Annotated in this window: 47 protein-coding genes, 1 other RNA gene and 2 pseudogenes (1 of these 50 running past the window's edge); 32 read left to right on the plus strand and 18 right to left on the minus strand. The window is 62.7% G+C overall.

Annotation, left to right across the window (positions count from 1 at the left end):
• The 6 genes and pseudogenes from DNJ95_RS19455 to DNJ95_RS08495 form a co-directional block, all read right to left on the minus strand.
• A pseudogene (locus DNJ95_RS19455) lies at nt 1–138 on the minus strand (IS3 family transposase); the annotation flags it as partial.
• A gap of 62 nt (nt 139–200) precedes the next feature.
• A pseudogene (locus DNJ95_RS08475) lies at nt 201–1,127 on the minus strand (phage integrase central domain-containing protein); the annotation flags it as partial.
• A 184-nt stretch (nt 1,128–1,311) separates the two neighbouring features.
• Nucleotides 1,312–1,690, minus strand: a transfer-messenger RNA (tmRNA) gene (gene ssrA, locus DNJ95_RS08480).
• Nucleotides 1,691–1,775: 85 nt separating this feature from the next.
• Complete coding sequence (dld, locus tag DNJ95_RS08485; RefSeq protein ID WP_131184288.1) at nt 1,776–3,506, minus strand: D-lactate dehydrogenase; 1,731 nt, start codon at nt 3,504–3,506, stop codon at nt 1,776–1,778.
• A 3-nt stretch (nt 3,507–3,509) separates the two neighbouring features.
• Nucleotides 3,510–4,649 carry an FMN-dependent L-lactate dehydrogenase LldD gene (gene lldD / locus DNJ95_RS08490; protein WP_131184289.1) on the minus strand — a complete coding sequence of 380 codons (1,140 nt, stop codon included), beginning with the start codon at nt 4,647–4,649 and terminating at the stop codon, nt 3,510–3,512.
• A gap of 99 nt (nt 4,650–4,748) precedes the next feature.
• Entirely contained in the window at nt 4,749–6,437 is a 1,689-nt protein-coding gene (locus DNJ95_RS08495; protein ID WP_131184290.1) for a lactate permease LctP family transporter, read from the minus strand.
• Nucleotides 6,438–6,769: 332 nt separating this feature from the next.
• Here DNJ95_RS08495 and DNJ95_RS08500 point away from each other — a divergent pair, with 332 nt between their 5' ends.
• Nucleotides 6,770–7,555 carry an FCD domain-containing protein gene (locus tag DNJ95_RS08500; RefSeq protein ID WP_131184291.1) on the plus strand — a complete coding sequence of 262 codons (786 nt, stop codon included), beginning with the start codon at nt 6,770–6,772 and terminating at the stop codon, nt 7,553–7,555.
• 70 nt (nt 7,556–7,625) lie between these two features.
• Here the strand turns inward: DNJ95_RS08500 and smpB are convergent, their stop codons facing one another.
• Nucleotides 7,626–8,108: an SsrA-binding protein SmpB gene (gene smpB, locus DNJ95_RS08505; protein WP_131184292.1), complete on the minus strand. Its 483-nt coding sequence runs from the start codon at nt 8,106–8,108 to the stop codon at nt 7,626–7,628.
• 139 nt (nt 8,109–8,247) lie between these two features.
• On the opposite strand from smpB, the gene DNJ95_RS08510 reads away from it, so the two are divergent.
• Both DNJ95_RS08510 and DNJ95_RS08515 read left to right on the plus strand, forming a co-directional pair.
• Entirely contained in the window at nt 8,248–8,682 is a 435-nt protein-coding gene (locus DNJ95_RS08510; RefSeq protein ID WP_131184293.1) for a type II toxin-antitoxin system RatA family toxin, read from the plus strand.
• Nucleotides 8,675–8,986, plus strand: coding sequence for an RnfH family protein (locus tag DNJ95_RS08515; RefSeq protein WP_131184294.1), 312 nt, complete (start codon nt 8,675–8,677; stop codon nt 8,984–8,986). The genes DNJ95_RS08510 and DNJ95_RS08515 overlap by 8 nt, the downstream gene beginning before the upstream one ends.
• Nucleotide 8,987: 1 nt before the next feature.
• Here DNJ95_RS08515 and DNJ95_RS08520 read toward each other — a convergent pair whose 3' ends face one another.
• The gene (locus DNJ95_RS08520; protein ID WP_131184295.1) at nt 8,988–9,506 is read right to left on the minus strand and encodes an outer membrane protein assembly factor BamE; all 519 of its coding nucleotides are present in this window, start codon (nt 9,504–9,506) and stop codon (nt 8,988–8,990) included.
• A 94-nt stretch (nt 9,507–9,600) separates the two neighbouring features.
• Between DNJ95_RS08520 and fur the strand changes: the two genes are divergently transcribed.
• A complete protein-coding gene (gene fur, locus DNJ95_RS08525; RefSeq protein WP_131184296.1) occupies nt 9,601–10,005 on the plus strand; it encodes a ferric iron uptake transcriptional regulator in 405 nt (134 codons plus the stop codon).
• 273 nt (nt 10,006–10,278) lie between these two features.
• Complete coding sequence (locus DNJ95_RS08530; RefSeq protein WP_131184297.1) at nt 10,279–11,127, plus strand: universal stress protein; 849 nt, start codon at nt 10,279–10,281, stop codon at nt 11,125–11,127.
• 132 nt (nt 11,128–11,259) lie between these two features.
• Here the strand turns inward: DNJ95_RS08530 and DNJ95_RS08535 are convergent, their stop codons facing one another.
• The 3 genes from DNJ95_RS08535 to aceE form a co-directional block, all read right to left on the minus strand.
• Nucleotides 11,260–13,893 carry a putative bifunctional diguanylate cyclase/phosphodiesterase gene (locus DNJ95_RS08535; RefSeq protein ID WP_131184298.1) on the minus strand — a complete coding sequence of 878 codons (2,634 nt, stop codon included), beginning with the start codon at nt 13,891–13,893 and terminating at the stop codon, nt 11,260–11,262.
• Between the two features lie 236 nt (nt 13,894–14,129).
• Nucleotides 14,130–15,758, minus strand: coding sequence for a dihydrolipoyllysine-residue acetyltransferase (gene aceF, locus DNJ95_RS08540; protein WP_131184299.1), 1,629 nt, complete (start codon nt 15,756–15,758; stop codon nt 14,130–14,132).
• A gap of 11 nt (nt 15,759–15,769) precedes the next feature.
• Nucleotides 15,770–18,427 (minus strand): pyruvate dehydrogenase (acetyl-transferring), homodimeric type, encoded by a 2,658-nt coding sequence (aceE, locus tag DNJ95_RS08545; RefSeq protein WP_131184300.1) that lies wholly within the window; start codon nt 18,425–18,427, stop codon nt 15,770–15,772.
• A gap of 248 nt (nt 18,428–18,675) precedes the next feature.
• On the opposite strand from aceE, the gene glnE reads away from it, so the two are divergent.
• From glnE to DNJ95_RS08660, 23 genes are all read left to right on the plus strand, one after another.
• A complete protein-coding gene (gene glnE, locus DNJ95_RS08550; protein WP_131184301.1) occupies nt 18,676–21,597 on the plus strand; it encodes a bifunctional [glutamate--ammonia ligase]-adenylyl-L-tyrosine phosphorylase/[glutamate--ammonia-ligase] adenylyltransferase in 2,922 nt (973 codons plus the stop codon).
• A gap of 77 nt (nt 21,598–21,674) precedes the next feature.
• Nucleotides 21,675–22,598: a branched-chain amino acid transaminase gene (locus tag DNJ95_RS08555; protein WP_131184302.1), complete on the plus strand. Its 924-nt coding sequence runs from the start codon at nt 21,675–21,677 to the stop codon at nt 22,596–22,598.
• Between the two features lie 76 nt (nt 22,599–22,674).
• The gene (waaF, locus tag DNJ95_RS08560; protein WP_131184303.1) at nt 22,675–23,706 is read left to right on the plus strand and encodes a lipopolysaccharide heptosyltransferase II; all 1,032 of its coding nucleotides are present in this window, start codon (nt 22,675–22,677) and stop codon (nt 23,704–23,706) included.
• 2 nt (nt 23,707–23,708) lie between these two features.
• Nucleotides 23,709–24,710, plus strand: a complete 1,002-nt coding sequence (gene waaC, locus DNJ95_RS08565; protein ID WP_131184304.1) for a lipopolysaccharide heptosyltransferase I — start codon at nt 23,709–23,711, stop codon at nt 24,708–24,710.
• Between the two features lie 217 nt (nt 24,711–24,927).
• Nucleotides 24,928–26,049 (plus strand): glycosyltransferase family 4 protein, encoded by a 1,122-nt coding sequence (locus DNJ95_RS08570; protein WP_131184305.1) that lies wholly within the window; start codon nt 24,928–24,930, stop codon nt 26,047–26,049.
• Between the two features lie 310 nt (nt 26,050–26,359).
• On the plus strand, nt 26,360–27,175 hold the full coding sequence (gene rfaP, locus DNJ95_RS08575; RefSeq protein ID WP_131184306.1) for a lipopolysaccharide core heptose(I) kinase RfaP: 816 nt from the start codon (nt 26,360–26,362) through the stop codon (nt 27,173–27,175).
• Nucleotides 27,172–27,906, plus strand: coding sequence for a lipopolysaccharide kinase InaA family protein (locus DNJ95_RS08580; RefSeq protein WP_131184307.1), 735 nt, complete (start codon nt 27,172–27,174; stop codon nt 27,904–27,906). Before rfaP ends, DNJ95_RS08580 begins: the two co-directional genes overlap by 4 nt.
• Nucleotides 27,903–28,661 (plus strand): lipopolysaccharide kinase InaA family protein, encoded by a 759-nt coding sequence (locus tag DNJ95_RS08585; protein ID WP_131184308.1) that lies wholly within the window; start codon nt 27,903–27,905, stop codon nt 28,659–28,661. Before DNJ95_RS08580 ends, DNJ95_RS08585 begins: the two co-directional genes overlap by 4 nt.
• 13 nt (nt 28,662–28,674) lie before the next feature.
• The gene (locus tag DNJ95_RS08590; protein WP_131184309.1) at nt 28,675–30,126 is read left to right on the plus strand and encodes a lipopolysaccharide kinase InaA family protein; all 1,452 of its coding nucleotides are present in this window, start codon (nt 28,675–28,677) and stop codon (nt 30,124–30,126) included.
• A gap of 78 nt (nt 30,127–30,204) precedes the next feature.
• Entirely contained in the window at nt 30,205–31,959 is a 1,755-nt protein-coding gene (locus DNJ95_RS08595) for a carbamoyltransferase family protein (RefSeq protein WP_131184310.1), read from the plus strand.
• Complete coding sequence (locus tag DNJ95_RS08600; protein WP_131184311.1) at nt 31,946–33,064, plus strand: glycosyltransferase; 1,119 nt, start codon at nt 31,946–31,948, stop codon at nt 33,062–33,064. Before DNJ95_RS08595 ends, DNJ95_RS08600 begins: the two co-directional genes overlap by 14 nt.
• Nucleotides 33,061–34,017 (plus strand): glycosyltransferase family protein, encoded by a 957-nt coding sequence (locus DNJ95_RS08605; RefSeq protein ID WP_131184312.1) that lies wholly within the window; start codon nt 33,061–33,063, stop codon nt 34,015–34,017. Before DNJ95_RS08600 ends, DNJ95_RS08605 begins: the two co-directional genes overlap by 4 nt.
• The gene (locus DNJ95_RS08610; RefSeq protein ID WP_131184313.1) at nt 34,014–34,880 is read left to right on the plus strand and encodes a DUF6625 family protein; all 867 of its coding nucleotides are present in this window, start codon (nt 34,014–34,016) and stop codon (nt 34,878–34,880) included. The genes DNJ95_RS08605 and DNJ95_RS08610 overlap by 4 nt, the downstream gene beginning before the upstream one ends.
• Before the next feature lie 18 nt (nt 34,881–34,898).
• Nucleotides 34,899–35,795, plus strand: coding sequence for a glycosyltransferase family 2 protein (locus tag DNJ95_RS08615; RefSeq protein WP_242671953.1), 897 nt, complete (start codon nt 34,899–34,901; stop codon nt 35,793–35,795).
• Entirely contained in the window at nt 35,792–36,664 is an 873-nt protein-coding gene (locus DNJ95_RS08620; RefSeq protein ID WP_131184315.1) for a glycosyltransferase, read from the plus strand. Before DNJ95_RS08615 ends, DNJ95_RS08620 begins: the two co-directional genes overlap by 4 nt.
• A 143-nt stretch (nt 36,665–36,807) precedes the next feature.
• Complete coding sequence (locus DNJ95_RS08625; RefSeq protein ID WP_242671954.1) at nt 36,808–37,206, plus strand: sugar 3,4-ketoisomerase; 399 nt, start codon at nt 36,808–36,810, stop codon at nt 37,204–37,206.
• Entirely contained in the window at nt 37,203–37,634 is a 432-nt protein-coding gene (locus tag DNJ95_RS19670) for an acyltransferase (protein ID WP_131184316.1), read from the plus strand. The genes DNJ95_RS08625 and DNJ95_RS19670 overlap by 4 nt, the downstream gene beginning before the upstream one ends.
• A 28-nt stretch (nt 37,635–37,662) precedes the next feature.
• On the plus strand, nt 37,663–38,751 hold the full coding sequence (locus DNJ95_RS08635) for a DegT/DnrJ/EryC1/StrS family aminotransferase (RefSeq protein WP_131184317.1): 1,089 nt from the start codon (nt 37,663–37,665) through the stop codon (nt 38,749–38,751).
• Nucleotides 38,738–39,808, plus strand: a complete 1,071-nt coding sequence (locus DNJ95_RS08640) for a glycosyltransferase family 2 protein (protein WP_131184318.1) — start codon at nt 38,738–38,740, stop codon at nt 39,806–39,808. Before DNJ95_RS08635 ends, DNJ95_RS08640 begins: the two co-directional genes overlap by 14 nt.
• A gap of 55 nt (nt 39,809–39,863) precedes the next feature.
• Nucleotides 39,864–41,939: an acyltransferase family protein gene (locus tag DNJ95_RS08645; protein WP_165491616.1), complete on the plus strand. Its 2,076-nt coding sequence runs from the start codon at nt 39,864–39,866 to the stop codon at nt 41,937–41,939.
• Between the two features lie 101 nt (nt 41,940–42,040).
• Nucleotides 42,041–43,873, plus strand: coding sequence for a lipid A export permease/ATP-binding protein MsbA (msbA, locus tag DNJ95_RS08650; protein WP_131184320.1), 1,833 nt, complete (start codon nt 42,041–42,043; stop codon nt 43,871–43,873).
• 59 nt (nt 43,874–43,932) lie between these two features.
• Nucleotides 43,933–44,844 (plus strand): glycosyltransferase family 2 protein, encoded by a 912-nt coding sequence (locus tag DNJ95_RS08655; RefSeq protein WP_131184321.1) that lies wholly within the window; start codon nt 43,933–43,935, stop codon nt 44,842–44,844.
• A complete protein-coding gene (locus tag DNJ95_RS08660) occupies nt 44,820–45,971 on the plus strand; it encodes a glycosyltransferase (RefSeq protein WP_131184322.1) in 1,152 nt (383 codons plus the stop codon). Before DNJ95_RS08655 ends, DNJ95_RS08660 begins: the two co-directional genes overlap by 25 nt.
• Before the next feature lie 130 nt (nt 45,972–46,101).
• Here DNJ95_RS08660 and DNJ95_RS08665 read toward each other — a convergent pair whose 3' ends face one another.
• From DNJ95_RS08665 to DNJ95_RS08685, 5 genes are all read right to left on the minus strand, one after another.
• Nucleotides 46,102–47,082 carry a glycosyltransferase family 2 protein gene (locus DNJ95_RS08665; protein ID WP_131184323.1) on the minus strand — a complete coding sequence of 327 codons (981 nt, stop codon included), beginning with the start codon at nt 47,080–47,082 and terminating at the stop codon, nt 46,102–46,104.
• Nucleotides 47,079–47,750 (minus strand): BUD32 family EKC/KEOPS complex subunit, encoded by a 672-nt coding sequence (locus tag DNJ95_RS08670; protein ID WP_131184324.1) that lies wholly within the window; start codon nt 47,748–47,750, stop codon nt 47,079–47,081. Before DNJ95_RS08670 ends, DNJ95_RS08665 begins: the two co-directional genes overlap by 4 nt.
• An 82-nt stretch (nt 47,751–47,832) precedes the next feature.
• On the minus strand, nt 47,833–48,489 hold the full coding sequence (locus tag DNJ95_RS08675) for a class I SAM-dependent methyltransferase (RefSeq protein WP_131184325.1): 657 nt from the start codon (nt 48,487–48,489) through the stop codon (nt 47,833–47,835).
• Nucleotides 48,486–48,917: a YbaY family lipoprotein gene (locus DNJ95_RS08680; protein WP_131184326.1), complete on the minus strand. Its 432-nt coding sequence runs from the start codon at nt 48,915–48,917 to the stop codon at nt 48,486–48,488. The genes DNJ95_RS08675 and DNJ95_RS08680 overlap by 4 nt, the downstream gene beginning before the upstream one ends.
• Nucleotides 48,918–49,034: 117 nt before the next feature.
• Complete coding sequence (locus DNJ95_RS08685) at nt 49,035–51,017, minus strand: BCCT family transporter (RefSeq protein WP_131184327.1); 1,983 nt, start codon at nt 51,015–51,017, stop codon at nt 49,035–49,037.
• 195 nt (nt 51,018–51,212) lie between these two features.
• Here DNJ95_RS08685 and DNJ95_RS08690 point away from each other — a divergent pair, with 195 nt between their 5' ends.
• Complete coding sequence (locus DNJ95_RS08690; RefSeq protein WP_131184328.1) at nt 51,213–51,998, plus strand: PhzF family phenazine biosynthesis protein; 786 nt, start codon at nt 51,213–51,215, stop codon at nt 51,996–51,998.
• A gap of 101 nt (nt 51,999–52,099) precedes the next feature.
• On the opposite strand, the gene DNJ95_RS08695 is transcribed toward DNJ95_RS08690, so the two are convergent.
• Together DNJ95_RS08695 and DNJ95_RS08700 are read right to left on the minus strand one after the other, a co-directional pair.
• Nucleotides 52,100–53,602, minus strand: coding sequence for a YifB family Mg chelatase-like AAA ATPase (locus DNJ95_RS08695; RefSeq protein ID WP_131184329.1), 1,503 nt, complete (start codon nt 53,600–53,602; stop codon nt 52,100–52,102).
• Between the two features lie 284 nt (nt 53,603–53,886).
• On the minus strand, nt 53,887–54,150 hold the full coding sequence (locus tag DNJ95_RS08700; RefSeq protein ID WP_131184330.1) for an accessory factor UbiK family protein: 264 nt from the start codon (nt 54,148–54,150) through the stop codon (nt 53,887–53,889).
• A gap of 434 nt (nt 54,151–54,584) precedes the next feature.
• On the opposite strand from DNJ95_RS08700, the gene glnK reads away from it, so the two are divergent.
• From glnK to DNJ95_RS08715, 3 genes are all read left to right on the plus strand, one after another.
• The gene (gene glnK, locus DNJ95_RS08705; RefSeq protein WP_003096476.1) at nt 54,585–54,923 is read left to right on the plus strand and encodes a P-II family nitrogen regulator; all 339 of its coding nucleotides are present in this window, start codon (nt 54,585–54,587) and stop codon (nt 54,921–54,923) included.
• Nucleotides 54,924–54,960: 37 nt separating this feature from the next.
• Entirely contained in the window at nt 54,961–56,277 is a 1,317-nt protein-coding gene (locus tag DNJ95_RS08710) for an ammonium transporter (RefSeq protein WP_131184331.1), read from the plus strand.
• A 91-nt stretch (nt 56,278–56,368) separates the two neighbouring features.
• Nucleotides 56,369–57,542, plus strand: the 5' portion of a protein-coding gene (locus DNJ95_RS08715; protein WP_131184332.1) for an ammonium transporter. 80 nt of this gene lie beyond the right edge of the window; 1,174 of the gene's 1,254 nt are visible here — the first part of the coding sequence; the start codon lies at nt 56,369–56,371; its stop codon lies beyond the right edge, outside the window.

The following is a 57,542-nucleotide window of genomic DNA, read 5'->3' on the forward strand; positions in this document are numbered from 1 at the left end:
GGTCTGAGCGGTGCAACCAATCTTGCTGGACACCGCCTCGATGGCTGCCCACTGGGAGTCGTGCGACTCCCGGACTTCGTAGACCATTCGCACGGCACGCTCGCGGACTTCAGGGGAAAACTTCGGTAGCTTTGGCATAGTGGCTCCAGTTTCTCAAAAGGTGCAAAAGGTGGAGCCTCCGCGATACCCGGGGCGGTTCAGTCTGCGGGGAACACGTACTCTCGATGCCCGCTATAGGGTTTGATCGCCTCCAAAAGCGCTAATGCTTGATCAGTGAGCGGCACGATGTGCGTGCGGCGTTTCTTCATGCGTTCAGTTGGGATCGTCCATATTCGCTTTTCGACGTCGATGTCGACCCAGCGTACGGTGGCTGCTTCTGCTGGGCGGGTCATGGTGTTGAGCTGCCATTCGATAAGGCAGCGCGTGGTCCTTTTTATGCTGGCATTGGCAATTGCCACCATGAGCTCTTTCAGCTCATCGGGAGCAAGCGCTGCCATGTTCTTCTTTTTCGGTTTCTTGAAGACGGATCGAATACCGCTGAGCGGATTTGCGTGAATCAGTCCCGAGTTGACCCCGTAGGTCATGATCTCGTTAAGTCGCTGCGACAGCCGCTTAACGGTTTCAAGGCTACCTTTGGTTTCAAGTGGCCGAAGCAGGTTTATGACTTGTGGTGCGCTGATGGCTGAGATCGGCGTGGTGCCCAAGTCCGGGAAAACGTGCAGCGTTAGCGAACGCCAGATGTCCTCAGCATAAGCAGGCGTGACCGAGTCTTTTTTGAGCTCATACCAAGCCGTCGCGACGTTCTGAAAAGTATGTTCGGTTTCAGCCTTCTTGGCCTGTTTCAGAGTATCTCGTTGCTCTTTTGGATCGATGCCAGTAGCAAGCAGCTCCCTTGCCTCAATGGTCATTTTTCGCGCCTGAGCAAGAGACAGTTCAGGATATGCGCCAAGCCCCATGTTGATGCGCTTCTTGGTTACAGGATGGTAATAGTTGAAATTCCACAGCTTAGAGCCATTGATTCTTACTCGCATCTGAAGGCCGTCGCCATCAACCAGGACGTAGTCCTTCTCCATAGGCTTGGCAGCTTTGATCTTGAGTTCAGAAAGGCGAGTAGCTTGAGCGCACATTGGTATTCCATGGAGGGTTTTGGTATTCCAAAAATTAGCACCTGTAGGCTTGGAATACTATTTGGAATACCGAAAGACATAGATCGTGCTGGACGCTCACGGACACTGATGGCACTGAAAGCCCCGTTTTTCCTGGGTTTCAGGCACAAAAAAAGACGTCCGCGGACGTCTTTAGATGTTGTAATGGTGGAGCCGGGGGGATTTGAACCCCCGTCCGCCAGCTCTCCGCTATCGGTTCTACATGCGTAGCCAGTTCTATTGAGTTAACTCCGCGCCGCCCGAATGGCAGGGTGCTTGGAGCGAGCTGTATGAGTTTTAGCCGTTACGTCTACAGCGAACTTGGCGGCGATCCTGTTCTATCTGACGATCACTTCGGGTTTACAGGCATCCCCTGGTGATCGCTGGCGCCGAAGCGACCAGATGAAGGTTAGGCGGCTAGCGCGTACCCTTCGTAGTTGTCGTCGTTGGCAACTATAAGTTTGCAACAGTGGATTTACGAGTTCTGTTACCAACTCGGCATGCCCCTCAAGTTTTGTTACCGGCGTCGAATCCTAATCGGCCCCATAACTGTCATTGACAGGTGGGGCTAGTCTACGCCAAAGGCCGGGCAGCGTCGACCACTCTGTCCGGCCCCCTGCGCATGGCGTCTCAGTGGTCGGCGCCGTGGTGTTCCTGGCCGCAGCACTCGCCCCAGCCGCGTTTCTTCGAGGTGTGGCCGATGCCGGGGTTGAAGGTGTTGGTCGGGTCCAGGTCGCGGTAGAAGCCGGCCAGTGCCGGCTTGGCGATATACAGGTGGCCGACGTTGTGCTCCGCCGGGTACTCGGCGCGGCGCTGGTCCAGCAGTGCCCACATGCGGTGTTCCATGTCCAGCGGGTCGACGCCCTTGCGCACGATGTAGTCTTGATGGAAGACATGGCAGAAGAAGTGGCCGTAGTAGAGCTTGTGGATGATTTGTTCTTCCATCGCTTGTGGCAGTGTTTCCACCCAGTCGCGGTCGTTTCGGCGCAGGGCGATGTCCAGCGCTACGATGTCTTCCACGCTGTCGCGGTGGGCTTCGCGGTAGCGGATCGCCGCGCCAGCGATGGCGAAGCGGTGCAGGAATGCCTTGCGGCCTTCCTCGGCGTCGCATTCGAAGAAGGCACCGCTGGTGCTGCCGTTGAAGTATTCGCCGAGGAAGGCGCGGGTGGCTTCCAGGGTGTCGTTGGACACACGTACCAGCAGGTGGTGTTCGTAGCGGTCACGGTAGTCGCGCATGCGCTGCGGCAGGTGGCTGGGCAACAGGTTCATGGCGGCCTGGATCACCCGGTCGGTCACGCCGTGCAGGCCAAAGCGCTCGAAGAAGCCGTCGATGCGGCTTTTCAGGGCGAAGGCCGCCGGTACCTTGGCGGTGCCGAAGCAGTCGATCACCAGGAAGGTGTCCTTGCCGTACTTTTCGCCGATGTCGAAGGCGGTGCGATGGATGTACTCGCCGGCGATGGGCAGGCGCGGCAGGGCGGTCAACAGGTGCCGGCGTATTTCGGTCAGGTCGTGGGGATCGTTGCTGCCGATGTAGAGCACCGAGCTGGGTTCCTTGGGAAAGGTATCCAGGCGCACGGCGAACAGGCACAGCTTGCCGGCCGAGCCGGAAGCCTCGAACAGCCGCGAAGGGTCGGCGTTGAAGCGTGCAGGGGTGTCGGCATCGACTTCCCGGACATGCTCGGCGTAACTTGCATCCGAGGCCTTGCCGTGACTGTCGTTGCTGACCTGCTGCGGGCTGTAGTCGCCCTTCTGCAGGCGGGTGAGGATTTCTTCGGGGCTGTTGCCCAGGTCGATGCCCAGGTGGTTGACCAGTTCCAGCGAGCCGTCTTCTTTCACCTGTGCATACAGCGCCAGCTCCGTATAGGCAGGGCCGCGCCGTACCAGCGCGCCACCGGAGTTGTTGCAGATGCCGCCGAGCACCGAAGCGCCGATGCAGGAGGAGCCGATCACCGAATGCGGCTCTCGCCCCAGCGGTGCCAGGGCCTGCTCCAGGCGGTCGAGGGTGGCGCCGGGCAGGCAGACCACCTGCTCGCCGTCGTTGATCAATTGCACCCCGGCGATGCGCAGGGTGCTGATCAGCACGATCTCGCGGTCGTACTCGTTGCCGTCGGGGGTGGAGCCGCCGGTCAGTCCGGTGTTGGCGGCCTGCATGATGACGATGCGATCAGCCGCGACCGCTGCCTGCAGGACTTGCCATTGCTCCAGCAGCGTGCCGGGGCGTATCACGGCGAGTACGCAGCCCTCGCCGGTGCGATGGCCCTTGCGGAAGCGTCGGGTGGCTTGCTCGTCGGTGAGCACATGGGATGGCCCGACCAGGTCGCGCAGGGTTGCCAGCAAGGTGTCGCGACTTGTCTCGCTCATGGCTCAGAGCTCCCTGACCAGCGAGTCGGCGCTGATCTCACCGATGGACTTGGCGCCGGTCAGTACCATGGCCACGCGCATTTCTTTCTCGATCAGTTCCAGCAGATTGGTCACTCCTGCGCCACCGGCGGCGGCCAGTGCGTAGACGAAGGCGCGGCCGAGCATCACGCTGTCGGCGCCCAGGGCGATCATGCGTACCACGTCCAGGCCGTTGCGGATGCCGGAGTCGGCGAGGATCTTCAGTTCGCCCTTGACCGCATCGGCGATCGCTGGCAGGGCGCGGGCGCTGGACAGCACACCGTCGAGCTGGCGGCCGCCGTGGTTGGAGACGACGATGCCGTCGGCGCCGAACTTGACCGCGTCCTTGGCGTCCTGCGGGTCGAGGATGCCCTTGATCACCATCGGGCCGTCCCAGAACTCGCGGATCCACTCCAGGTCCTTCCAGGAAATCGACGGGTCGAAGTTGGCACCCAGCCAGCCGATGTAGTCGGCCAGGCCAGTCGGGTTGCCACGGTAGGTGGAGATGTTGCCCAGGTCGTGGGGCTTGCCCAGCAGGCCCACGTCCCAGGCCCAGGCCGGGTGGGTGACGGCCTGCAGGATACGCCGCAATGGTGCGTTGGGGCCGCTCATGCCCGAGTGGGCGTCACGGTAGCGGGCACCGGGAGTGGGCATGTCCACGGTGAACACCAGGGTGGTGACGCCAGCGGCCTTGGCGCGCTCCAGGGCGTTCTTCATGAAGCCGCGATCTTTCAATACGTACAGCTGGAACCACATCGGTCGGTTGATGGCCGGGGCGACTTCCTCGATCGGGCAGACCGAGACGGTGGACAGGGTGAAGGGGATGCCCTTGTCCGCCGCGGCCCTGGCGGCCTGCACCTCGCCACGGCGTGCGTACATGCCGGTCAGGCCGACCGGGGCCAGGGCCACCGGCATCGCCAGTTTCTCGCCGAACAGCTCGGTTTCCAGGCTCAGTTCGGACATATTCCTCAGTACGCGCTGGCGTAACGCGATGCTGGCCAGGTCCTCGACGTTGCGCTTGAGGGTGTACTCGGCGTAGGCGCCGCCGTCGATATAGTGGAAAAGGAAGGGCGGGAGCCTGCGCTGGGCTGCGGCGCGATAATCGGTGGAGGCGGAGATGATCATGTGGATTCCTGCCGTTTCGAGGAAAAAGCACCAGTGGGTGAATATAGAGAAACCACCTGGCGGTGGCTTCTCTTCCATAGATTAGACGCGGGGTGTCGCTCAGTGCACCAGCATGCCGGTCAGCCAGTAGGCCTGGGCCAGGGTGATCAGGCCGACGAAGGTGGCGAAGATCAGGCTGTGCTTGAGAGTGAAGCGGAACAGGTCCGATTCCTTGCCGACCATGCCGGTGGCGGCGCAGGCGACGGCGATGGACTGCGGCGAGATCATCTTGCCGGTGACGCCACCGCTGGTATTCGCGGCGACCAGCAGGGTGTCGTTGACGCCGATCTGGTGTGCGGTGGTCGCTTGCAGCGAACTGAACAGGGCATTGGAGGAGGTATCCGAGCCGGTCAGGAATACGCCGAGCCAGCCGAGGAACGGCGAGAAGAACGGGAAGGCCACGCCGGTACCGGCCAGTACCAGCGCCAGGGTGGTGGACATGCCCGAGTAGTTGGTGACGAAAGCGAAGGCCAGCACCATGCCGATGGACAGGATCGGCCAGCGCAGTTCATAGAGCGTTTCCTTCAATGTGGTCAGACCAGTTTTTACATCGACCCGCAGGATCAGCATCGACAGCAGTGCCGAGAAGAAGATCGCGGTGCCGGTGGCGGAGATCGGGTCGAGCTTGAATACCGCTGCGATCGGTGTCGGGCTGGCGACGATCGGCGCGACTTTCACCACCATCTGATCCAGGTAGGGGATGGCGATCAGGAATACCCAGCTTTCCAGGGCGCCGCCGGTTGCGAACAGCGCCTTGAACGGCTTGAGGGTCCAGACGGTGACCAGGGCGGTGAGGATCAGGAAGGGTGACCAGGCCTTGAGTATCTGCCCGAAGCTGTAGGGCGACGGCGGCAGGTTGGAGCGACCGAAGCCTCCCGTGCCAGCGACTGCGGCACCTCCGGATACACCTGCGATCCGTGTATCCCCGGCGCGCCTGGGTTGCCAGACTTTCAGGAACAGCGTCAGGCACACCAGGCTGACCAGTGCCGAGGTGATGTCCGGTAGTTCCGGGCCGATGTAGTTGGAGGTGTAGTACTGGGTGATGGCGAAGCTGACGCCAGCGACCAGTGCCGCAGGCCAGGTTTCGCGGATACCTTTCCAGCCATCCATCATGGCGACCAGCCAGAAGGGCACGATGACCGAGAGGATCGGCAACTGGCGACCGGTCATGGCACCGATGTCGAAGGCGTCGATCCCGGTGACCTGCCCGGCGACGATGATCGGGATGCCCAATGCGCCGAAAGCCACCGGCGCGGTGTTGGCGATCAGGCACAGGCCGGCGGCGTAGAGCGGGTTGAAGCCGAGGCCGACCAGCAGCGCGGCGGTGATCGCCACGGGCGCGCCGAAGCCGGCGGCGCCTTCGAGGAAGGCGCCGAAGGAGAAGCCGATCAGCAGTACCTGCAGGCGCTGGTCATCGGTGATGGACAGTACCGAGCTGCGAATGACTTCGAACTGCCCGCTCTTGACCGTCAGTTTATAGAGGAAGACCGCGGCGACGATGATCCAGGCGATCGGCCACAAGCCGTAGGCGAAGCCATAGCCGGCGGCGGCCAGGGCCATCTCCGTTGGCATGCCGAAGGCGGCGATGGCGATGACGATCGACAGGGCCAGGGTGATGGTGCCGGCGACGTGCCCCTTGAGGCGGAAGACGGCCAGGGCCAGGAAGAAGAAGACAATCGGGACTACGGCTGCCAGAGCGGACAGGCCAAGGCCGCCAAGCGGCGTGTAAAGCTGTTGCCATGTTTGCATGTCGAAAGCTCACTTAAGCATGTTGTTTTCGTTGTATTGGGGAGGGTAGCGATTGCATCCCGATTGCTTCCGCAATATTGGTATTACCAATTTACCTTGGTGCTGGCCCAGCATAAGATTCGGCTTGGGAATCAGTCAATTTGACTCACTACAACTTTCGTCTTAGGGCGTACTCGTTTCTTGTGGAAGCGGGGATGATTGGCGGGATGCCTTGCGCTGGTTGCGGGGCTGGCGCTGGCGGGATCTGCAAAGAGGGCTCGTGGAAGGCTGGCAAACGTGGAAGAAGATAATTTTCCGGTGCGGCCGGATGAACTGTGAACTGAGAGGAAAGGATGGCATTTGATCCGGTGCGACAGCGGCGCCTGTCGGACGATATCGTGCTGCGTCTGGAGTCGATGATTCTGGAAGGGACACTGGCTGTCGGGGAGCGTCTGCCGGCGGAGAGGGTCCTGGCCGAGCGCTTTGGTGTCTCCCGGCCATCCCTGCGCGAGGCGATCCAGAAGCTGGTCGCGCGGGGCCTGATCGTCAGCCGCCAGGGGGGGGGCAACTATGTCTGCGAGGGCCTCGGGGCAACCTTCAGCGACCCGCTGGTACAACTGCTGGAGAACAACGAGGCGGCGCAGCGGGATCTTCTGGAGTTGCGTCATACACTGGAAGGGGCATGCGCATTCTATGCGGCCCAGCGGGCGACCGCCCCTGACCACCAGCGGCTACTGGCGGCTTTCGAGGTGCTGCAGCACTGCTATGTGCGGCATGATGCCGTGAGCCGGGCCGAAGAGGGGGCAGCGGATGCGCGCTTTCACCTGGCCATTGCCGAGGCCAGCCACAATGTCGTGCTGATGCATACCATCCGCGGGCTGTTCGATCTGCTCAAGCGTAATGTGGTGACCAATATCGGAGGGATGTATGCCCTGCGAGACGAAACTCGCGACATGCTGATGAAGCAGCACCGCGAACTGTTGGATGCGATCCTGGAGCGGCGCGCCGATGATGCACGAGAGGTCGCCACCCGGCATATCGACTACGTCCAGGAAGTGCTGGCCGAAGGTCATCAGGAGCACCAGCGGATGGCGCGGGCACAGCGAAGACTTGGCGGGGAGGGCAGCTACAAACTGTAGCGGCTACGGGCTAAGGCGCTTGACAGGGCTTTCACTGGGCTTTGCACACTTATGAAGCTTGAAGCCCCTGTCAGTCGTCCTTGCCCTTGGAGCGGATGGCGCGCTGGATCTCGCGATCGGAGTCGCGCTCCTTCTCGGTGTGGCGTTTGTCGAATTCCTTCTTGCCTTTGCCCAGCGCGATCTCGCACTTGATCATGTGCTTTTTCCAGTACAGCGACAGGGCGACGCAGGTATAGCCCTTCTGCTGTACCGCCCCGAACAGCTTGCCCAGCTCGCGCTTGTTCAGCAGCAATTTGCGGCTGCGGGTCGGGTCGGCGATCACGTGGGTGCTGGCGGTGGTCAGCGGCGTGATATGGCTGCCGAGCAGCCAGGCTTCGCCGTCCTTGAGCAGCACATAGCTGTCGACCAGTTGTGCCTTGCCTGCGCGCAGGCTCTTCACTTCCCAGCCGGCCAGGACGAGGCCCGCCTCGAATTTCTGTTCGATGAAGTAGTCGTGTAGCGCTTTCTTGTTGAGCGCGATGGTCCCGGGGGACTGTTTCTTTTGCTTGGCCATAGCCGCCGATTATATGGCAGTCCGAGCCTTGCTGGCGATATGCAAGATGGTGCGGTGGTGCTCAACTTGAGGGGCGGGCGCTTATGTCTGACAATGTGCCATCAGGCTGCGGCTGAAATCCCTATTGCAGAAGGTTTGAATGACGACGCATATCCAACGCTCGGCGTTGCTGCCCTACTCGGCGCAGGCCTTGTTCGACATGGTCAATGATGTGGCCAGCTATCCCCAGTTCCTCCCCTGGTGCTCGGAGACCGAGGTGCTGTTCGCCGACGACACGCGAATGCAGGCCAGCATGACGGTGGCAAAAGCCGGTTTGAGCCAGAAGTTCATGACCCGTAACGAGTTGGAACCGGGCCGGCGTATCGAGATGCGTCTCGAGGAAGGGCCTTTCAGTCATCTGAACGGGGTGTGGGAGTTCAAGGCGCTGGGGGAAAAGGCCTGCAAGATCAGCCTCGACCTGACGTTCGAGTATGCCGGGCCGCTGGTGCGCGCGACCCTTGGCCCGCTTTTCAACCAGGCGGCGAATACCCTGGTCGATGCATTCTGCGAGCGTGCGAAAGCCCTGTATGGATGAACCCGGGATCGATGTCGAAGTCGTCTATGCCCTGGCTGACAGGCAGCGGCTCGTCAATATTCGCGTGCCTGTGGGTGCGAGCATGCGTGATGCCGTCATGCTCTGTGGGCTGGATGCCGATTTCCCGGAGCTTGACCTGCGCCATGCGCCATTGGGCATCTTCGGCAAGCGTGTCGCTGAGCCTGAGCGGCGCTCGCTCGACGAGGGGGACAGGGTGGAGATCTATCGCCCCCTGCTGGCCGACCCGAAGGAGGTGCGCAAGTTGAGGGCGGCCAGGGCGAAAGAACGCGCTGGCCACTCCTGAGTCAGGGGATATCGAGTGGTTCGGGCGTGGCCACCGGAGCCGCCCTGGCCGCATCGACTTCCCGCTGGATGTCGTCTTCCAGCGAACCTGGCGTCGGGCGAGTCTCGGTCGCCGGGGGCGCCGTGCTTTCGACTGGTGCCGCGCCGGCAGGCTGGTCGTCTCCCAGAATCGACTGGTCGCGGCTGACGCCAGGCATGAAATCACCCGCCAGGCCGATCAACTGATCGTTGTCGCTGAATTCCAGGCTGACGCGTTCCTGCTGCCGCTGGCTGCCGCCCACCTGGATGCTGTAGAGGTAATCCCAGCGATTGGGGTGGAAGGTATCGGTTATCATGGGGTTGCCCATGATAAACCTTACTTGCCTACGGGTCATTCCAGGGCGTAACTGGTCTATCATGTCCTGAGTGACGACATTGCCTTGCTGGATGTCGACCTTGTAAACCCCGGGAAATGAACAGCCGGCGAGTGCGAGTAGCCCTACGAAGGTGAGGCTGGTCAGCATGAGCTTGGTATTTTGCATCGGTGGGTGACTTCCACTATCTTGGCTGGGCAAACAACCGGATCATACCCGCATTGGAGGATGCTGCGAAACAGCAGCAGTGAGAAAGCCAACCATGGTAGAGAATAGCGAACTGCGTAAAGCTGGTTTAAAGGTGACCCTGCCTCGGGTCAAGATCTTGCAAATGCTCGACACTGCCGAGCAGCGCCACATGAGTGCCGAGGATGTCTACAAGGCTCTCATGGAGGCTGGTGAGGATGTCGGCCTGGCGACCGTCTATCGTGTGCTGACACAGTTCGAGGCCGCCGGCCTGGTCGTGCGGCACAATTTCGATGGCGGACATGCGGTATTCGAACTGGCCGACGGCGGGCATCACGATCATATGGTCTGTGTCGAGACGGGCGATGTCATCGAGTTTTTCGACCCGGAAATCGAGAAGCTGCAGAAGGATATCGTCAAGCGTCATGGCTATGAGCTGGTCGATCACAACCTTGTGTTGTACGTCCGCAAGAAGTTTTGACCGACCACTTCGAGAAAAAAGGCGAGCTGCGGCTCGCCTTTTTTCTGTGCGATGAAAGGCTAGTCGATCCCGGGGCGCCGTTGTCGATGAATCCGGCTCCGCTCCATATGTATTCCTGCGCTTGCCTCTCGTGGCGATGTAGAGGCTCCGCCCGCAGGCCGCCAGGGCTGGCGGTCGCCTTCCGGGGTGTCGGCATGTAACGTCAAAAATCTCACCTGGACGTTTTTGTCAGGTATGGTTCCTGAACTGGTTTGGTTCATGGGAGGAGAATGGATGTCCTATGTAACGGCTTGTCTCGATACTTCACCGTTTCTTCCAGCGGTCTGCGATTACGTGGCCTGGTCATGCAGCAAGCTGGCTGCGCCATTGATGCTGTTGCATGTGGTCGATAGTCCACGTTACCCGGGTTCCGTTTCCCTGAGCGGCACCGCCGGTCTTGGGGGGCGTGAGCATTTTCTGGACGAGTTGGTGCGACTGGATGCACAGAGGAGTCGTGTTGCCCGCGAACAGGGGCAGATCCTTCTCGAGTCGGCGGCGACCTGGCTGCGAAAGGCCGGCGCACCGGAGGCTCAACTGCGCCTGTGCGAGGGCAGCTTGCCCCATGTGGTCAAGGAGCAGGCTGCGGGTACCCGCCTGCTGGTGATCGGACGCCAGGGCGAGGACTCATCGGAAGAGGACTATGTGGGCAGCCAGCTGGAGAGCGTTATCCGGGTCTGTGACAGGCCGATTCTGGTCGTGCCCGAGAATTTCTCCGAGCCGGAGTCGGTATTACTGGCTTACGATGGCAGCGATACCGCGCGCAAGGCGCTGGAGTGGTTGCTGGAGGGCGCCTTGTGCCAGGGCATGCGACTGCATGTCCTGTTGGTGGGTAACGATAGCGAAGTTACACGACTGCATCTCGATTGGGCCCGGGAGCGTATCGCCCAGGCCGGTTTGCAGGCGAATGTCTCGGCTCGCGACGGACTGGCCGAGCATGTGCTGCAGGCGTATATCGACGAGCACGATATCGACCTGCTGGTGATGGGGGCCTATGGCCATTCGCGGATACGCCGCTTTCTGGTCGGCAGTACCACGACCAATATGCTGCACCGTACCAGCCTGCCACTGCTGTTGGTGCGCTGATGAGGCAGTGGTAAGCGGCAAGCCATAAAGGGGGCTTGACAGGGTTTTCCGGTCGCCTCTCAGACTGATTAAGCTTGCAGCTTGCAGCTTGCAGCTTGCAGCTTGCAGCTTGCAGCTTGCAGCTTGCAGCCATCAGAGCCAGTGCGGATAGCGCTCCAGTGATCCCAGCAGTTCGCCGCTGGGAATGGGTTTGTCGAACAGGTAGCCCTGGCCGATGTCGCAGTTGTGGTGGCGCAGGAAGTTGAGTTGGGCGATAGTTTCTACGCCCTCGGCGACGACTTTGAGCTTGAGGTTGCGCGCCATGGCGATCACGGCCGAGGTGATCTCCATATCGTTCTGGTTGTCGGGGATGTCCTTGATGAAGCTGCGATCGATCTTGATCACGTCGATGGGGAATTTCTTCAGGTAGCTCAGGGATGAGTAGCCGGTGCCGAAGTCGTCCATGGCCAGGGTCACACCGAGCGCCTTGAGCCCCTGGAGCTGCTTGCGGGTTTCTTCGGTGGCTTCCAGCAGCAGGCTTTCGGTCAGTTCCAGCTCCAGCAGTTCGGCAGGCAGCCCTTCTTCCAGAAGGATGTTCTTCATGGCGTCGACCAGCTCCGGGTCGGAGAACTGCTTGGGCGACAGGTTGATGGCGATCTGCGGGGTGCCGCGCCCCAGGGCCGCCAGTTTTACACCCATGCGACAGGCTTCGCGCGCCACCCACTTGCCGATGGGGATGATCAGGCCGGTTTCTTCGGCGACTGTGATGAACTGGTCCGGGCGGATCATGCCCTTTTCCGGGTGCCGCCAGCGCAGCAGTGCTTCCAGGCCCTGCAACTTGCCGGTGCGCAGGCACAGCTTGGGCTGATAGAAGACCTCCAGTTCGTCCTGTACCAGTGCCCGGCGCAGGTTGTTCTCGACGAACAGCTTGTAGTTGGTTTCGGCATGCAGGGCATCGGTGAATACCTGCACCTGATTCTTGCCGTTGGCCTTGGCCTTGTGCAGCGCCTGACCGGCGTGTTTCATCAGCGTTGCCGGGTCCTTGCCGTGCTGCGGGCTGCAGGCCAGCCCCAGCGAAGCACTGATGCTGATCAGTTGCTTGTCGACGAACAGCGGCTTGTCGATGATGCCGAGTACCTGGTCGGCCATGACCTGCCCATCGGTCGGGCTCATGCCATCGAACAGCAGGGCGAATTCATTGCTGGCGAAGCGCGAGAGCAGGGCTTCGCGGCTGATGCCGTTGCGCAGGCGCTGTGCCAGGCTGATCAGCAGCTTGTCGCCGGTGTGGTGGCCCAGGCTGTCGTTGATGCGCTTGAAGTTGTCGATGTCCACTAGCAGCAGGCATTGCTGGGTATCCGGGTCCTGCGTGAAGCGCTTGCCGATTTCGCGAATGAAACAGGGGCGATTGCCCAGGCCGGTCAGGTTGTCCGTATAGGCCAGGCGCTCGATATGTTCCTGGGCCAGCTTGGCCTGGGTGATGTCTTCGTAGATGCCGATGTAGTGGGTCAGCTCGCCGTCTTCGTCGAAGATCTTGGAGATCGAGAGCTGGCCCCAGTACGGATCGAGATTCTTGCGGCGGCTGCGGAACTCGCCTTGCCAACTGTTGCTGTCGGCCATTACCGAGGAGGTGTCGAACAGCAAGGTGCTGAGGTTTTCCATGGCCGTCAGTTCGGTCAGGTGGTGGCCCTGCACTTCTTCGCTGGAGAACTCGGTGATGGTGGTGAAGCTGGGGTTGACGTATTCCACCACGCCATTGCGGTCCACCAGGATGAAGGCGCTGGCGCTCTGTTCGATGGCGCGCTGGAACAGGTGCAGGGTGTGGGTGAGGCTCAGGCGTTGCTGATTGGCGATGACCTGGGCGTACTGGTCCGCCAGTTCGCCGGCGAACGCGATCTCGTCCGGGTGCCAGTTGCGTGGTTCGCCCTTGTGTTCGAGGCAGAGTACACCGACGACATCGCCACCGATGCGGATGCTGGCATCGAGTATCGAGCGCACACCGAAGGGCTGGAAAAAGGTATCGAACAGCTCCCGTGTGCGCGGGTCTTCCTGAACGTCCCGCGCGTCTATTGCGCGATCGCTGTGCAGGGCCTGCAGGTAGGCGGGGAAACCACTTATATCGAATTCCGGCGGGTACTGGCTGCTTTGCGGGTCGGTGATGTAGCTGGCGATCGGGACCAGCTTGGTACCGTCCAGTTGCCAGATCGCGGCGCGGCTGAGGCCATAGGCCTCGCAGGCGGCCTGGGTTATCAACTGGGCCGCTTCCTGGTGCGGGTTGGTGGCTTTGTAGCGTTGCCTGGCCAGTTTGACGATCAGGTTCTGCTGGGCGCGGGAGCGCAGCAGGTGTTCGGACTGATTGGCATCTTGCGCTTCCAGTCTCTCTGTCTGGCAGGTTTCCCGGGGCTCCACCAGCAGGTAGCCGCTGAGCAGTTCCTTGCCGAAGCGTTGCAGCGTCTCGCCGGTCTCGATCAGTTGCAACTGGCCTAGTGGTGTATTCAGGCGATAGCGCACCGAGTAGTGGCCGACCTGGCCCAGTTGCTGCTGGATACTGTCATGCAGCGCTTGCTGGCGCAGCGGTTCCATCAGCCTGGCGTAGGGGGTGTCGATCAGGGCGCAGAGCTCGTTGGCGGCGATGCCCAACTGCTGCTCGCAATTGGGGTCGAGGTACAACAGGGGCCAGCCTGTCTCGTTCAGCCGCTCGAAGTGCAGCATGCCGAGCCGCGATGGCTCGGGTGATGGAGCTACAACCTCGGTCGCCAGTCGGCTGGCGGCATCGGGATGTCTTTTCATCGAATGGCTGCTTCACAGTGGACTGGTTGGAATATTTGCAGAGTGCTTCGCAGGGTTTCTGCAAATGTCCGCGATTTTCTAGGCAAGGTTGCACCAAGCTCTATCGTGCTGACAAGGGAGCTTTCCAACTTATTGTTAATGAAAAACTTTTTCTTGTATGAGCGAATGCTCCGGCCAGGGATTCCGGAGGTTCTGAAAGGTATCACCCCGCCGGGTGGCGGGGTGAGTATGCGGGCTTAGAGCAGCAGTGTGCGGATATCCGCCAGCAATTCGGAGAGTCGCCGTGTGAAGCGTGCCGCCGCCGCGCCGTTGATCACACGGTGATCGTAGGACAGGGACAGGGGCAACATCAACCTCGGCTGGAAGGATTGACCGTCCCATACCGGCTGCAGGGTGGCCTTGGACACGCCGAGGATCGCCACTTCCGGGGCGTTGACTATCGGCGTGAAGCCGGTGCCGCCAATATGCCCGAGGCTGGAGATGGTGAAGCAGGCGCCCTGCATGGCATCCGGCGAGAGTTTCTTGTTACGCGCTTTGTCCGCCAGTGCGGCCGCTTCGCCCGCCAGTTGCAGCAGGCTCTTCTGGTCGACATCACGGATGACCGGTACCAGCAGGCCGTCCGGGGTGTCCACGGCGAAGCCGATGTGCACGTATTTCTTGCGGATCAGCGCCTGCCCGCTGGGTGCCAGCGAACTGTTGAAGTCCGGCAGTTCCCTGAGCAGATGGGCACAGGCCTTGAGCAGCAGTGGCAGTACGGTCAGCTTGACGCCGGCCTTCTCGGCGATCGCCTTCTGGGCGACGCGGAAGGCTTCCAGTTCGGTGATGTCGGCCGATTCGAACTGGGTCACGTGGGGTACGTTGAGCCAGCTGCGATGCAGGTTGGCGGCGCCGACCTGCATCAGACGGGTCATCGCCACCTCTTCCACTTCGCCGAACTTGCTGAAGTCGATTGCCGGGATCGGCGGAATACCCGCGCCGCCCGTGGTTGCCGCAGTGCCTGCCTTGCCCTGTTGCAGCACGCTCTTGACGTAGTTCTGCACGTCCTCCTTGAGCACGCGGCCTTTCGGGCCGGTGCCGCTGACGGCGGACAGTTCCACGCCGAACTCGCGTGCCAGCAGGCGCACCGCCGGGCCGGCATGCACCTTGGTGCCGTCGCGGCTGGGGGCGCCGACCGGCTTGGCGCTTGCCTCGGCCTTCTCCGGCTGCGGCGCTGCCGGGGCGGTTGCGGCGGGCTTGGCGTCGTTGTTCGGTGCGGGCTTGGCCGGTGCCGCGCCCTTGACCTTGAGGGTCAGGATCAGGTCGCCGGTACCGACTTCGTCATCCAGCTTGATGCTCAGGCTTTCCACTTCGCCGGCGGCCGGCGAGGGGATTTCCATGCTGGCCTTGTCCGATTCCAGGGTGATCAGCGATTGCTCGGCCGCGACCTGGTCGCCGGCCTTGACGAACACCTCGATGACCCGGGCCTTGCCTGCCGAGCCGATATCCGGCACGCGGATTTCCTGGCTACTGGCTTCGCCCTGGTCGGCGCCTTGCGAGGCTTCGTCCTGGCTGGCCTCGGTCTGCGCGGACTCCGGCTTGGCTTCTGCTTGCGCCGCCGGCTCTTGCGCCGGGGCTTCGCTGGTGCTTGGCGCGTCTTCGGCTTCCAACTCCAGCAAGTCGTCGCCCTCTTTCAGGCGATCGCCCAGCTTGACCTTCAGGCTCTTGACCACCCCGGCCTTGGGCGCCGGGATTTCCATGCTGGCCTTGTCCGACTCCAGGGTCAGCAGGCTCTGCTCGGCTTCGATACGGTCGCCGACCTTGACGAACAGTTCGATGACCTCGCCTTCGCCGCTGCCGATGTCGGGTACGCGAATCAATTCACTCATGGCTTCGCTCCTCAGCAGTCCAGCGGGTTGGGTTTGGCGGTGTCGATGCCGAACTTGGCGATGGCATCGGCGACCACCTGGGCTTCCAGCTCGCCTTCGGCGACCAGGGCTTCCAGGGCGGCGATGACCACCCAGTTGCGATCCACTTCGAAGTGGTGGCGCAACTGCTTGCGGCTGTCGCTGCGGCCGAAGCCGTCGGTACCGAGTACCTTGTAGGCCTTGCCGTCGGGAATCCACTGACGGATCTGGTCGGCGAACAGTTTCATGTAGTCGCTGGAGGCGACCACCGGACCCTTGCGGCCGGCCAGGCTCTGCTCGACATAGGTACGGCGCGGCGCTTCGGTCGGGTGCAGGCGGTTGTGGCGCTCGATATCCAGGCCTTCGCGGCGCAGCTCGTTGAAGCTGGTGACGCTCCAGACATCGGCGCCGATGCCGTATTCCTCGCGCAGGATCTTCGCCGCCTCGCGCACTTCGCGCAGGATGGTGCCGGAACCGAGCAGTTGTACATGGCGGCCCTTGTCGGCTGTGTCCTCTTCCAGCAGGTACATGCCCTTGATGATGCCTTCCTTGACGCCTTCGCCCTGGGGCAGCGCCGGTTGCTGGTAGGCTTCGTTCATCACGGTGATGTAGTAGAAGACGCTCTGCTGTTCTTCCGTCATCTGGCGGATGCCTTCACGGATGATCACCGCCAGCTCGTAGCCGTAGGTCGGGTCGTAGGTGCGGCAGTTGGGGATGGTCGAGGCGAGGATGTGGCTGTGGCCGTCCTCGTGCTGCAGGCCTTCGCCGTTCAGCGTGGTACGACCGGCGGTACCGCCGATCAGGAAGCCGTGCGCACGGATGTCGCCAGCCGCCCAGGCCAGGTCGCCGATGCGCTGGAAGCCGAACATCGAGTAGAACACGTAGAACGGCAGCATCGGCTGGTTGTGGTTGCTGTAGGCGGTGCCCGCGGCGATCCAGCTCGACATGGCGCCGGCTTCGTTGATGCCCTCTTCGAGGATCTGGCCCTTCTTGTCCTCGCGGTAGAACATCACCTGGTCCTTGTCCACCGGCTCGTAGAGCTGGCCGACCGAGGAGTAGATGCCCAGTTGGCGGAACATGCCTTCCATGCCGAAGGTGCGCGCCTCGTCGGGGATGATCGGTACGATGCGCGAGCCGAGGTCCTTGTCCTTGACCAGTTGCGCGAGGATGCGCACGAAGGCCATGGTGGTGGATATTTCACGCTCGCCCGAGCCGTCGAGGATGGCCTTGAGGGTTTCCAGCGGCGGGGTCGGGATGCTGAAGCTCTTCTGCCGGCGTTGCGGCACGAAGCCACCCAGCGCCTCGCGTTTCTTCAGCAGGTACTTGGCTTCCGGGCTGTCCGGCTCGGGCTTGTAGAACGGCAGGTTTTCCAGGTCTTCGTCGCGGACCGGGATGCTGAAGTTGTCGCGGAATTTCTTCAGGCTCTCGACATCGACTTTCTTGGTGTTGTGGGCGGTGTTGGCCGCTTCGCCGGCACCGGTGCCGTAGCCCTTGATGGTCTTGGCCAGGATGACGGTGGGCTGGCCCTTGTGGTGGACCGCCTGGTGGTAGGCCGCATAGACCTTGTAGGGGTCGTGGCCGCCACGGTTGAGCTTCCAGACTTCCGCGTCGGACAGGTCTTCGACCATCTTCAGCAGTTCCGGGCGGGCGCCGAAGAAATGCTTGCGCACGAAGGCGCCGTCCTTCGCCTTGTAGTTCTGGTAGTCGCCGTCGACCACTTCGTCCATGCGCGCTTGCAGCAGGCCGGCTTCGTCCTTGGCGAACAGCGGGTCCCACAGGCGGCCCCAGATGACCTTGTTGACGTTCCAGTTGGCGCCACGGAACACGCCTTCCAGTTCCTGGATGATCTTGCCGTTGCCGCGCACCGGGCCGTCGAGGCGCTGCAGGTTGCAGTTGATGACGAAGATCAGGTTGTCCAGCTTCTCGCGGCCGGCCAGGGAGATGGCGCCGAGGGATTCCGGCTCGTCGCATTCGCCGTCGCCGAGGAAGCACCAGACCTTCTGCTTGCCGGCGGGAATGAAGCCACGGTCTTCCAGGTACTTCATGAAGCGCGCCTGGTAGATCGCCTGGATCGGGCCGAGGCCCATGGAGACAGTCGGGAATTGCCAGAAGTCCGGCATCAGCCAGGGGTGCGGGTAGGACGACAGGCCGTTGCCGTCGACTTCGCGGCGGAAGTTGTTCAGTTGTTCTTCGCTGATGCGCCCTTCGAGGAAGGCGCGGGCGTAGACGCCGGGGGAGGCATGGCCCTGGAAGTAGATCAGGTCGCCGCCGTGTTCTTCGGTCGGGGCCTGGAAGAAATAGTTGAAGCCGATGTCGTAGAGCGTCGCGCTGGAGGCGAATGTGGAAATATGCCCACCCAGGTCAGGGTCCGCCATGTTGGTGCGCATTACCATGGCCAGCGCGTTCCAGCGGACCAGGGAGCGGATGCGGCGCTCCATGAACAGGTCGCCGGGCATGCGCGCTTCATGGGTGACGGGGATGGTGTTGCGGTACGGCGTGGTGATCGCATAAGGCAGTTGTGTGCCACTGCGGGTAGCCAACTCACCCAGGCGGGTCATCAGATAGTTGGCTCTGTCCTGCCCTTCGTTCTCCAGTACGGATTCGAGGGCGTCCAGCCATTCCTGGGTTTCGATTGGATCGAGATCTTGCATGGCTTGCTCCATGGCGGAAAGGCTTCCAGAATCGGTCGCCTGCTGCACGATCGGCTTTGTGAGCCGATGCGGTATATGTTCTTGGATTATGGGCCGGGGGTAAGAACCGGGCTGTGTAGTTTTACTACAAAAGCCGGAAATGATCAGCCCCCCGCCACTAACTTTAGTAGTGAAGCCCCCGCGCCGACTCCCGTGCGCGGCCCTTGGTCAAGGGGGTCACTGCCCGGATTATCGCGACAAGGATACCTATGAGTCTGCCAGCGCTGGTCAGTTTGCCTGTTTCACTCGAACCTTTTGTCCAGCGTGCGGCGGATGCGTTCCTTGCCGCGGGCGGCGACTGGACGAACTGGCCCGATGCGCGCCGCGATGCCTTTGCGCGCGTCTGTGCGGCCAGCGATTTCGTCGCCGAACAGGTCGGACGGGACGCACAGTTGCTGTCGCGGCTGGCGGACGAGGGTTTGCTGGAGCGCACCCTGGCGGCGGGCGAACTGCGGGCGCAACTGGCCGAGCGCCTGGCGGACTGTACGGACGAGAACGACCTTGCGGTGCTGCTGCGACGTTACCGCAACCGCCAGCAGGTGCGCATCATCTGGCGCGACCTGACCCGCCAGGCGGACCTCGCGGAGACGTGCCGCGACCTGTCCGATATGGCCGATGCCTGTATCGACCTGGCCTACCAATGGTTGTATCAGCGCCAGTGCCAGCAGTATGGCACGCCGATCGGCTACCGCTCCGGCAGGCCGCAGCACCTGGTGATCCTCGGCATGGGCAAGCTGGGCGCCCATGAACTCAACTTGTCCTCGGACATCGACCTGATCTTCGGCTACCCGGAGAGTGGCGAGACCGAGGGCGCCAAGCGCTCGCTGGACAACCAGGAGTTCTTCGTGCGCCTGGGGCAGAAGCTGATCAAGGCGCTGGATGCGATCACCGTCGACGGTTTCGTGTTCCGCGTCGATATGCGGCTGCGCCCTTATGGTTCATCCGGCCCGCTGGTGTACAGCTTCAATGCGCTGGAGCTTTATTACCAGGACCAGGGGCGCGACTGGGAACGCTACGCGATGATCAAGGCGCGGGTGGTCGGCGGCGACCAACTGGCCGGCAAGGAGCTGCTGGAACTGCTGCGACCTTTCGTCTACCGGCGCTACCTGGACTTTTCCGCCATCGAAGCGCTGCGCAGCATGAAGCAACTGATCCAGCAGGAGGTGCGGCGCAAGGGCATGGCGGCCAATATCAAGCTGGGCGCCGGTGGCATCCGCGAGGTGGAGTTCATCGCCCAGGCCTTCCAGTTGATCCATGGCGGGCGCGACCTCAGCCTGCAGCAGCGGCCGTTGCTCAAGGTGCTGGCGACACTGGAGGGGCAGGGCTACATGCCGGCCCCGGCGGTTGCCGAGTTGCGTGACGGCTATGAGTTCCTGCGTTACGTCGAGCATGGCCTGCAGGCCATCGCCGATCGCCAGACGCAGATGCTGCCGGACAACGAAGCCGACTGCGTGCGCCTGGCCTTCATGCTCGGCTTCGAGGACTGGACGGCCTTCCATGAGCGCCTGCTGTACTGGCGTGGGCGGGTCGACTGGCACTTCCGCCAGGTGATCGCCGACCCGGACGAGGACGAGAATGGCGACGACGAACTGCTCGGCGCGGGGGAGTGGTCGCCGCTGTGGGAGGAGTCCGGGGACGAGGAGTCCGCCAGCCGGCAGTTGCAGCAGGCCGGCTTCGCCGACGGCCTGGCGGCCTGGCGGCGGCTGGCCGACCTGCGCAAGGCCAGCCAGGTGCGCAGCATGCAGCGTATCGGCCGCGAGCGGCTGGATGCCTTTATCCCACGCCTGCTGGCGCAGGTGGTCGAGCAGCAAGACCCCGACCTGGTGCTGGAGCGCGTGCTGCCGCTGGTAGAGGCGGTGGCGCGGCGTTCCGCCTACCTGCTGCTGCTGACGGAAAATCCCCGTGCCCTGCAGCGCCTGCTGGAACTGTGCGCCGCCAGCCCGTGGATCGCCGAGCAGATCGCCCGCTACCCACTGCTGCTCGACGAGTTGTTGAATGCCGGCCGTCTGTATACGCCGCCGCAGGCGCCGGAACTGGCCGCCGAACTGCGCGAGCGGCTGGCGCGCATTCCCGAGGACGACCTGGAGCAACAGATGGAGGCGCTGCGTCACTTCAAACTGGCGCACCGGCTGCGCGGCGCCGCTTCCGAGATCGTCGGCAGCCTGCCGCTGATGAAAGTCAGCGACTACCTGACCTGGCTGGCCGAGGCGATCCTCGAGCAGGTGCTGGCGTTGGCCTGGCATCACACCGTGGCGCGTCACGGGCGGCCGAAGCGGGTCGATGGCTCGTTGTGCGATCCGGCCTTCATCATCGTCGGTTATGGCAAGGTCGGTGGCATCGAACTGGGGCACGGCTCCGACCTCGACCTGGTATTCCTCCACGATGGCGACCCGAATGCCGAGACCGACGGGCTCAAGCCCATCGACGGCGCGCAGTTCTTTACCCGGCTGGGGCAGCGCATCATCCATATGCTGACCACCCAGACCACTTCCGGGCAGCTCTACGAAGTGGACATGCGCCTGCGCCCGTCCGGTGCCTCGGGGCTGCTGGTCTGCTCGCTGGCGGCCTTCGAGCGCTACCAGGGTACCGAGGCCTGGACCTGGGAGCACCAGGCGCTGGTGCGGGCGCGGGTGCTGGTCGGTTGCCCGCGGGTGGCGGCGGCCTTCGAGCGCGTTCGCGGCCAGGTGCTCGGGCGCGAGCGCGACCTGGCGGTGCTGCGCCAGGAGGTCAGCGAGATGCGCGCGAAGATGCGCGACAACCTCGGCACCCGCAGCAGCCATGCCGGCACGGGCGAGAATGCCTTCGATCCATCCGTGCCATTCAACCTCAAGCAGGATGCCGGAGGTATCGTGGATATCGAATTTATGGTGCAATACGCGGCCTTGGCGTGGTCGCACCAGCATCCCGAGCTGCTGCGCTACACCGATAACATCCGCATTCTCGATGGGTTGGAGCAGGCCGGGCTGATGACTGGCGATGAGGTGCGTCTGCTGCAGGATGCCTACAAGGCCTACCGTGCGGCGGCGCACCGGCAATCACTGCAGAAACTGCCCGGCGTGGTGAGTGGGGAACAATTCCATGACGAACGCCAGGCGGTGATGCGCCTGTGGCGTCACCTGGGGCTCGACTGATGAGCGGTCGCGGCCCGCGTCTGGACCCAACCTGACAACTATCGAATTCCTGACGAATTCCTGAGGAGCTGGCAACAATGTCGATGGCCGATCGTGATGGCGTGATCTGGTATGACGGCGAACTGGTGCAGTGGCGCGATGCGACTACCCATGTGCTGACCCACACCCTGCACTATGGCATGGGCGTGTTCGAAGGCGTGCGCGCCTACCAGACGCCGGCCGGTACCGCCGTGTTCCGTCTGCAGGCGCATACCGACCGCCTGTTCGACTCCGCCCATATCATGGGTATGAAGATCCCCTACAGCAAGGAAGAGATCAACGAGGCGACCCGCGCCGCGGTGCGCGAGAACGGCCTGGACAGCGCCTATATCCGCCCGATGGCGTTCTACGGCTCCGAAGGCATGGGTATCCGCGCCGACAGCCTGAAGGTGCACGTGATCGTCGCCGCCTGGCACTGGGGCGCCTACATGGGCGACGAAGCGCTGCAGAATGGTATCAAGGTGCGCACCAGCTCCTTCACCCGCCACCACGTCAATATCGCCATGACCCGCGCCAAGGCCAACGGCAACTACATCAACTCGATGCTGGCGTTGCAGGAAGCGGTGTCCGGCGGTGCCGACGAAGCCATGCTGCTGGACCCGGAAGGCTACGTCGCCGAGGGTTCTGGCGAGAACATCTTCCTGGTCAAGAATGGCGTGGTCTACACCCCGGAAGTGACCTCCTGCCTGAACGGCATCACCCGTGCCACCGTGCTGGCCCTGGCGAAAGAGCTGGGCATCGAGGTGGTCGAGAAGCGCATCACCCGCGACGAGGTGTACATCGCCGACGAAGCCTTCTTCACCGGCACCGCCGCCGAGGTCACGCCGATCCGTGAAGTCGATGGCCGTCAGATCGGCATCGGCCACCGCGGCCCGGTCACCGAGAAACTGCAGAAAGCCTATTTCGACCTGGTCACCGGCAAGACCGATGCCCATGGCGAATGGCGCACGCTCGTTCGCTGAAGGCTAGAGGCTGAAGGCTGGACGAGGAGCCTTCTTCGTTCGGCCTCCAGCCTCCAGCGCCTTTGATCGGCTTTTTATGAATGTTCTTATCGTAGGTCCCAGTTGGGTAGGCGACATGGTGATGGCGCAGACGCTGTTCGTCTGCCTGAAACAGCGCCACCCCGACTGTGCGATCGACGTGCTGGCGCCCGAGTGGAGCCGGCCGATCCTCGAGCGCATGCCCGAGGTGCGGCAGGCGTTGAGCTTTCCGCTCGGCCATGGCGTGCTCGATATCGCCACCCGGCGCAAGGTTGGCCGGGGGCTGCGTGGCCAGTACGACCAGGCGATCCTGCTGCCCAATTCGCTGAAGTCGGCGCTGGTGCCGTTCTTCGCGCGTATTCCGTTGCGCACCGGCTGGAAGGGCGAAATGCGCTACGGCCTGCTCAACGACCTGCGCAAGCTGGACAAGCAGCGCTACCCGCTGATGATCGAGCGTTTCATGGCGCTGGCCTTCGAGGCCGGCGCCGAGTTGCCGAAGCCTTACCCGAGCCCGCGATTGCGCATCGGGCCGGCCAGCCGCGAGGCGGCGCTGGCGCGTTTCGGCCTGAGCCTGGATCGTCCGGTGCTGGCGCTGTGCCCAGGGGCCGAATTCGGTGAGTCCAAGCGTTGGCCCGCCGAACACTTCGCCGCGGTGGCCGAGGGGAAAATCCGTGAAGGCTGGCAGGTCTGGCTGTTCGGCTCGAAGAACGACCATCCGGTCGGCGAAGCGATTCGTGAGCGGCTGATTCCCGGGTTGCGCGAGGAAGCGCTCAACCTGGCCGGCGAAACCTCCCTGGCCGAAGCCATCGACCTGCTGTCTTGCGCGGCTTCGGTGGTGTCCAACGATTCCGGGCTGATGCACGTCGCCGCCGCGCTACAGCGACCGCTGGTGGCGGTCTACGGTTCGACTTCACCGGCGTTCACACCGCCCCTGGCGGAACAGGTGGAAGTGGTGCGCCTGGGGCTGGAATGCAGCCCCTGCTTCGACCGCACCTGCCGTTTCGGCCATAACAACTGCATGCGCGAGCTGAAGCCGCAGGCGGTGGCACAGGCGCTGGAGCGCCTCGGGCCGCAAACGGTCGAGGGCTGAGCATGCGTGTACTGCTGGTCAAGACCTCCTCCCTGGGGGATGTCATCCATACCTTGCCGGCGCTGACCGACGCCCAGCGCGCCATCCCCGGTATCCGTTTCGACTGGGTGGTGGAAGAAGGCTTCGCCGAGATTCCCGCCTGGCATCCGGCAGTCGGGCAGGTGATCCCGGTGGCGATCCGCCGTTGGCGCAAGCACCCCTTCAGGGCCTGGCGCAACGGTGAATGGCGCGCCTTCAAGGCGCGCCTGCGAGAGCAGCGCTACGACCTGGTGATCGATGCCCAGGGCCTGCTCAAGAGTGCCTGGCTGACCCGCTACGTGCAGGCCCCGGTGGCCGGGCTGGACGCCGCTTCGGCACGCGAGCCGCTGGCGGCGCGCTTCTATGACCGTCGCTACCAGGTATCCCGCGAGCAGCATGCACTGGAGCGCGTGCGCCAGTTGTTCGCCCAGGCCCTCGGTTATGCGTTGCCGGCGACCCAGGCCGACTACGGGCTGGACCGTGGGCGCCTGGAGATCCCCGCTGGCGAGCCTTATCTGTTGTTCCTGCACGGTACGACCTGGGCCAGCAAGCACTGGCCGGAAGCCGACTGGCGCGCCCTGGCCGAGCGCATGGCGCAGCAGGGCTGGGCGGTCCGTCTGCCCTGGGGCAACGAGATGGAGAAAGCCCGCGCCGAGCGCATCGCTGCCGGCCTGGCGCGGGTCGAAGTACTGCCGAAGCTGAACCTGGCCGGGGTGGCCGGCGCGATCGCCGGGGCGCGCGCCTGTGTCGCGGTGGATACCGGCCTCGGGCACCTGGCGGCGGCGCTGGATGTCCCGTGCGTTTCCCTCTACGGCCCGACCCTGCCGGGGCGGGTCGGTGCCTATGGGCGCTCGCAGGTGCACCTGTGCGCCAGCGGGCCGAGCGCGGGCAGTGGCGACCGCCACAAGCCCTGCTTCGACGGGCTTGGGGCGGAGCGGGTCGCAACGGCGTTGCAGGCATTGCTGGCCGATGAGGTGGGGCGATGAAGAGGGATGTACTGTCGGTCCATTGTGAGCACCGGACTTCCCCCTCTCCCCTCGCGGGAGAGGGCCGGGGAGAGGGGGCTGCCGCCAGGCAGTCCGGTACGTTACCTGCGCCGCAGCGCCCCGGCGGGCGCCACCCCTCTTCCCCAACCCTTCTCCCGCAAGGGGAGAAGGGCGCCGTACTGTGTCGCCCCCGAGCCATTTCGAGAAAGGCAGCCCCATGACCCTGGCTTTCGTCCTCTACAAATACTTCCCCTTCGGCGGGCTGCAACGCGATTTCCTGCGTATCGCCCTGGAATGCCAGGCGCGTGGGCATGGCATCCGGGTCTATACGCCGATCTGGGAAGGCGAAGTGCCTGCCGGCTTCGATGTGCGGGTAGCGCCGATCAAGGCACTGTTCAACCACTGGCGCAACGAGAAGTTCAGCGCCTGGCTGCAGGCCGACCTGGCGCGGGACCCGGTGGACCGGGTGATCGGCTTCAACAAGATGCCAGGCCTGGATGTCTATTACGCCGCGGATGGCTGCTTCGAGGAAAAGGCGCAGACCCTGCGTAACCCGATTTACAAGCGCTGGGGACGTTACAAGCATTTTGCCGATTACGAGCGGGCCGTTTTCGCGGCTGATTCCCGGACGGAGATCCTGATGATCTCCGAGGTGCAACAGCCGTTGTTCGTCAAGCATTACGGTACGCCATTGGAACGCTTCCACCTGCTGCCGCCAGGGATTGCACCGGACCGTCGTGCACCGGCCAACGCCGCCGAGATTCGCCGTGAGTTCCGTCGAGAGTTCGAGCTGGGCGATGACGATCTGCTGCTGGTGCAGATCGGCTCCGGTTTCAAGACCAAGGGTCTGGACCGCAGCCTGAAAGCCCTGGCTGCATTGCCCCCTGAGCTGAAGAAACGTACCCGGCTGATCGCCATCGGTCAGGATGATCCCCGCGCCTTTCTGTTGCAGACCAAGGCCCTTGGCCTGTCCGATCGGGTGAGCATTCTCAAGGGCCGCAGCGATATTCCACGTTTCCTGCTCGGTGCCGACCTGCTGATCCATCCGGCCTACAATGAAAACACCGGCACAGTGTTGCTGGAGGCGCTGGTATCCGGGCTGCCGGTGCTGGTTACCGAGGTCTGTGGCTACGCCCACTATATCGAGGATGCCGATGCCGGGCGGGTGCTGCACGGGCCGTTCGCGCAGGCGGGGCTCGATGCGTTGCTGGCCGGAATGCTCGCCGACGAGACGGCGCGGGCGCGCTGGAGTGCCAATGGCCTGGCCTTCGCCGGGCGGGCCGACCTTTATTCCATGCCGCAGCGGGCGGCCGATGTGATCCTGGCGGCGCGCTCATGAGGTGGCAGATGGCTGTTCTGTGCCGTTATTCCCCCCTCTCCCCCGACCCCTCTCCCGCGAGGGGAGAGGGGAGTCGTGCCGTCCGGGAAGATGCAGTCTGGCGCAGTAGCCCTTCTCCCCTGGCGGGCTACCGTACGCACACATTTCTCCGGCTTGAGCCGTTCCCCTTCTCTCCTCGCGGGATAGGGCCGGGGAGAGGGGGCAAGGCAGACGGCGCTGCTGGAGGGCTGTGTCGGCTATCCTGCATTTTTTTGCTGTGCCCGCCATCCTCCGGCCGTGAGGATAGGGCGCGACGGCCCGGGAGGTTTGCATGCGTCTGATACTGGCCGAACCGTTCAAGAGCCTGTGGGCCGGGCGCGATGCCTTCGAGGCGGTGGAGGCGCTGCAGGGGCAGGTCTATCGCGAGCTGGAGGGCCGGCGCACATTGCGCACCGAGGTCGGTGGGCGCGGCTATTTCGTCAAGATCCACCGTGGCATCGGCTGGGGCGAGATCGTCAAGAACCTGCTCAGCGCGCGGTTGCCGGTACTGGGTGCCGGCCAGGAGTGGCGGGCGATTCAGCGCCTGCATGAAGTCGGCGTGCCGACCATGACGGCAGTGGCTTATGGCGAGCGTGGCGGCAATCCGGCGGCACGGCATTCCTTCATCATCACCGAGGAGCTGGAACCGACCATCGACCTGGAGCAATTGACCCTCGACTGGCTGCAGCAACCGCCCGAGCCGCGCCTGAAGCGGGCATTGATCGAAAGGGTGGCGCAGATGCTCGGCACCATGCACCGTGCCGGGGTCAATCACCGCGACTGTTATATCTGCCATTTCCTGTTGCATACGGACACGCCAGCCAGCGCCGATGACCTGCGTTTGTCGGTGATCGACCTGCACCGCGCCCAGGTACGCAGCAGGGTGCCGCGCCGCTGGCGTGACAAGGACCTGGCTGGCCTGTATTTCTCGGCCCTGGGCATCGGCCTGACGCGCCGCGACGGCTTGCGTTTCCTGCGTACGTACTTCCAGCGGCCGCTACGCCAGGTCCTGCGCGACGAAGCCCGCCTGCTGGCCTGGATGGACGGCAAGGCGCAGCGCCTGCAGGCCCGTTATGCACGCAAGTACGCACCTGGGGCGCGGCCATGACGAACTGGCGCGTAACCACCGACAACCCCCAGGCCGCCAGGGTATTTTCCAGCCTGGAGGCGGTATTCGCCCTGGAGGGCGAGTTCATCACCAATGATCCGCTGTCCGAGGTGATCCGTGTCGTCTGTGGCGACCAGCGTTTTTACGTCAAGCGCTACTGGGGCGGCGGCAAGGGGCTGCGGCGCTATCTGGGGCGCCCGCGGGTGAAGGCCGAGTGGCAGAACCTGCGTCGTTTCGCCAACTGGGGGATTGCCGTGGCGCCCGTGGTGGCCTGGGGCATGGAGCGCCGCTTCGGGGTGTTCCAGCGCGGGGCGATGATCACCCTGGAGGTGCCGGACACCACCGATATGGCCGCGATCGCCCGGCAGCCGGATGGTTGCCTGTCCGACCCCGCCTGGGTACGCGCGATCAGCCGGCAACTGGCGCGGGCTACGCGGATCCTGCATGAGCACAAGTTCGTCCACAACGATCTGAAATGGCGAAACCTGCTGGTCAACGATGCCGGGGAGCTGTTCCTGATCGACTGCCCGTCCGGTGGCTTCTGGTTCGGGCCCTTCCTGAGCCGGCGTATCGTCAAGGACCTGGCCTGCCTGGACAAGGTCGCCAAGTACCGGCTGTCCCGTAGCCAGCGCTTGCGCTTCTATCTGGATTATCGTGGCCGGCAGAGACTGGCCAATGATGACAAGGCCTTGATTCGTAAGGTCCTGGCTTATTTCGAGGGGAGAGAATGAGCGATTTCGTGGCGCCGGAAGAGGCCTCGCTGCTGCATGAGCAGGGATTGGACACTTTTGAGGCACTGTGGAACCTGCCACTGGTTCCTGTCGATGAGCCCAATGTGCGCGGCAAGGGCATCAGTACGGTGTACCGCCTGTGCATTGGCGAGCGCAGTTACTTCCTGAAGCGACAGAGCAATTACCTTACGCGCACCTTGCGCCACCCGCTGAAGGGCGAGACGACCCTGGCCCGCGAGTTCAGGAATATCCGCCTGTATCGGCAGCGAGGCATACCCGCGCTGCATGCGGCTTTCTTCGGTGAGCGCAACCTGCCGGGAGAGCGACAGGCACTGTTGCTGACACCCGCGCTGGATGGCTGGCTGGACCTGCACCACTATCTGCTTGAGTGGCCGGAACTGGCCGAAGCCGAGCGCCAGGACGTGCTCGGGACCTGTGGCCGGCTGATCCGTACTTTGCACAGCCAGGGACAGAAGCATTCCTGCCTGTACCCCAAGCATGTCTTTCTGCGCAGGCAGGCGGGGAGCATGCAGGCCTGCCTGATCGACCTGGAGAAGACCCGCCCTCTGCTGCCGATCCGGATGGACCGTGTCGCGGATATCGAAACCCTGGTCCGGCGCGCCGCGGCCTGGGACGAGCGCTGTATCCGGCATTTGCTGGCCAGCTACCTGGATGTCGACGGGAGTGATGCCCGTATCGACGATTGGCTGCAGCGTCTGGCCAGGCGCCGGGCCGACAAGGAGTCGCGTGGATGAGAGGCACACGCCGATGAAATTTTCCCTGCTGTGCCAGGCGGGTCGTTCGCCGAGTTTGCCCCTGAGTATCGAGCTGGGCCAGGACGAACTGTTGTTGCAACGCTGGTTGCGCGTATTGCCGGGGCAGCGGTATGTCGCGCAGGCCCAGTGGCAGGGGCGCGCAGTACTGGCCAAGCTGATGGTGGGCGGCAGGGCCGAACGGCATTTCACCCGTGAGCGCGAGGGCGCGCAGGCATTGGCCGGGCAGGGGTTGGCCACGCCCGCTCTGCTGGCCGAGGGCTACCAGGCCGGCGCAGGCGGCTGGTTGTTATTCGAATACCTGGACGATGCCTGTAGCCTGTGGGATGCCTGGAATACCGTGGCCCATGAGGCGCCGCTGTCGGCTGGGCAGCAGGCCGTGCTGGGAGCTGCGCTGGAAGTGGTCGCCAGGATGCATGCGCGGGGCTTGTGGCAGTCCGACCTGCACCTGGACAACCTGCTGCGCCACGCCGGCCAGTTGTATCTGATCGACGGTGGCGGAGTACACAGCGAGCAGGTTGGAAAGCCGCTGTCGCGCCAGCGCGTGCTGGAAAATCTCGGCCTGTTCTTCGCCCAGTTGCCGTCGGTGCTCGATCCCTTTATCGAAGAGTTGCTGGTTCACTATATCCTCGCCAACGACAGCCATGCCTTGCCCATGGAGGCACTGCTCGACGAGATCGGCAAGGCCCGCGCCAGGCGCCTGCGCGATTACCTGGGCAAGCTGGGGCGCGATTGCAGCCTGTTCAGCGTCACGCGGGGGCTTGCCGGGCTGGAGGTGGTGCGGCGCCAGGACAAGCATGAGCTGGAGGCCCTGCTGGCCGATCCCGATGCTTTCATCGGTACGGGGCGCCCGCTCAAGCAGGGGGGCAGCGCCACTGTCGCCGAGGTCGAGGCGGGCGGTCGTACGCTGGTGATCAAGCGCTACAACATCAAGGGTTTCACCCACTGGCTGAAGCGCTTCTGGCGCCCGACCCGAGCCTGGCACAGTTGGGTCGAGGGCAACCGCCTGAACTTCCTCGGCATCGCCACCCCCGAGCCGCTGGCCCTGCTGGAAAGGCGCACCCTGGGATTGCGCGGGCGCAGCTATCTGATTACCGAATATGCTGGAGGCGAGGATATAATCACTCGTTTCAGGCCCTACCTTGATGGCAATCCGCCCGAAGCGGAGCTGCAGGCACTGGTGCGGTTGCTACAGGCCATGCTGCGCGAGCGTATCAGCCATGGCGATATGAAGGGCACCAACCTGCTCTGGAAGGATGGCGACTGGTTGCTGATCGACCTCGACGCCACCCGCCAGCACCGGGATGAACGAAGTTTCCACCAGGCATTCGCGCGCGATCGCGCCCGCCTGCTGCGCAACTGGCCCACCGACTCGGCATTGCACCTGTCGCTCGACCGACGATTACCGAACAGCAGTTGCAAGCTGCAAGCTGCAAGCTGCAAGTAAAGGCCCCGCGGGGCGAACATCGCTGTCGCTTGAAGCTTGCCGCTTGAAGCTTCCAGCTGCTTTTAAGAGGCTTTACCCGTGTCATTGACGATTCTCGGCCTATCCGGCTCCCTCAGCCACGATCCCTCCGCAGCCCTGTACATCGACGGCAAACTGATCGCCGCCGCCGAAGAAGAGCGCTTCGTGCGCGACAAGCATGCGAAGAACCGCATGCCCTACGAGTCGGCCAAATTCTGCCTGGAGCAGGCTGGCATCAAACCGTCTGATGTCGACGTGGTGGCGATTCCCTTCGCCCCCATCAGCATTTTCGAGAAGGCCCGCTGGCACTACGCCAAGCGCTACTGGTACGCCCCGGACCGCGCGCTGGATGCCATCCTGCTCGGCAACCGTCGTTACCACCGCTACCAGAAGCGCATCCAGTGGTGCCTGCAGCAACTGGGCTTCGACCTGAAGAAAGTGAAGATCGAGTCGGTCGAGCACCACCTGGCCCACGCCTCCAGCGCCTACCACTGCTCGGGCTTCAAGGAGAAGACGGCGATCCTCGGCATCGACGGCAAGGGCGAATACGCCACCACCTTCTTCGGCTACGGCGAGAATGGCCGTATCCACAAGATCAAGGAGTTCTACGATCCGGACTCCCTCGGCGGCCTCTACGGCGCCATCACCGAGTACCTCGGCTTCGAAATGCTCGATGGCGAGTTCAAGGTCATGGGCATGGCGCCCTATGGTGATGCGGCCAAGTACGACTTCTCGCGCCTGGCCACCTTCGAGAATGGCGAGCTGACCATCAACACCGACTACGCCAACGTCATCGGCTTCCGTCGCTACAAGGAAAAGGGCAAGGGCTACTACTTCTCGCCGAAGCTGATCGAGTGGCTGGGGCCGAAGCGCGAAGGCGACATCGCCGACGACCCCTATATCCACTACGCCGCCAGCATGCAGGCGCTGTTCGAGAAGCTGGCGCTGCAGATGATGGACTACTACCTGGGCGACATCATCAGGGAGACCGGCAAGATCGCCTTCGCCGGCGGCTGCGCCCTGAACGTCAAGCTCAACCAGAAGATCATCGCCCGTCCGGAGGTGAAGGAGCTGTTCGTGCAGCCGGCTTCCGGCGATGCCGGCACCGCCGTCGGCGCGGCGGCCTATGTCTCGCACCAGCGCGGCGTACCGGTGGAGAAGATGGAGCACGTCTACCTCGGCCCGAGCTACAGCAACGAGGACGTGATCGCCGCCTGCGCCCGCCACCCCAATGCGCCCAAGTGGCAGAAGCTCGACGACGTGCCGCAGCGCATCGCCAGGATCATGGTCGACGGCAACCCGGTGGCCTGGTTCCAGGGCCGCATGGAGTTCGGCCCGCGCGCTCTCGGTGGACGCTCCATCATCGGCTGCCCGAGCGTGCCGGGCGTGGCCGACCGCATCAACCAGCAGATCAAGTTCCGCGAGCGCTGGAGGCCGTTCTGCCCGTCGATGCTCGATACCGTCGCCGCGCAGATGCTCAAGGTCGACCACCCAAGCCCGTTCATGACCTTCACCTTCGAAGTCAACGACGAGTGGAAGGAAAGGGTCGGCGAAGTCGTCCACGAGGACGGCACCTCCCGCGCCCAGGTGCTGGAGCGCCAGTACAACCCGCGCTGGTACGACCTGATGCTGGAGCTGGAAAAGCTGACCGGCAACGGCGTGTCGCTGAACACCTCGCTCAACCGCCGCGGCGAACCGATGATCTGCTCGCCGACCGATGCGCTGAACATGTTCTATGGCTCCGATCTGCAGTATCTGATCATGGAGGACATTCTGGTGATCAAGGACGGGGCCGAGCCGAATGAGCCACTCTGATCCCTGGGTGCTGCAAATCTGCCATGGCTATGACGGGCCCTTCCTCGATTGTGCACGGCAGTATGCCAGCCTGTTCGCCGGCACCCGCTACAAGGTGCTGACGGTCTACCTGAGCGGCGCCGCGGATGCCGAGGTCGAGGCGGGCTCCGCCTCGGACGAGGTGGTTTTCCTCGGCTACGGCTCACGCGATATGCGCGGCCTCAAGTTGCGCATCATCCGCGATATCGCCCGCCTGGCGCGCTCGCGCGATTTCAGGCTGTGCATCGCCCACCGCTTCAAACCCACCTACATCGCCTGTCTGGCGACGCGCCTGCCGGTGATCGGGGTGAATCACGCCTTTGGCGTTTATCGGCGCTTTTCCCGCCGTTCGTTTGCTGCTCTATTCCGCAAACGTCTGTTGCTATTGGGCGTATCCAACGCCGTGCGCGATGACATCAGATCGTGCCTGCCGGCCTGGCCTGAGGCGCGAATCGAAACCCTGTACAACCGTATCGATATCGAAGCCGTACAGAGCCAGCAGGTCTCCCGCGAAGACGCGCGTGACCACCTCGGCTTGCCGCAGGAGGCATGGGTGGTTGGCAATGTGGGGCGACTCCATCCCGACAAGGATCAGGCGACCTTGATCCGTGGTTTTGCGTTGGCCCTGTCGAGCCTTCCTGCCAACAGCGTGCTGGTGATCGTGGGCCGCGGGCGCCTGGAGGCTGAACTGCGTGCGCTGGCCAAGGAATTGGGAGTCGAGCAGGCGGTGCTCTTCCTCGGACAGGTTGCTGACGCGAAACGCTATTTCAAGGCGTTCGATGTCTTCGCGCTGACGTCGGATCATGAACCGTTCGGCATGGTGTTGCTGGAGGCGATGGTGGCCGACCTGCCGCTGCTCAGTAGCGATGCCGGTGGCGCGCCGGAAGTGCTGGGTTCCCGGGGCCGGCTGTTTCCTCTGGGCGACGTCCAGGCACTGGCATCCCGGTTAGCCGAGGTGGCCAGCCAGGCTCCGGCAGATTGGCGAGGTCACTTGCAGGCGCTGTTCTCCGACAGGGCAGCCAGAGAGCGCTTCTCCCTACTGCTGGAGCGCTGGGGGCTGATGGCGGAGGAGAGGTGCGCGCCATGAAAGTGTTGTTTCTGGTGCAGGCAGAGCAGCGTGCCATCCTCGACCGTCTCTACGAAGGTATCGCGGCGCACTGCGATTGTGATATCCGCTGGCTGACCGATGCGGAGCAGGCCGATCTGAAGGGCTACTTTCGCGCCCAGGTAGATGTGCAGGCCTATGATCGCATCCTGTTCTTCCTGCGTTTCAAGAAGGAAATCCGTCAGGCCCGTTTCATTCGCCGTGTGCCCAATCTAGTGATTCTCGAGCATGATGCTTACCAGAACTACATTCCTGGTAAGTACCAGGGGCGCTTCTCTCGCCACTACCGACGGTTACCCGGGGCCAGGGTGATCAACTCCGGCTACGGCGTGGTTCGCCGCTTGCGTGAGGAGGGTGTAGACGCAGTGTTCGTAGCCAAGGGCTATGACCAGGCATTACTGCGGGACTTGCAAGGTGTGCGGGACATCGAGCTGGGGTTCGTCGGCAGCCTCAAGAGCGGTGTCTACAGCGAGCGCAAAGCGTTCCTCGAAACGTTGAGTCAGGTCGAGCCGTTGCAAGCCATGCGTACCAATTCCGGTGACGATTACCTGAATGCGCTCAACCGTATCCGCTTTTTCGTCAGTGCCGATATCGGCATGGGCGAGTACATGATCAAGAATTTCGAGGCCATGGCCTGCGGATGCGTACTGTTCGCCTATGACCAGGGCGAGGAGGAGAACCGCGCGCTGGGCTTTGTCGATATGCAGAATATCGTCCTGTATGGCTCGCTCGAAGAGTTTCGCGACAAGCTTGGACGTCTGCGCGCTGATCCTGCTCTCGCTGAGCGGGTCGCCGAGGCCGGCCGGCAACTGGTCGAGTCGCGCTTCAGTTTCGCCGAGCTGGGCCGGCAGATCGTCGAGGCGATGCGCCCGGCGCTGCGCGAGCGGCCACGGGAGAGCTTCTGGCAGCGCCTGCTGGGACGTTTCGTGCGATGAGAGAACCGCGCATCTGCTTCGTTATCCCGTACTTCGGCGCCTGGCCGTTCTGGATGCCGTTCTTTCTGGAGAGCTGTCGCTACAACCCGAGCATCGACTGGCTGCTGTTCAGCGATTGCGGCATCCCGCAGGACACCCCGGAGAACGTGCGCATCGTCGAGACCAGCTTCGCCGACTACTGCCGACTGGTTTCTCTGCGCCTGGGCATCGAGTTCGCCCCGGACTCCAGCTACAAGCTCTGCGATATCAAGCCGGCGCTCGGCTATGTCCACCAGGACCGGCTGCAAGGCTACGACTTCTGGGCGTTCGGCGATATCGACGTGATCTATGGCGACCTGCGCGAGTACTTCAGCGCCGAGCGCCTGGCGACCAAGGACCTGTTCTCGACCCACGACCAGCGCGTCTCCGGGCATCTCTGCCTGCTGCGCAACGATACCCGCATGCGCGAAGCGTTCATGCGCATCCCGCACTGGCGAGAGCGCTTCAACGAGGTGCACCAGGGGCTCGACGAGGGCGCCTTCAGCCGCCTGTTCATTCGCCACAAGAACTGGCCGGGGTTCCTGCGCCGGCTGGCCGCGCGCTGCAACGACTGGTCCAGGCGCAGCGAGTTCGTCGAGGCGCACAGCACCTTCACCCGGCTCGCCGACAGGTCGACGCGCGTCGCCGACACCTGGCACTGGCGGCAGGGCAAGCTGAGCAACAGCGACCTGCCGGGGCGGTCGCTGCCCTACCTGCATTTCATGGTCTGGAAGAATGGCCCCTGGAAGGGCCGGGAGGATCTGCTCGGACCGGTCGGGTTGCAGCATGCCGCCGCCTGGGAAATCAGCGAGATGGGCTGGCGCCAGGCCCAGCCCGGAAACTAACCGTTAGGTCTTATGGATATGAATACTGCGACATCGCCGCACGAGCCGGGAGACGCCCCACTGATCTCGATCGTGGTGCCCTGCTTCAACGCCATGCGCTATCTGGACGAGTCGTTGCGCAGCATCTACGCCCAGGACTACCCGAACTTCGAGGTGATCGTGGTCGATGACGGCTCCAGCGATGGTAGCCTCGAACGCTTGCGCGAGTTGCAAGCGGAGTATGACTTCCAGTTGTTCAGCCAGACCAATGCCGGGGTCAGCGCGGCGCTCAACCATGGGCTACAGCATGCGCGCGGGGTCTACGTGGCGACCCCGGACCTAGACGACATCATGCTGCCGCATTCCCTGGGGCTGCGTGCCCGCTACCTCGACGAGCACCCCGAGGTCGGCTGCGTCGGCGCCCTGGTCACCTACATCGACCCGGACGGCCGGACGCTCAAGGAGCAGAGCGCCTCGGTGGTACGCGAGTGGTCGTTCGAGGAAATCTTCTGCGAGGCCATGGTAATCGGCGCGCCGGTGTCGCTGTACCGCATGGACGTGCTGCGCCAGGTGGGCTTCTACGACCCGCAGATCCGGGTTCAGGACTTCCAGATGACCTTACGCATCAGCGCCGCCGGCCATCCGACCCATGTGCTGCCGGTGGTGGTCACCCGCTACCGCCGGCACCCGAACAATCTGTCGCGCAATTACCGGGTCCTGCTGGATGCCGACCTCAAGGCCATCGAGCCATATCGTCAGCATCCGCTATACGAGCGCGGCCGGGTCGCGGTGATCAACAAGGCGCTCAAGTACGCGGTGGTGCAGAACCGCCGCGACGCCTGGCGGATGATCTGCATGATTCCCTGGCGCCTGATGGACCGCACCACACTCAAGCGTGCGCGGCGCCTGTTGTTTCATCGCGGAGGGCGGAAATGATCTCGATCGTCGTCTGTTCGATCCGTCCGCAGATGGCGGAAGCCCTGGCTCGCAACATCGAAGCGAGCATTGGCGTTGAATACGAGCTGATCGTCATCGACAACCGGGGCAGCGACCGTGGTCTGTGCCGTGTCTACAACGAAGGCGCCGGCCGTGCGCGGTATGAGGTCGTCTGCTTCATGCATGAGGATGTCGAGTTCCTCGAGGCGGGCTGGGGCCGCAACGTACTGGCGCATTTCGCCGAAGACCCGCAGCTCGGCGTGATCGGCGTAGCCGGCGCACGCTTCAAGAGCCGCGCGCCGTCCGGCTGGATGACCAGCGGGCGGGAGCGCTACAACTGCAGCCACCTGCATCAGGGCAGCGGCCCGGACGACGAGCTGCTGCATTCTCGGCGTGCTGGCGATGAGCGGCGCATCCGGGTGTGCACCCTGGATGGCGTGTGGATCTGTGCCCGCCGTGCGGTGTGGGAGGCGCTGCGTTTCAACGAGCAGTTGCGGAACTTCCACTTCTACGATGTCGACTTCGCCCTGCGAGCCAGCCAGGAGCATGCCGTCGCGGTGGTCTACGACGTCGAGCTGCGGCATTTCTCCGGTGGCCATTTCGACGGCCGCTGGATGGAGGAGGCGCTGGCCTACCACCAGCGGATCGTCTCGGTCCCGCTGCCGATGGCGCTGGACGATCTGGACGAGGCGGTATTGCGCCGCCTGGAGCGGCGCGGCATTCATTCCTGGCTGAAGTTCCTGCGCAAGGCCAAGGTTCCCCTGGCGCTGCGCTGGCGCTGGCTACGCGCCTGCCGGGTGCAGTCCTATCCGGGGCTCTGGTGGTTGGCGCTCAAGTTCCTGTTCTACTATCCACTGAAATTCCGTTGATCGGCGTGCCTCGGCGGCGCCTGGCGCCAGATCCTGAATCTTCGCGGCATCCGACTTGGTATAGACTCTGCCGGAATTCTTAGGGCGCTGTCTTGCTGATGCCGTGTCGCTGTCAATTACTCTTTCAAGCCAGGCGGGTTTCTGTGGATTACCAACTGATCGATTTTGATGTCAAGGGCGATGCGACCGGGTCACTGGTCGCGATAGAGGGAGCGGGCAACATCCCCTTCAAGATCAAGCGTGTCTACTACATATATGGCACGACATCAGCCGCAGTCAGAGGGCGGCATGCCCATCGGCGCTTGCAGCAGTTGATCTTCTGCCCGATAGGCAGTTGCGAGTTCACCCTGGACGATGGCCGCGAGCGCCAGACCATACGTTTGCAGCACCCCAACCAGGGGCTCTACATAAAGAACAGTATATGGAGAGAGTTCAATAACTTCTCGCCGGACTGCGTGGTGATGGTCCTGGCTTCGGAATGCTATGACGAGAGCGACTACATTCGGAACTACGACGAGTTCCTGCGTGAGGTGAGAGGATGATTCACCCATTGGCCGACGTTCAGAGCGCCAATATCGGAAGTGACACGAAGATCTGGCAGTTCTGTGTCGTGTTGCCCGGGGCGGTCATTGGCAGTAACTGCAACATATGCTCTCACTGCTTTCTGGAGAACGATGTGGAGATAGGCGACAACGTCACCATAAAGTGCGGTGTCCAGATCTGGGATGGAATGCGAGTCGAGGACGATGTGTTCATCGGGCCCAATGTCACCTTCTGCAATGATAAGTATCCCCGCTCACGCAATACCGAATGGCAGTGCGATGGAATCGTCATCAAGAAGGGCGCGTCGATAGGCGCCAACGCAACGATCCTGCCTGGCGTCATCATTGGCGAGGGAGCGATGATTGGCGCCGGCGCCATCGTCACCAAGAATGTTGTCCCAGGGCAGACAGTTAAAGGCAAGCATTGATCGGGTCGGTTGGGCTCCTGGAGGTTAAATGATCAAGTTCCTCGATTTGCATAAGATAAATCACCGGTATGAGGCGGAAATCCGCGAACGTATCGGGGCTGTCCTGGACAGCGGCTGGTACCTGCAAGGCAAGCAGAACGAACGGTTCTCCAGGGCTTTCGCCGACTATTGTGGCGTCGCCCATGCGCTCGGTGTGGCCAATGGCCTGGATGCCCTGACGCTGATCCTAAAGGCCTATGGCTTCGGCGAAGGAGAGGAGATCATCGTCCCGGCGAACACCTATATCGCCTCGATCCTGGCCATCTCGCAATGTGGTTGCATGCCAGTGCTGGTCGAGCCCGACCTCGAAACCTACAACATCGACCCCGACCTGATCGAGCAGCGCATCACCGACAGAACCCGGGCAATCATGGTCGTCCACCTGTATGGGCAGGCGGTTCGCATGGAGCGGATCTGGGCGCTCGCGGACAAATACGGGCTGAAGGTTATCGAGGATGCCGCGCAGGCTCACGGTGCCTTCTACCAGGGCCGTCGGGTGGGCAGTCTGGGCGATGCCGCCGGTTTCTCCTTCTACCCGGGCAAGAACCTCGGGGCGCTGGGTGACGCGGGCGGCATCACCACCGCCGACGAGGCGTTGTTCGAGAAGATCAAGGCGATCGCCAACTACGGATCCGACTACAAGTATCACCACATATACAAGGGCGTGAACTCGCGCCTGGACGAGATCCAGGCCGGTATCCTCGAGGTCAAGCTGCAGTACCTCGACGAGGATAATGCCCGGCGCCGGCAGATCGCTGCGTTCTACCGGGAGCATATCGTCAATCCTCAGGTGCTGCTGCCATGGACCTATGCCGAAGATGCCCACGTCTGGCATGTGTTCGTGGTCAGGGTGCCCCGCCGCCAGGCTTTCCAGGCGTACCTGGAGGAGCACGGCATACAGACCAACATCCACTATCCGACCCCGGCGCACCGGCAACTGGCCTATACCGAATGGGCCGAGCTGTCGATGCCGGTGACCGAGCGGATCCACGAGGAGGTCATTTCGCTGCCGATAAGCCCGGTGATGAGCGACGACGAGGCCGGTAGGGTGGTGGAGATCGTCAATGGTTGGCGTTGAACAGGGGCTGCTGTCCATCTGCTGCCTGGGCTACAAGCATGCCAGGTACCTGAGCGACAACATCTGCTCGATCCGTGCCATCGGTTACGAGCGGCTGGAGGTGGTGGCGATCGACGATGGCTCCGCGGATGGCAGCATCGAACTGCTGCGTGAGCTGGCGAAGGGTGTGCCGTTCAGGATGGAGGTGATCGCCCAGGAAAACACCGGGAACATCGGGCTGAACTTCAACAACGCCTATCGCCGGAGCCGGGGCGAACTGGTCACCTTCATCGCCCTCGATGACGTCTACAACCCGGCGGTGATGCGCCGGCAGATAGACATGATGAACGATGATCCCGATCTGGCCTTCGTCACACCCTCGAAGAGCGTGGGCATCGACGACAATGGCTTCATCAAGGACAAGTCGCCTACGCTCAAGCTGGACTCCATGGATGTGCGAAGCGTGCAGGAACTGCTGGAGCTAGAGTATTCCGAGTTCGGCTCGTTCTATATCCAGGGTGTGATCTTCCGGCGTGACGTGATCGATGCCATCGGCGGCTTCGACGAGGACATGACCGGAGACGACATCGTCCTGCGCACCAAGATCTTCCGCTACCTGCAGGAGCGGTCGCCCGCCCGGGGCTTCCGTATCATCCGGGACAACGCCTGTTTTTACCGGCTGCATGACGGCAACGTACACAAGAACCCGGCCCGGCAGATCCGCATCGTCACCGAGTATCTCGAGCGTTTCTGGAGCGACCGGGACAACCCTCGGGTTCTGCTGGATTGGGTCTGCTCATACATCGAGAGCTACCGTTTCGACGAGTACATCGGTTTCTTCGCGGTGAACCGCAGGGCCGCCAGCCTGCTGCGGGAAGAGCGGATCCAGACGCAGATCAGGCGCTCCGTGCGTGAGGAATTCGACAGCCTGCGGCGCCTGCGGCGCTTCATCTACGAGCGCAAGAAACTGGGCGACGGCAAGCGCCGAGTCATCATCCTCAACTGCATACGGTTCGATTATTCGCGAGCCAGGCCGGCCACGCCGGCGGTGCATTATTCCGAATACGGCAAGCAGTAGCCGAGTCCGGTTCATCCATCGCGGTGCTGCCTGGTACAGGCAGCCCCGCGTTTGGTTGGCGCCGGGGAAATTCCGGGCTGTCGCGGCCGGTGACGGGGCGGCCATCCAGTCCGCGGGTGGCACGAGGCAGGCCAATATCTTTCGAGAGCGTTTTCAGCGGGGCAGACATGGTTGGGCATGGGGGCGACTTGTGACGGGTTTGCAATACAGGGCCGATATCGATGGGCTGCGGGCGGTCGCCGTTCTCGCGGTGTTGTTCTACCACATCAACAATGCCTGGTTGCCCGGCGGGTTCATTGGCGTTGATGTGTTCTTCGTCATATCCGGCTATCTGATCACGCGGATCATCTATACTGATGTCCTGGCCGGCACTTTCAGTTTCAGAGAGTTCTACCGGCGCAGGATCAACCGTATTCTCCCGGTGCTGTTCTTCGTTTGCCTGGTGGTCTTCTGTATTGCCTGGTACTTGTTCCTGCCGGAGGACTTCCTGCTGTTCCTGCGTTCGCTCAGTCGGGTCGCGTATTTCTCGCAAAACCTCTTCTTCGCCCAGCAGACGGGTGGCTACTGGGATCCAGAGGCGGAAACCTTCCCTCTTCTTCACACCTGGTCACTGGCGGTCGAGGAGCAGTTCTACTTCATTGCCCCGGCGTTGCTGCTGGTTCTATTCAAGTGTGGCCTGCGGACTTCGGCGGCAGTACTGGTTCTGATTCTGCTTGCCTGCGCGTCGTTTTCCCTCGCGCAGTTCTCGCCGAACTCGGAATACCTGACGAAATACAATTACTACTCGCTGTTCACCGGGCGGGCGGGAGAGTTGCTGGTCGGCGCGGTAGTCGGTCTGCTTTCGCTGCACGGTCGCGTGCCTGGATCGGTACTGAGCAATGCCCTCGGCATTGCCGGGGTGGCGGGGATCGCGCTTTCCTATGCGTTCATCTCGCAAGCGGTACCTTTCCCCAGCTATTGGACGTTGGTGCCGACGTTGTCCACTGCCGCGCTGATATATGCCGGCGCCGGTGGCTCATTGGCCAGCAGGCTGCTCTCGACCAGGGCGATGGTTTTCATCGGGGCCATATCCTATTCGCTGTACCTGTGGCACTGGCCGATCATCGTTTTCGTCAGATATCTGTTCGTCGATGAGCTGAACCTGCCATGGGCGGGTTTCGTGCTGGTCGCTACCTTCGGCTGTGCCCTGTTCACCTATTACTGCATCGAGCAGCCTTGCAGGCGGATACGCAGGAGTTTCCGCTTCTCCCTGGTACTGTTCTACCTGCTGCCCGCGGCGCTGATCCTGGGTGTCTACACGCTGAACAAGAAAAGCGACTTTCTGTCGCCCGACCAGGTCGACGAGCGCTATCGGCTGTACTCCCTGCAGAAGCAGTACTACCTTGGCGACGGGTATTGCCACAACGAGACCGATGGCGAGTGCGTCTTCGGCGATCCCGACAAGGCGCCGACAGTCCTGCTCGTCGGCGATTCGCATGCGGGTCACTATGCGCCGTACATTGCCGAGGCGGGACGGAGGTACGGGTTTTCCGCCAGGGTGATCACCGCAGATGGTTGCCTGCCCATACCCGATCCGCACGGGCGGGTGAACTTCAAGGGGGATTCGCGTTGCATCACGCAGGTGACGCCGAGGGTCGCAAAGGAAATCGAGCACTTCGACAACATCATCTTCGCTGCGAACTGGGACATGCGCCTGAGGATCGTCGACGATCTGCGTGATGGACAGCTCGTCGATTTCCCGGCGTATCTGGGTGGCCTGCGTGAGCGTGGCAAGAACGTCGTGTTGCTTGAGCGTATTCCGCGAATCAGTGGTAAGGAGTACAACCGCTGGTTCGTGTACTTCCTCAGGGGCTGGGACTGGCCGGGAGGAGAGCTGCTGCTGGAGGATGACGCGGTTGTCCGTGGCTGGCTTGGCCAGGTCGCCGAAAATGGTCGGGCACAGTTGTTCGACCCACTGGAGGCATTGGGCGAGGCGAAGCGGTCATGGCCGATCTACAACGGCCAGATGGCCTACAAGGATGTCGGGCATTTGAATGAATATGTCACCAGACAGTGGGCCGGGGAGGTGTTGCCGAAACAGGCGGGCTTCTGGCGGCAATTCGCGGAGCCCCGGGGCATGTCATCGGAATAGAGGGTTAGGACCAGCCTTGCCGCTTCGCCTGTGGGGCCGGCTCCCGCGACTGGCCGGGCTATATGTTAGACTCGCCACCCCGTTTGCGGATGGAAATCCCCATGCCCCAGCCTGCCGAAACCAACCCTCAGCTTTCCAGTTTCAGGCTCTATCTTCGCTTGTTGTCCTATGTCAGGCGCTACTGGGGCATGTTCGCCCTGAGCATGGTCGGCTACATTATCTTCGCTTCCACCCAGCCGATGATGGCCGGGTTGCTCAAGTACTTCGTCGATGGTCTGGCCAGTCCCGAGGCGGGCATGGTCGAATTGCCGCTGCTGGGCCCGATGCAGTTGCTATACAGCGTGCCGGTGGCGCTGCTGCTGATCACCATCTGGCAGGGCGTCGGCTCGTTCCTTGGCGGCTACTACCTGGCGCGGGTGTCGCTGGGGCTGGTGCAGGATCTGCGGGGGCAGTTGTTCAACAACCTGCTGACCCTGCCCAACCGCTACTTCGACAACCATTCCTCGGGCTACCTGATCTCCCGTATCACCTATAACGTCGGCACGGTCACCGGTGCCGCCACCGATGCGCTGAAAGTCATGGTGCGCGAGGGGCTGACGGTGGTGTTCCTGTTCGGCTACCTGCTGTGGATGAACTGGAAGCTGACCATGGTGATGGTGGCGATCCTGCCGCTGATCGCGTTGTTGGTAAAGAGCGCCAGCCGCAAGTTTCGCAACCAGAGCCGCAAGATCCAGGCAACCATGGGTGAGCTGACCCATGTCTCTTCCGAGACCATCCAGAATTACCGGGTGGTGCGCAGCTTCGGCGGCGAGCAGTACGAGCGGCAGCGCTTCTTCGAGGCCAGCGAGGACAATACCCGCAAGCAGTTGCGCATGACCCGTACCAGCGCGATCTACACCCCGACCCTGCAACTGGTCAACTACGCTGCGATGGCCTTCCTGATGTTCCTGGTGCTGTTGCTGCGTGGCGATGCCTCGGTCGGCGATCTGGTGGCCTATATCACCGCAGCCGGTCTGCTACCCAAGCCGATTCGCCAGTTATCGGAAGTCAGTTCGACCATTCAGAAAGGTCTGGCAGGTGCGGAAAGCATTTTCGAACAACTGGATGAAGTGCCGGAGCCGGATCAGGGAACGGTGGAAAAGGACCAGGTGCGCGGCGCGCTGGAGGTTCGTCAACTGAGCTTCGTCTATCCGGGTACGGACAGAACCGTTCTGAGTGACATCAATTTTACCGTCGAGCCGGGGCAGATGGTGGCGCTGGTGGGGCGCTCGGGTAGCGGCAAGTCGACCCTGGCCAACCTGATCCCGCGTTTCTATCAACACGGGGAAGGGCAGATTCTGCTCGATGGCACGCCCGTGGAAGACTATCGGATAGAAAATCTGCGCAAGCATATCGCCCTGGTGACCCAGCAGGTTTCCCTGTTCAACGATACGGTACTGAACAACATCGCCTACGGCGATCTGCGTCAGTTACCCCGCGAAGCGGTCGAGGAAGCGGCGCGTGCCGCCTATGCCAGCGAGTTCATCGAACGTTTGCCACAAGGCTTCGATACGGTGGTCGGCGAGAATGGCGTGATGCTTTCGGGTGGCCAGCGCCAGCGTCTGGCCATCGCCCGTGCGCTGCTCAAGAGTGCGCCGGTGCTGATTCTCGATGAGGCCACATCGGCACTGGATACCGAGTCCGAGCGTTATATCCAGGCTGCTTTGGACCAGGTCATGGAGGGGCGTACGACATTGGTCATCGCGCACCGCTTGTCCACCATCGAGAAGGCCGATCTGATCCTGGTCATGGATCAGGGGCGGATCGTCGAGCGTGGTACCCATGAGTCTCTGCTGGCGCACAACGGCTATTATGCCCGCCTGCATGCCATGGGGCTGGATGCGGAGAATAATAATGAAGCTCAGGGTGAACCGAATCCACATATGAATGCCTGAATGGATGCATATTCATATGCCGAGATTGAGAGCCCTGTGTTTACCGTGATGAGGCACGGATGTCTGAAGATTTGATTAGTATCCTGATACCTGCCTATAACTATTCAGCGGTATTGCCGCGTGCCGTCAGGTCCGTGCTGGCGCAGCTTGGCGATGTCGATTGCGAGCTATTGGTTATCGACGATGGTTCGACTGATGCCACGCCGGAGGTCGTTGCCAGCCTGCACCAGGAGTTTCCTGGAAGGTTCCGTTCGATGCGCAAATCGAACGGTGGCTTGGCTTCGGTCCGTAATCTTGGGATTGCCGAGACTAGAGGCGCCTGGCTGGTGTTTCTGGATGCCGATGATGAGTTGGCCGAAGGTGCCCTGCTGGCGGTGCGCGAGCATATGGCCGGAAACCCGGAAACCCGGATGATCATCGGTGGGCATGTCTCGGTGTTCGAGGACGGGCGGCGTCGGGAGCACTCCATTCAGGCCGTGCCCGAGGAGCCCCTTGAGCGCGTCAAGGCCTATCTGCTGGATAAGCATCTGAACATTTCCAATGGCGCCTGTGTCATGCACCGGGATGTATTCAGGCATGGTGAATACCCCGAGCAGTTTCTGAACTCGGAAGATATCCCGGTATTCGCCCAGGTGCTTGCGCATAATCCGGTTTCCTGTGTGGATGTCCCGCTGGCCATCATCCATAAGCACAGGGACAGCCTGCGTCATAACCTCGAATATGGTTGCAAGGTCGGGGTTCATCTCGTCGATGAGGTTTTTCGGCGCCTGCCGGCGAGCATGTCGGGGTTGCGCAAGGCATTCTATGTCCAACGCTGCCTGTCCCTGTTCCGTACGGCCTATATCGTCGGCGATCATGCCATAGCCAGGGATTTCTTCTGCAGGGCTGTGCGTATGGATTGGCGTGTTCTGTTCAGGCTCTCCTACACACGAAAAGCATTGATGATATGGCTGAATCTGGCGGGTCGATAACCAAGTACAAGGTCCTGCAGATACAGAATCGCTACAACGTGAGCGCTTCCGATCTCGCTGAGCAGATCATCCAGGGGCTGCCCGAGGAGCGTTTCGAGGTGACCACCGCCTTTCTCCGCGGCGCGCCCGGTGAGGGAGAGCCGCGGAGCCGGGCGTCGCGCTCGGTTTATTTCGGCTTCAGCAAGGCCGCCACCAAGGGGCTTCGCCTGCGGGTGCTGTGGGTTCTGTACCGGCATTGCCGGCGGGAGCGTTATGACGCGGTCATCGCTCATCGCTTCAAGCCGATCAACGCCTTCATGTTGCTGAATTTCCTGTTGAGGATTCCGGCCTGTATCGGCGTTCTACATGGCCTGGGGGAGTACGATCGCCGCTATCGTCGTTGGGAGCTGCACTGGCTGCTGAAGGGGTGCTGGCGGTTCGTCGGCGTTTCCCGGGCGGTCTATGAGGACCTGAGCAGCGAGCAAGGTGCGAACCTTCCGGCGGAGCATGTGCGGCGGATCAACAATGCCATCGACATCGACCATGCCGAGTCACTGCAGCATCCCGGGAATGAGGCGCGCCGACGGCTGGGGTTGCCGGATGATGTGTTCGTTTTCGGTACCATCGGACGCCTGGTCCCGGTGAAGGGGCATGTCCATCTGTTGCAGGCTTTCGCCAGTGTCGCCCCGCAGGCGCCGCAAGCGCATCTGGCGATCATCGGCGAAGGCCGTGGCCGTGACGAGCTGGAGGCCTTGATCGACCTGCACGGCCTGCATGGGCGGGTCCATCTGCTGGGGGCTAAGGATGATGCGCTGCAATATGTGCGCGCCTTCGATGCCTTCGTGATGCCTTCCCTGAGCGAGGGGCTGCCGCTGGCCCTGCTGGAGGGCATGAGCGGGCATTTGCCGGTAGTCGGCTCCGATATCGATAGCCTGCGACCGATTCTGCAGGATTGTGGCGGACGTGTCTTCGCCGTCGGAAAGCCCGAGGAACTGGCGAAGCAGTTGTCGGCGCTGCTGGCGCTCTCCCCCGCGGAGCGTCGGTGCGAAGGCGATACGGCATATGCCTATTTGCGGCGTGCGCATGGTATCGAGGATTTCCGCAGGCAATATCGCGAACTGGTCGAGGAGCTTGTCGTCAGGCATTGATTCTGCCCGATCCTGCCTGGCCCAAGGTTTTAGCCTTGCATTCATGAGCGATGGCGATGCTTCAGGGCTGTGGAGCAAGCCGCGCGAACTGTGGTTCCTGAGTTGGATTCCGCTGTTGCTGGCGGTGATTCTAGCGGCTCGGGAAAAGACCGATCGCCATTCTGCGCCATAGCGTCGGGCGGTTGTCGGGGGCGGTGCCCGCGATCATCTCCCGTGCGGCCCGTCCCAGGTGGCTGTGGCGCTTGTCGAGGCGGCGCCACAGCTCATAGGCCGGCAGCGGATCCTGATCGCCGCGTTGCAGCCAGTCGCACAGTTGCCGCATGAAGGGCAGGTAATTGCGCAACTCTTCCAGCGGCAAGGCCTGGTTTTCCTTCCATAGGCGCCAGTGGCTCGCCAGGTGCCGCTCATGGCAGGCGATGCCTACACTCGGTAGCAGATTCTGGAAGAGCTGGCCGAGGCTGGCCCTGTTCTGGTGGGCGAGGCGTTGCGATGCCTGTTTGTCGTGGGTCCTGTAGTTGTAGAGTGGCTGTTGCAGGTTGTGCAGGCGTATCGATGGATGTTGCAGCAGTAGGGACAGGTAGAAGCCAAAGTCCTCGGCATAGGCCAGGGACTCTTCGAAGCGGGTATCGCCGATGACTTCCCTGCGCAGCAGGGTCGTCGGCCCGGGAATGGTGCGACCGAGGAACAGGTAGTTGTACCTGAGTCGGGCACTGTCCCGTGGGTAGCGGATGATGCGCCGTTTCTGGCCGAAGGTGCGCATGGCGCAGCCGCAGATATCCAGGCCATGCCGCTGCACGGCAGCCAGTTGCCGTTCGAAGCGTCGCGGATGGTTGATATCGTCGGCGTCCATCAGGGCGATGAAGTCGCCCTGGCAGAGATCGAGCCCCCGGTTGCGCGCCCGGGATACGCCGGCATTGCGCTGGGAGTGCAGTTCGATCCGGCGTTCCCGGCGTGCGTAGTCTTCCAGGATGGACAGGGAGTCATCGCTGGAGCCATCTTCGATAATGATGATCTGGTCGGCCGGGCGGCTCTGCCCGATCAGCGAGTCAAGGGCTTCATGCAGGAAGGGCGCGGCGTTGTAGACCGGCAATAGTACGCTGAGGGAGCTCATCGGGCCGGCTGTTCATGTTGGCCGAACATGGTTTCGAAATAGGCGCTGTAGTAGCTCTTTTCCTTGACCGGCAAGCGCTCGATATAGCCCCCGATAAAGGACGCCTTGTGTTCGCTCAGGCTCTGGATGTCCTGCCGGTAGCGAAACAGATGCTGGAAGTTGCGTACCCGCTTGTTGCGCCGTAACGGGCCGCTGGTGCAGCTCATGTCGGAGATGTCGATCAGCCCGAGTTCGCCTGTTTCGGTGATGATTACATTGCCCAGGTGCAGGGAACGGAAGTACACCCCTTGCTGGTGCAGGCTGGCGATGAAGGCGCCCAGCAGTTGGTTCAGGCCTCGATGGTCGTTATTGGCGTTGGCCAGGTATTGGCGTAGCGTCCGGCCGGGCAGTGGCCAGTAGTGCACTGCGGTGCGCTCTATGCTCTTGATCGCATAGGTGCCGATGATGCGAGGGCAGGGAATGCCGCGGTTTTCCAGCTCCCTGGCATTCTGGGCAAAGCGCTTTTCATAGGAGAAGAGGGCGGCGGAAGAAAGGAAACGCTTGCGCCGGAACAATTTCAGGTAACTGCCGTCGGCCAGTGCCAGGACCTTCTCTCCATTATGGTCGGCCTCTATCACCTCGGCATTTTGGCGCAGTGCGGAAAATTGCTGATCGGTGATGGATGACATGCAGGTTCTGTTTCGCTGGCGTGGTCGAGAAGGGCGGCAGTTTAACCTAAGCCGGAGGCGTGGGCATCTCCGTGTATGGGACTCACTGGGAGTGACTGCGGTACAGGTTCACCTGGCGGAACTCATCCGGCTCGGCCAGGTCCGGCCAGGTGTGGGCCTGGGCCAGCCCGGCATGCCGGTAATGCGGGTGCTGGAAGTCACGGATACGCGAGTCGGCCACCAGGCTCTGCCGGGCGCGCAGGAGAAACTGGTCGAGCAGGGGCAGGTTGGCGCGGTCGTAGAGTATGTCGGCGGCCAGCAGCAGGTCATATGGGCGTTCTTCAGCGAAGAGGTCTTCGCTGTAGCCGAGCCGCACGTCGTTGAGTCCGGCATTGGCCTGGCAGGCCTGCAGTGCCAGCGGGTCGATGTCGCAGGCAACCACTTCGGCGGCACCGGCCCTGGCGGCGGCGATCGCCGCGATACCCGAGCCGGAGCCGAAGTCCAGCACCCGTTTGCCCGTAACCCATTCGGGGTGCTGGGCCAGTTTGCGTGCCAGCACCAGGCCGCTGGCCCAGCAGAAGCACCAGTAGGGCGGTTCTTCGAGTATCCGGCAGGTTTCCTCGGGGCTGAAGGCGCGCTGCATGTTCTCCGCGTCGATCAGCCAGAGGCGGATGTCCGTTCCCGGCAGGTGTGTATCGACCAGTTTCGCGTCACCCAGCAGGCTCTCAAGCGCCCGTTGCAGCGATGCCGGTGGCGTCAAGGTGCGGGTACCAGGTGCAGGGGGCCGAGGGCCCGGCTGTCATCGCTGTGGATAGTCTTCGGCGGCAAGCGCATGATCAGCCGCCCCGATTGCGTGACGCGACCACGCAGTTCGACACGTTGGTCGCTGGGGAAATTCTCGGGGTTGAACTTGAGGATGAAGGGCAGGGCATCGCCGCGGCCCTTGAGCTGCACGCTGCTCAGCAGTTTGTCCGGGCGATTGCGCGGATGCACTTCGAGCAGGGCCAGTTCGACATCCGCTCCTTTCGGTACGCCAAGCAGGCTTCCGCTCAACTGGTGCAGCAGTTCCGAAGCGCTTTCCTCGACCAGTTCGGGAACGGGGGCCGGTGCTTCGGGCACGGGTGGTTTGCCTGCGCAGGCGGTCAGCAGGAGTGTGAGGCCGAGCAGGGCGATAGGGCGTAACGGCATGAGGTGTTCCGGGTTGTAAGGACGAATGCCCGGATTCTCCCAATCGGAGGCGGTTAAAGCAAACACCGGGCTGGTGTGGGGCTGGCGGCCCGGGGGGGGCAGGGCCGCCAGCGGTTGCTACCTGACCATGTGCAGGTAATGCATGTGCTTCTCGTACTGGTCGAGGATATCGCCGATCACATCGTCGCGGTTCCAGCCCATGATGTCGTAATCCTGGCCGCCTTCCTTGAGATGGACCTCGGCGCGAAAATACTTGCGGTCCTCGCGTGGGTCGTCTTCGTCGCTCTGGGCGACGAAGGCCGGCATGGCATAGGCACGCGGGCGTACCTCGTAGATGAAGTCCGGCTCGCCTTCGTGGGTGATGTCCAACTGCGTACGGCCATCATCGCCCACCGTCACCTGCACGGCGTAGCCCTGCTTGCGCATTTCCTCGGCCACCGCTTCGCAGGCCGGGCGTACCGCTTCGCTGATATAGCGCACTACATGGCTGCGGCGCGGGAACATCATCAGGCTGCGGATGCGCCGCTGCCAGCCGCCATGCGTGGCGGCGCGCGGGGTGCCCGGCGAGGTGTTCAGCGACTGGTAGCGCAGCCCCTGTTTGGTCGAGTCGAGGCGCAGTGCCTTGAGCAGCCCCCACATCGAACACAGCAGTACCAGGGTGAAGGGCAGTGCGCTGGCGATGGTGGCGGTCTGCAGCGCGGTCAGGCCGTCGGCCAGCAGCAGGGCGATGGCTACCGCGCCCATCGAGCCGGCCCAGAATATACGTTGCCAGAGCGGAGTGCCTTCCTGCCCACCGGAGGCGAGCATGTCCACCACCATGGCGCCGGAGTCGGCGGAGGTGACGAAGAACACCACCACCATGATGATCGCCACCAGCGAGATCACCGAGGCGAAGGGGAAGTGCTCGAGGAAGGCGAACAGCGCCAGTGAGCTGTCGCGCTCGATGGCTTCGCCGAGGCTGTCGACGTGTTCCCAGAGAATCATGTGGATGGCGGTATCGCCGAAGATGGTCATCCACAGCAGGGTGAAGCCGGCCGGGACCAGCAATACACCGGTGATGAACTCGCGGATGGTGCGCCCGCGCGAGATGCGCGCGATGAACAGGCCGACGAAGGGCGACCAGGCCAGCCACCAGCCCCAGTAGAACAGGGTCCAGCCGCCGATCCAGTCGTTGGGCTGGTAGGCGTAGAGGTTGAAGGTCTTGCTGACGATGTCCGACAGGTAGCCGCCGGTGTTCTCGACGAAGGTCTGCAGGATGAACACCGTCGGCCCGAGCACCAGGATCAGCAGCATCAGCAGGACGGCCAGCGACAGGTTCAGCTCCGACAGGCGCCGGATGCCCTTGTCCAGTCCGGATATCACCGAAAGGGTGGCCAGGCCCATGGTGAAGACGATCAGCCCGACCTGTACCGCCGCCGATACCGGTACGCCGTACAGGTGGTTGAGGCCGGTGTTGATCTGGGTGACGCCCAGCCCCAGGGAGGTGGCGACACCGAGCACGGTGCCGATGATGGCGAAGATATCCACCGCATGCCCGATGGGGCCGTGGATGCGTTCTCCGATCAGTGGATACAATGCCGAGCGCAGGGTCAGCGGCAGACCATGGCGAAAGCTGAAGTAGGCGAGGATCAGCGCTACGATGGCGTAGATCGCCCAGGCATGCAGGCCCCAGTGGAAGAAAGTGATGCGCATCGCCTCGCGCGCGTCGGCCACCGTTCCGCCTGTGCCTACGGGTGGCGAGAGGAAGTGCATGACCGGTTCGGCGACGCCGAAGAACATCAGGCCAATGCCCATGCCGGCGGAAAACAGCATGGCGAACCAGGTCAGGTTGCTGTAGTCGGGGGCGCTGTGGTCGGGGCCGAGCTTGATGTCGCCGAGCCGGCTGACGGCGAGAAATACCGTGGTGATGAGGATCAGCGCGACCCCGAGGATATAGAACCAACTGACGTTGGTAATGATCCAGGTCTGCATTTCACTGAACAGGGCCTGGGTTTTGAGCGGGAAGGCCACGCTGTAGCCCACCAGTGCCAGGATAAGGATGGCCGAGCCATAGAAGACTGGCGGGTTGATGCTGGGTGACGAAGACTTTTGTGCCTCCATGCTGCTCTCCTTGTTCGATTCCGGGGGGCCGCCTGTGGCGAAGCCGGGAAATCTATCATAGCTTTCGTGTGTTGACAGTCATTGCTTTGATACGTTTGCTCTATCGAGCGCTGCTGGCTGTTAGTCGGCAACTGTATGTACCGCCTGGTATGGACAGCGGTTAGGCTGCTTTTACGTCCTGATGAGGTGCTTCCCATGCTGCTCGATATCTACCAGGTGGACGCTTTCGCTTCGCGTCTCTTCGAAGGCAACCCGGCTGCCGTATGCCCGCTCGGGGCGTGGCTGGACGATGCCCTGCTGCAGGCCATCGCCGCGGAGAACAATCTGTCGGAAACGGCATTCTTCGTCGGCGACGGCGATCATTACCAGTTGCGCTGGTTCACCCCCGAGGTGGAAGTGGATCTGTGCGGGCACGCGACCCTGGCCACTGCCTGGGTGCTGTTCAAGGAGTTGGGTGTCGATGCTGAGGTACTGTATTTCGCCACCCGCAGTGGCGAGTTGCGGGTACGCCGCGATGGCGAACTGCTGGCACTGGATTTTCCGGCCAAGTCGCCAAGCCCCTGCGTACCCCCTGCCAATCTGCTGCCGGCGCTGGGCCTGGAGCAGGCCGAGGTATTGCTGACCGATGATTATGTCGTGGTGGTCGACGACGAGGCACGGGTCGCCGCGTTGCAGCCTGACTTCAGTGCACTCAGGGGGCTGCCGGCACGTGGCGTGGTGGTCACGGCCAGGGGCAGTCGCTTCGATTTCGTTTCGCGCTGGTTCGGCCCGGATACCGGTATCTTCGAAGATCCGGTGACCGGCTCGGCGCATACCTCGCTGACGCCGCTGTGGGTCGAGCGGTTGGGACGCAACCCGCTGCGCGCCGAACAGGGTGGCGCACGCAAGGGGCAGTTGCACTGCGAACTGCGGGGGGACCGGGTGATCATCAGTGGGCGGGCGGTGCTGTACCTCAAGGGCAGCATCCACTTGCCGGATTGATCTGCGGTAGGGGCGGCCCGTTCTTGCAGGCAGCGCTTCGCGGCCAAGGCCGCTCCTGCGCTTTGGCGACCGCTGTTTCGAGGACCGTGGCGGGGCGCCCGTCAGCGGTTGGGCGCCTGTGCCGGTCGGTATTGCAGGGCCTCGGCCAGGTGGTGGCGGGCGATGTTATCGGTCTGCTCCAGATCGGCCAGGGTTCGCGCTACCTTGAGCAGACGGTGTGCGGCGCGTAGCGACAGGCCGAGGCGTTCGCAGGCATGTTCCAGCCAGTGCTGGTCGTCGCTGTCGAGGGCACAGTGCTGGCGCAGCCCCGGCAGGTCGAGAAAGGCATTGGCACAACCCTGGCGTTGCTGTTGGCGCTGGTGCGCCTGGGCGACCCAGGCGGCTATCGTGGCGCTGCTTTCGCCAGCCGCCGGGAAACTGTGCAACGAGGTGGTTTCTCGTATCACGTTGAGGTGCAGGTCGATACGATCGAGCAACGGCCCGGACAGTTTGCCGCGATAGCGCTGAACCTGGTCCGGGGTGCAGCGACAGCGCCCGGATGGGTCGCCCAGGTAACCACATGGGCAGGGGTTCATGGCCGCCACCAACTGGAAGCGGGCCGGGAAGCGTACCTTGTCGCGAGCCCTGGCAACCACGATGGTTCCCGACTCCAGGGGTTCGCGCAGTACTTCGAGTACCCGCCGTTCGAATTCCGGCAACTCGTCGAGGAACAGGACACCCCGGTGCGCCAGTGTGATCTCTCCCGGTTGCGGGCGGCTGCCACCGCCTACCAGGGCTGGAGCGGAGGCGCTGTGATGAGGTTGGCGAAAGGGACGCTGGGGCCAGTGCTCGAGTGGCGCCAGGCTGGATACCGAATGGATGGTCGCCACTTCCAGGGCTTCCTGTTCCTGGAGAGGCGGCAGCAGGCCGGGCAGGCGGCTGGCCAGCAGTGTCTTGCCGGTTCCCGGCGGGCCTGTGAAAAGCAGATTATGGCAACCTGCCGCCGCGATCAGCAGGCCGCGCTTGGCTGCGGCCTGCCCTTGTACCTCGGCGAGGTCGGGGTAGGGGCGCGGCTGGCGCAGCAGTCCCTGGGGCTGGTAGGCCGGTAGCGGTGTACGGCCATTGAAGTGGGCGGCCACTTCCAGCAGATGCCTGGCCGCGTAGACCGCCAGCCCCGAGGCCAGGCTGGCTTCTTCGGCATTTTCCCAGGGCACCAGCAGGGCCCTGCCTGCCTCGCGCGCCGCCAGTGCTGCCGGCAGGGCACCGCGTACCGGACGCAGGGCGCCGGAAAGGGCCAGTTCACCGAGCACTTCGAATCCGGCCAGCGGCTCTGTGGGCAACTGGGCACTGGCGGCGAGCACGCCCAGCGCTATGGCCAGGTCGAAACGACCGCCTTCCTTGGGCAGGTCGGCTGGTGCCAGGTTCAGCGTGATGCGCCGGGGCGGGAAATCGAAACCCGAACTCAGGATGGCGCTGCGTACGCGATCCTTGCTTTCCCGTACGGCGGTTTCCGGCATGCCGACCAGTGCCAGAGAGGGCAGGCCGTTGGCCAGATGCGCCTCCACCGTCACCGGGGGCGCCTCGACGCCGACCTGGGCCCTGCTGTGTACGATGGCGAGGGACATGCGATCGCTCCCTGATCGGTATGCCTGCGCGTTTAGAACCTGTTCACGATCTGCTGCGCGTCGGCCCTGCTACGTTGGAAACAGGCTCTGCAAGCCGCTTGCGGCTAACGCACTCCCGTGCGGCCCGAAGGGGCGAGCGAAGCGAGTCATGCTCATTTACCACTTGTAAACTCCGCTCGATTCGCGGCGCCGCCCTGCGGGGCAGCTTTCGGCTGTTACTCCCGTTGGTCGTCTTTGCGCCTTGCCGGATCTGGCTTGCGAGATCGTGAACAGGTCCTTATCCGTCATTCGTCGGCGGGCGGAGTCAGTCGTGCTTCCAGTTCGGCGACTCTGGCTTCGAGGGCCTCAAGGCGGGCGCGTGTCCGGGCCAGTACCAGCATCTGGCTGTCGAATTCATCGCGGCTGACGACATCCATCTTGCTTAGTGCGCCTTGCACCAGCGCTTTCAATTGAGCTTCGAATTCCGCCCCTGGCAGGCGGGTTTCGCCGTTGAACAGTCGTGAGGCCTGGGCGCCGATGGCGTCGAGTACGGCTTTGGGTGCGAGCATGTCGGAGTACCTGTTTCTATGCGGAGCGCAGTGTATCACGCGGCTTGGCGCCACTTGTGGTGCGCCTCCGGCGAATGCTTGGCAATGTGACGGCGTTCACGAAATCCCGCTTTTGCGAGGCCGTCCATAACGGTGCACGGATTTGGAGCGCATCATCCTGGTGCGATGATCTATTTTGGTGCGTTTTGGCGGTTTTGTGCCCATGAGCTTGCCCCGCAGCCCTTGTTACAGGCTGCAATACAGAACTGGCACTGTTTCTGCTTAGTCCTGTCTGTCGCTTGCATGCATTTCGAATAAGGACGTTTCGCCTCGGTATTTGGTAGACGTTCTGTCAAACGACCAAAGCCAGAGCGTTACAAGAGGCTGACACTGCGCTTAGACTTGAACCGGGTTCGTACTTCTGGGGCAAGTCCACCTAAACGGGAGAAGTTTTCATGAAACTAGTCACTGCCATCATCAAGCCGTTCAAGCTGGACGACGTGCGCGAATCGCTGTCGGAAATCGGCGTACAGGGCATCACTGTCACTGAAGTGAAGGGCTTTGGGCGTCAAAAGGGACACACCGAGCTGTATCGCGGTGCCGAGTATGTCGTCGATTTCCTGCCGAAGGTGAAGATCGATGTGGCCATCGCCGACGACCAGCTCGACCGCGTGATCGAGGCCATCACCAAGGCTGCCAATACCGGCAAGATCGGCGATGGCAAGATCTTCGTGGTCAATCTGGAACAGGCCATTCGTATCCGTACCGGTGAAACCGATACCGACGCGATCTAAGTAGTACCTCCGAACCCCACGCCCCAGGAGTAAAACCATGACTCTGCGTAAATTCGCAGGGCTAGGAGCCCTTCTGTCCCTGATAAGTCCAGGCCTGGCCATGGCGCAGGAGACAGCCCTCGATTCAGGCGACACTGCATGGATGCTCACAGCCACCGCGTTGGTGCTGTTCATGACCGTCCCCGGTCTGGCGCTGTTCTACGGCGGCATGGTCCGCTCGAAGAACATCCTGTCTGTGATGATGCAGTGTTTCGCCATCACCGGCCTGATGAGCATCCTGTGGATGGTCTATGGCTACAGCCTGGCATTCGATACCACCGGCATGGAAGCGGGAGTGACCAACTTCAACTCCTTCGTCGGTGGCCTGGATCGCGCCTTCCTCAGCGGCCTGACGCTGGACAGCCTGGTCGGCGCCTTCCCTGAAAGCGTATTCATCACCTTCCAGATGACCTTTGCCATCATCACCCCGGCGTTGATCGTCGGTGCCTTCGCAGAGCGCATGAAGTTCTCCGCGATGCTGGTGTTCATGGGCGTCTGGTTCACCCTGGTGTATGCGCCCATCGCGCACATGGTCTGGGGTGGTGACGGTGGCCTGATGTGGGACTGGGGTGTGCTGGATTTCGCTGGCGGCACCGTGGTGCACATCAATGCTGGCGTCGCTGGCCTGGTGGCCTGTCTGGTGCTGGGCAAGCGCAAGGGCTATCCGACCACGCCGATGGCACCGCACAACCTGGGGCTGACCCTGGTCGGTGCGGCGATGCTGTGGGTTGGCTGGTTCGGCTTCAACGCCGGTTCCGCCGCTGCCGCCGATGGTGGTGCGGGCATGGCCATGCTGGTCACGCAGATCGCCACTGCCGCCGCGGCCCTGGGCTGGATGTTCGCCGAGTGGATCACCCATGGTAAACCCAGTGCCCTGGGCATCGCCTCCGGCGTGGTGGCCGGCCTGGTCGCCATCACCCCGGCAGCCGGCACAGTCGGTCCGATGGGGGCGCTGGTGATCGGTGCGGTTTCCGGTGTGGTCTGCTTCATCTGCGCCACTTCGCTCAAGCGCAAGCTCGGTTATGACGATTCCCTGGATGCCTTCGGCGTACACGGTATCGGCGGCATCATCGGCGCGATCCTTACCGGGGTGTTCGCGGCTCCGGTACTGGGTGGCTTCGGCGATGTGGAGAACATCAGCCTGCAGGTCTGGATTCAGTTCAAGGGCGTACTCTTCACCGTGGTCTATACCGGCATCCTGACCTTCGTGATCCTCAAGGTGATCGATGTGGTGATGGGCCTGCGTGTCAGCGAGGAAGAGGAGGCCGTCGGCCTGGACCTCTCCCTGCACAACGAGCGTGGCTACAACCTCTAAACCAGTCGCAGCCGTGTAACGGCGTCCGGAGCCAACCCGGGCGCCACGGGCGGATCGCCTCCCGGAACATGGCGCAAACGAGGGAACAACTATGGAAAACACAGCATTGATACCGGTCCAGTACGGACTGGATACCTTCTACTTCGTCATCTGCGGTGCGCTGGTGATGTGGATGGCGGCAGGTTTCGCCATGCTCGAAGCCGGTCTGGTTCGCAGCAAGAACACCATCGAGATCCTCACCAAGAACATCACCCTGTTCGCCGTGGCGTCGGTGATGTACCTGCTGGTCGGCTACTTCATCATGTACTCCAGCCCCGCTGGCGGCATTCTGCCGAGCCTGGGCTTCCTGATCGGTGACGAGCACGCGGTGGACGTGGTCGCCGCCGGTGGCGAGGATGCGCCTTACTACTCGGCCCGCGCGGACTTCTTCTTCCAGATCGTCTTCGCCGCGACCTGCATGTCGATCGTTTCCGGGGCGGTGGCCGAGCGCATGAAGCTCTGGTCCTTCCTGGCCTTCGCCGTGGTGATGACCGGTTTCATCTACCCGGTACAGGGCTTCTGGAAATGGGGCGGCGGCTTCCTCGATGAAGCTGGCTTCCTGGACTTCGCCGGCTCGGGCGTGGTGCACCTGGCGGGTGCCACTGCGGCACTGGCGGGTGTCCTGTTGCTCGGCGCACGCAAGGGCAAATATGGCCCCAACGGCCAGGTCAACGCCATTCCCGGCGCCAACCTGCCGCTGGTGACCCTGGGCACCTTCATCCTGTGGATGGGCTGGTTCGGCTTCAATGGCGGCTCGCAACTGCGCATGACCACCATCGAGGATGCCAACGCGGTCGCCCAGGTCTTCACTAACACCAACATGGCCGCAGCCGGTGGCGTGATCGCCGCGCTGATCGTTTCCCGCCTGCTGTTCGGCAAGTCCGACCTGACCATGATCCTCAACGGTGCGCTGGCCGGCCTGGTGGCGATCACCGCCGAGCCGCTGACCCCGAGTGCCTTGCAGGCGACCCTGATCGGCGCGGTCGGTGGCGTACTGGTGGTGTTCAGCATCCTCGGCCTGGACAAGCTGCGCATCGACGATCCGGTCGGCGCCATCTCGGTACACGGCGTGGTCGGTATCTGGGGTGTGCTGGCAGTTGCCCTGACCAACCCGGATGCGAGCTTCGGTGCCCAACTGCTGGGTGTCGTCTGCATCTTCGCCTGGGTGTTCATCGCCAGTCTGATCGCCTGGGGTGTGATCAAGGTGGTGATGGGGGTGCGTGTCA

The sequence above is a fragment of the Stutzerimonas kirkiae genome (genome assembly GCF_004327335.1).
Classification (GTDB): Bacteria; Pseudomonadota; Gammaproteobacteria; order Pseudomonadales; family Pseudomonadaceae; genus Stutzerimonas; species Stutzerimonas kirkiae.

Bases quoted from the DNA above. Each gene is read 5' to 3' on its own strand.
- dld (WP_131184288.1), bottom strand. From the start codon at position 3,506: ATGAGCGAGACAAGTCGCGACACCTTGCTGGCAACCCTGCGCGACCTG.
- lldD (WP_131184289.1), bottom strand. From the start codon at position 4,649: ATGATCATCTCCGCCTCCACCGATTATCGCGCCGCAGCCCAGCGCAGG.
- DNJ95_RS08495 (WP_131184290.1), bottom strand. From the start codon at position 6,437: ATGCAAACATGGCAACAGCTTTACACGCCGCTTGGCGGCCTTGGCCTG.
- DNJ95_RS08500 (WP_131184291.1), top strand. From the start codon at position 6,770: ATGGCATTTGATCCGGTGCGACAGCGGCGCCTGTCGGACGATATCGTG.
- smpB (WP_131184292.1), bottom strand. From the start codon at position 8,108: ATGGCCAAGCAAAAGAAACAGTCCCCCGGGACCATCGCGCTCAACAAG.
- DNJ95_RS08510 (WP_131184293.1), top strand. From the start codon at position 8,248: ATGACGACGCATATCCAACGCTCGGCGTTGCTGCCCTACTCGGCGCAG.
- DNJ95_RS08515 (WP_131184294.1), top strand. From the start codon at position 8,675: ATGGATGAACCCGGGATCGATGTCGAAGTCGTCTATGCCCTGGCTGAC.
- DNJ95_RS08520 (WP_131184295.1), bottom strand. From the start codon at position 9,506: ATGCAAAATACCAAGCTCATGCTGACCAGCCTCACCTTCGTAGGGCTA.
- fur (WP_131184296.1), top strand. From the start codon at position 9,601: ATGGTAGAGAATAGCGAACTGCGTAAAGCTGGTTTAAAGGTGACCCTG.
- DNJ95_RS08530 (WP_131184297.1), top strand. From the start codon at position 10,279: ATGTCCTATGTAACGGCTTGTCTCGATACTTCACCGTTTCTTCCAGCG.
- DNJ95_RS08535 (WP_131184298.1), bottom strand. From the start codon at position 13,893: ATGAAAAGACATCCCGATGCCGCCAGCCGACTGGCGACCGAGGTTGTA.
- aceF (WP_131184299.1), bottom strand. From the start codon at position 15,758: ATGAGTGAATTGATTCGCGTACCCGACATCGGCAGCGGCGAAGGCGAG.
- aceE (WP_131184300.1), bottom strand. From the start codon at position 18,427: ATGCAAGATCTCGATCCAATCGAAACCCAGGAATGGCTGGACGCCCTC.
- glnE (WP_131184301.1), top strand. From the start codon at position 18,676: ATGAGTCTGCCAGCGCTGGTCAGTTTGCCTGTTTCACTCGAACCTTTT.
- DNJ95_RS08555 (WP_131184302.1), top strand. From the start codon at position 21,675: ATGTCGATGGCCGATCGTGATGGCGTGATCTGGTATGACGGCGAACTG.
- waaF (WP_131184303.1), top strand. From the start codon at position 22,675: ATGAATGTTCTTATCGTAGGTCCCAGTTGGGTAGGCGACATGGTGATG.
- waaC (WP_131184304.1), top strand. From the start codon at position 23,709: ATGCGTGTACTGCTGGTCAAGACCTCCTCCCTGGGGGATGTCATCCAT.
- DNJ95_RS08570 (WP_131184305.1), top strand. From the start codon at position 24,928: ATGACCCTGGCTTTCGTCCTCTACAAATACTTCCCCTTCGGCGGGCTG.
- rfaP (WP_131184306.1), top strand. From the start codon at position 26,360: ATGCGTCTGATACTGGCCGAACCGTTCAAGAGCCTGTGGGCCGGGCGC.
- DNJ95_RS08580 (WP_131184307.1), top strand. From the start codon at position 27,172: ATGACGAACTGGCGCGTAACCACCGACAACCCCCAGGCCGCCAGGGTA.
- DNJ95_RS08585 (WP_131184308.1), top strand. From the start codon at position 27,903: ATGAGCGATTTCGTGGCGCCGGAAGAGGCCTCGCTGCTGCATGAGCAG.
- DNJ95_RS08590 (WP_131184309.1), top strand. From the start codon at position 28,675: ATGAAATTTTCCCTGCTGTGCCAGGCGGGTCGTTCGCCGAGTTTGCCC.
- DNJ95_RS08600 (WP_131184311.1), top strand. From the start codon at position 31,946: ATGAGCCACTCTGATCCCTGGGTGCTGCAAATCTGCCATGGCTATGAC.
- DNJ95_RS08605 (WP_131184312.1), top strand. From the start codon at position 33,061: ATGAAAGTGTTGTTTCTGGTGCAGGCAGAGCAGCGTGCCATCCTCGAC.
- DNJ95_RS08610 (WP_131184313.1), top strand. From the start codon at position 34,014: ATGAGAGAACCGCGCATCTGCTTCGTTATCCCGTACTTCGGCGCCTGG.
- DNJ95_RS08615 (WP_242671953.1), top strand. From the start codon at position 34,899: ATGAATACTGCGACATCGCCGCACGAGCCGGGAGACGCCCCACTGATC.
- DNJ95_RS08620 (WP_131184315.1), top strand. From the start codon at position 35,792: ATGATCTCGATCGTCGTCTGTTCGATCCGTCCGCAGATGGCGGAAGCC.
- DNJ95_RS19670 (WP_131184316.1), top strand. From the start codon at position 37,203: ATGATTCACCCATTGGCCGACGTTCAGAGCGCCAATATCGGAAGTGAC.
- DNJ95_RS08635 (WP_131184317.1), top strand. From the start codon at position 37,663: ATGATCAAGTTCCTCGATTTGCATAAGATAAATCACCGGTATGAGGCG.
- DNJ95_RS08640 (WP_131184318.1), top strand. From the start codon at position 38,738: ATGGTTGGCGTTGAACAGGGGCTGCTGTCCATCTGCTGCCTGGGCTAC.
- msbA (WP_131184320.1), top strand. From the start codon at position 42,041: ATGCCCCAGCCTGCCGAAACCAACCCTCAGCTTTCCAGTTTCAGGCTC.
- DNJ95_RS08655 (WP_131184321.1), top strand. From the start codon at position 43,933: ATGTCTGAAGATTTGATTAGTATCCTGATACCTGCCTATAACTATTCA.
- DNJ95_RS08660 (WP_131184322.1), top strand. From the start codon at position 44,820: ATGGCTGAATCTGGCGGGTCGATAACCAAGTACAAGGTCCTGCAGATA.
- DNJ95_RS08665 (WP_131184323.1), bottom strand. From the start codon at position 47,082: ATGAGCTCCCTCAGCGTACTATTGCCGGTCTACAACGCCGCGCCCTTC.
- DNJ95_RS08670 (WP_131184324.1), bottom strand. From the start codon at position 47,750: ATGTCATCCATCACCGATCAGCAATTTTCCGCACTGCGCCAAAATGCC.
- DNJ95_RS08680 (WP_131184326.1), bottom strand. From the start codon at position 48,917: ATGCCGTTACGCCCTATCGCCCTGCTCGGCCTCACACTCCTGCTGACC.
- DNJ95_RS08685 (WP_131184327.1), bottom strand. From the start codon at position 51,017: ATGGAGGCACAAAAGTCTTCGTCACCCAGCATCAACCCGCCAGTCTTC.
- DNJ95_RS08690 (WP_131184328.1), top strand. From the start codon at position 51,213: ATGCTGCTCGATATCTACCAGGTGGACGCTTTCGCTTCGCGTCTCTTC.
- DNJ95_RS08695 (WP_131184329.1), bottom strand. From the start codon at position 53,602: ATGTCCCTCGCCATCGTACACAGCAGGGCCCAGGTCGGCGTCGAGGCG.
- DNJ95_RS08700 (WP_131184330.1), bottom strand. From the start codon at position 54,150: ATGCTCGCACCCAAAGCCGTACTCGACGCCATCGGCGCCCAGGCCTCA.
- glnK (WP_003096476.1), top strand. From the start codon at position 54,585: ATGAAACTAGTCACTGCCATCATCAAGCCGTTCAAGCTGGACGACGTG.
- DNJ95_RS08710 (WP_131184331.1), top strand. From the start codon at position 54,961: ATGACTCTGCGTAAATTCGCAGGGCTAGGAGCCCTTCTGTCCCTGATA.